A 57671-nucleotide genomic window follows, 5' to 3' on the forward strand; every position below is an offset into this window, starting at 1 on the left:
CAGAGGTTGCCCTTCAACGCCCTTGGCAGATCCGCCTTCTGGTCCTCGGTGAAGGTCGCCGACGTCATGATCATCCCCGCGGTGCAGAAGCCGCACTGGAATCCCGGGGCGTCCTCGAACTGCCGCTGCATGGGGTGCAGGGCGCCGGGCCTTCCCAGGCCCTCGATCGTGGTCACCTCGCGGCCGTCCGCACGGAACGCGGGCGTGATGCAGCTGTGCACCGGTGTGCCGTCCAGCCACACCGTGCAGGCGCCGCAGTCGCCCGCGTCGCACCCCTTCTTGACGCCGAAGTGGCCGAGTTCGCGCAGGAAGGTCCGCAGGCACTGGCCGGGGGCCGGTTCCCGGTCGAAGGCCTTGCCGTTCACGTGGTAGCTCATGCCAGGTCCCCAGCCATGAGTTCGCGGCAGATCTCTTCGGCGAAGTGCCGTGTCAGATGCCGGCGGTGGTCGGGGGTCCCGTTGGGATCGGCGAACCAGACGTCGGCCGGCACGGCGTCGATGCTCCGCCGCAGGGTTCGGACATCGGGCAGGGAGTCGAAGGCGATGCGGACCGGCCGCGTGGTGCCGGCGGTGACGGTGAGCGACAGGTCACTCGCTCCGAGCCGTTGTGTGCCGACGAGGAACACCGTCGAGCGGCCGAGCCGGGTCAGTGCGAAGCGACGGTGCGCGGTGCGTTTGCGCAGTGCGTGTTCCGGAATCATGACGCGCCGCAGGATCTCCCCGGGGGCGAGAACGTTGCGGTGGTCACCCGTGACGAAATCGAGGGCGTCGACGAAGCGCACGGAGCCGTCGGGCGCCCACAGTTCGTACCGCGCCTCCAGCGCGACCGTCAACGTGATCATGGGGCCGGCGGGCAAGGACATGCAGATGTTTCCGCCGACCGTCGCCGCGTTCCACACCTTGAACGAGGACAGGAATGCCTCGCAGCTCTTCCGGAAGAGAATCCCGGCGGTCCAGTCCATCGGCCAGGGGAAGGCGTACAGGTCGCGAATGGTGCAGGTGGCGCTGATCTCCAGGCCCTCGTCCGTCGGAACAAGAGACTCCCAGCGCAACGCCGTCAGGTCGATCAGCCGTCGCAGGTCCGGCTGCTCCGTGGAGTAGAGCCATGTGCCGCCCGCGAGCCAGGCGTCGCCCTCGTGCCAGTCCGCACCTGGCCGTTCGGACGGTCGCCGGACTACTTCGGTGATGGTGTTGAGGTCCATGAGAACCGAGCCACGGGAGAGCGGACCCACGGGAAGTCAACTGCCCCTGATGGTAGAGGAGTTGCTTTCCCGCCGAGCGGGCAGGTGTTGGCCGCCGTGCCGCGCCGTCCGAGTGGCTGAGCCGCGACAGACCGGCGGGCACAGACACTTTTGTCACAGCTTATCGCAGCATACGGATGTGGGCCCGAGGACGAGGTGGAGCTGAAAGTAGCCGGGGCACCCCGGACAGTGACCCCGGTGTTCCGTCACCACTCCGATGCGCACGGTGGGCCTTCTCCATGGCCTCACGCCCCGTGGAAGGCTCACGCGGTGGTGACGCTCCCGCTTCGATGGCCGCCTACGTGCGCGGCCTGTACGGATTCCTGCGCGAACTCGACCAGCAGGGGTGCGACCACATCGTCGCGTCCCTGCCTGCGGAGGAGGGCCTGGGACTCGCGATCGCCAACCGGCTCCGCCGTGCCGCAGGGCCCCGGACCACGGCGTGACCAGCACCGACGTCGTCCGGCATGCCCGCCGGGGCGCACACTCGATGTGCCGCCGCGGTGGACGACGTCGTGCCTGATCCGCAGGACCCTGCCTCTGCTGCTCCCAGGGCCGAGGCGACGGGCATGTCCAGGCCACGGGCCGCGACGAGGCGTGCGGTCCCGTCGCCAAGGCCGTGGCACAGGCCGACCACAGCGGCCGCCCGGCGGCCTCCCGCTCGGCCGGAGGCGGGAGCGTTCCAGCAGCAGGTCGACGGTGTGCCCTACGAACCAGGACGGTCCTGATCACGGCGTACGTCCGAGGAACGCAATCCGCTGCCACCCGCCGCCCACGTGCGAGCTCGGCGGGCGCGGGAGCTGGACTTTCCGTAGATTGAAGAGCGAGCGACTGGCAGGAAAAGCGTGTGACACCGAAGATCGACTACCCAGGGGTGTTCGCCGCCCTTCCGAGCCCGTGCCTGGTGCTCGGCACGGACCTGGTGATCGCCGACGCCAACCCCGCCTTCTGCGAGGTGACCGGACGCAGCCGGGCCGAGCTGCTCGGGCAGTACCTCTTCGACTCCTTCCCGGACAACCCCGCCGACCCGGAGGCCGACGGGGTGGACACGCTGAAGGCCTCGCTTCACCGGGTCCTGTCCACCGGCCAGACCGATCACATGGCGTTGCAGAAGTACGACATCCCGGTCGCCGGCAACCTGGACGCGTTCAAGGAGCGGTGGTGGACCGCGATCAACGTGCCCGTCCTCGGCGCGGACGGAAAGGTCGCCTGGATCATCCACAGGTCCGAGGACATGACCGACGTCGTGCACGCCCGCCAGACCGCGCGCCTGCCCTCGGTCAGACCCGGCCGGGAAGCGGCCATGGAAGCCGAGCTGTACGCCCGGGCACGGCAGCTGCAACAGCTCAACGAGGAACTGCGACAAGCCCACGCCCGTGAACGGCGCATCGCCGTCGCCCTGCAGGAAGCCATGCTCCACTCCCCCGACCTGGCCCGGCACCCGAACATCGCCGTGCGCTACCTGCCCGCGACCGGATCACTGAACGTGTGCGGCGACTGGTACGACGCGGTGGACCTGCCCGCGGACCGCTTCACCGTCACGGTCGGCGACGTGGTCGGCCACGGCCTGATGGCCGCCACCGTCATGGGCAGGCTCCGCAGCGCACTGAGCGCCGCCACCCGCACCGTCCACGGCCCAGCCCAAGCCCTGGAGGTCCTCGGTCTCTACGCCCGCTCGGTCGAGGGAGCACTGGCCGCCACCGCCGTCCAGGTCCTCGTCGACTGCCACAGCCACCTGCTCATCTACAGCAGCGCCGGCCACCCCCCACCCGTGCTGCTGCACCCGGACGGCTCCTGCGAGCTGCTCGACCAGGCCACCGACCCACCGCTGGGCGCCCGGCTCGAACACGTCCCCCGCCCCCAGGCCAACAAGACCTACACCCCCGGCGACACCCTCATCCTCTACACCGACGGCCTGATCGAACGCCGAGATGAGGACATCGACGTCGGCCTGACCCGCCTGACCTCCACGCTCGCCACCTGCACCGAGTTCGGCGCGGAACACCTCGCCGACGCCCTCCTCGCCCGCCTGGGCGTCGCCAGCGGTGCAGGCGACGACATCGCCATCGTCGTCGTCCGCCTGGACCGGACGACCCGACCGTACTGATCAGCCCGATGTGGTCCCGTCGGGGGCCCACGAGCCGGCCCGGGCTGTGGCACCGCCCGGCCTCACCGTCCGGGGGTGCCTGCTCGTCCAGGATCCGTGCCTTACGGACGCTGCTGTTCAGAGTCGCCTTCGCCGTCAACTACTCCGTCCGCGTCATCCCGGCGGTGCCGTACCGCCGGTCCACGCCGAAGCAGACGTGCCGGCGAGGGCCTGCCGGACCTCGGCTGCGGGGAATGGAGTGCGCTTGCTCTCCTTGACCAGTCGACGGTGAAAGGCATCCAGGACGACGGCGTGCGGGGCGTGGCGGTCGATGATCGCACCGATCTCAGGGGGAACACCATGGGGGCGGCGGCCTGCGATCCATTCACGGAGGAAGGTGCCGTGTTCCATCCCGCCTCGCACGGCTTCAGGCAGGTGGTGGCGCAACAGGTGATTGGGGGCATAGCAGCGGTCGTACACGAGGTGGTCGGCAAGGAAGGCGGCCTCCTGTGCCGAGAGGTCGAAGTCGCGGCTCAGTGCGAGCCCGAAGTCCGCGAAGTACACCTGCCGGCCATCGGTGAGCAGGTTGTCGAAGTGGGTGTCGAAGTGGACCAGCCCGCGTGAGCTCATGAACTCCGTGCCCCGCAGCAGCGCCTCCTCAACCCAGCCGTAGGCCGAGTCGCCTCCTGGCTCCGCCCGGCCCGCATCACGAATATCGCTGAGCCAGGCCGCGAGCGTCTGGGGCACATGCTCCAGGAAGAGGACCAGGCTGAAGGAGGAACTGCCGATGGCCTCCAGTCGACGGCGCACAGCAGGAGAGCCTTCCCAATGGGCGACGGCCCCCGCAACGCCTCCGAACGCGTCGGCGAAGTCGGCAGGTGGACGGTCCGGCAGGACTCGCCAGTGATACATCAGCGGGAATCCCGCGTACTCGTTCCTCAGGACCCAGGCGGTGGTCATGAAGTGCGCGGCCAGCTCACGCCAGGCCCCGAACCCCGCCGAGCCCACCCCATACTGGTAGAAGAGCGGGAGCTCGAACAGATTGGCGGTGGAGCGCACGTGCTCCGGCCGCAACTCGATGTCCGTCAGCGGGAGCCGCTTCACGAAGACGCGCGTCCCCTCGACCTCCATCTCCGCCCACCTGCCACCGATGCCCGAACCGCCTGCTGGAGCGGCAGCCACGGCATCGCCGAGCCTGTGGTCGCTCAACAGGGAGAGCCGTGCTCCCACGGCCGCGTAAGCCGCCACCCGAGCAGCGGACAGGGACTCGGTCTCATCCATGGCGACTCCAGCATGACATTTACGGCGGCCGCAGTTGATCATGTCAGAAGTCCCGGGAGAACTCGTCCAGGGTGAGGATGCTGTGGAGGACGGGAAACAGGCTTCCGGGCTCCGGGAACCCTCCCTACCCTCCCGGAATCATGACAACAGAACACGCGCAGCAGCCCCAGCCGCCCCTCGGACACTCCCGCAGACGTTTCCTCACGGCCGCCGGCGGCGCGGTCGGTGCGACCGCGTTACGGCCCGGGGCGCGGGCCGCGGCGGCCACGCCTTCCCGGCGGCGCGTCGCCGTTCTCGGGGGCGGCGTCTCCGGGCTCAGCGCCGCCCACGAACTCGCCGAGCGCGGCTACGCCGTCACCGTCTACGAGTACTACGACACCCTCGGCGGCAAGGCCCGCTCGATGGACGTTCCCGGCACGGCCGCCGGCGGCCGCAAGCCCCTGCCCGGCGAACACGGCTTCCGCTTCTTCCCCGGCTTCTACCGGAACCTTCCGGACACGATGCGCCGCATCCCGTTCCCCGGCAACGCCGGCAGCGTCCACGACAACCTCCGCAACGCCACCGAGGAGTTGTTCGCCCGCGGCTCGGGCCGCCCCGACCTGCACTTCCCGCTGCGCCGGATCACGACCCCGCCGGCGCCCGGCGACATCACCCCGTCCTGGATCCGCGACCAGATCCTGTCCGCCCTGGACGTGGTGACCCGCCTGCCCGCCCACGAGGCCGCCTACTTCGCCGACCGTCTCCTCGTCCACCTCACCAGTTGCGACGCACGCCGCGAGGGCCAGTGGGAGAAGGTCGCCTGGTGGGACTTCATCCGCGCGGGCGAGATGAGCAGGGAGTACCAGACGCTCCTCGGCATCGGACAGACCCGCAACCTCGTCGCCACCCGCGCCGAAGTGGCGTCGACCAGGACCGTCGGCCGCGTCATCATCGAGGCCCTGATCCTGTGGGGCCTGCTCGGCCGCGGGCTGGACGGCGACGCCGACATCGACCGCGTCCTGAACGCTCCCACCAGCGAGGCCTGGATCGACCCCTGGGAGGCGCATCTGCGCACGCTCGGCGTCGACTTCGTGACCGGCACGCAGGTACTGGAGGTCGGGTACGAGGGCGGCCGGGTGACCGGCGTCCGCGTCGAGGCCCGCGACGGCGGTCGCGAGCGCACGGTCACCGCCGACCACTACGTCTCCGCGATGCCCGTCGAGCACGCCCGCGCCACCTGGGGCAGGGCCCTTCGCGCCGCCGACCCGCAGCTCGGCCGCTGCGACGCGCTGAAGACGGACTGGATGACCGGTGTGATGTTCTACCTGCGCACGCCCACACCCGTCGTGCACGGCCACATCAACTGCCTCGACTCACCCTGGTCGGTGACGGCCGTCGGCCAGGCGCAGTTCTGGGACGTACGGGACTTCTCCCGCGACTACGGCGACGGGCGGGCCCACGACTGCCTCTCCGCGATCGTCTCGGAGTGGGACAAGCCCGGAATCCTGTACGGCAAGACGGCCAAGGAGTGCACCAGGGACGAGATCGTCGCCGAGCTGTGGGCGCAGCTCAAGGACGGGCTGAACGACGCGGGCAAGACCACGCTCAGGGACGAGGACCGCCTCGGCTGGTTCATGGACCCGGCGGTCACGGGCCTCGGCGGCCCCGACCCGCACAACCGCGAGCAGCTCCTCATCCACCCGACGGGCACGCTCTACCATCGTCCCTCGGCGCGGACGGCGATCCCGAACTTCTTCCTCGCGGGCGACTACGTCCGCACCGACGTCGATCTCGCGACCATGGAAGGCGCCAACGAATCCGCACGGCGAGCCGTCAACGCCCTGCTCGACGCGGACCGTTCGGACGCCGAGCGGTGCCGTGTGTGGGAGCTGTACCGGCCGCCGGAGATGGAGCCCCTGAAGCGGATCGACGAGGTGCGCTACAGGCTGGGGCTGCCCAACACCTTCGACCTGGGGTGAGGCGGAAGGGCCGCTGCTCCGGTGGCCGTCGTTCAGCCCTGCGGCGCGCTGAGGGGCGCGCCGCAGGAAGCGCGGACACCGAGGACGGTCGTCAGTGCGCCGGGAAGTTCGGCGGCGGTACGGCGAAGACGGCGGTCGGCCAGCCGGTCGGGCCGCGGAGCAACTCGGCCGCGGCCCCGCGCCCTTTCGGTGGCGCCGAAGCGGGAGCGACGGATACGGCGTTCGAACCAGGCGAAGCGCGCATAGCGGCAGCCATCGCTGCCGGCGACCGTCTGGTGACGACCGAATCGAACCGGCCCTGACTCGGAATCAGATCTGGAAGTGCATCGTCGACCCAGTCGACGGCGCTGCCCGGATGAACGCGCTGTCCGTGTTCCCGTAGCTTCAGTTCCAGTGGCCTGCGGCGGCGGTCTCGGTGACGAACTCCTCGAAGTTCCTGGGTGGTCGGCCGAGGGCTCGCTCCACGCCGTCGGAGAGCGTGGCGCCCGAGCCTTCACGGATGGCCACGAGGAGTTCCGCGAGCAGTCGGGCGACGTCGGGTGAGACGCCGGCGGCGACCTGGCGCTCGACGAATGCCTCTGGATCGACGTCGAGGTGACGGATCGTGCGGCCGGTGGCCCGGGCGATCAGGCCGGCCGCTTCCCCGAAGCTGATGGGCCGGGGTCCGGTCAGGTCGTAGACCTGCCCGCTGTGGCGGTCTTCGGTCAGCGCCGCGACGGCGACGGCGGCGATGTCATCGGCGTCGACGAACGGAGTGCGCCCGTCACCGGTGGGCAGGGCCAGGGTTCCGGCGAGGATCCCGTGCCGCCAGGGTCCCTCGCTGAAGTTCTGCGCGAACCACTGCGGACGCAGGATGGTCCAGTCGAGGCCACAGCCTCGCACGGCCTGCTCGGCGGCGTGCAGGGGATGCCCGTTCTCGCCGGCGCGTGGGGCCGACAGCAGCACCAGGCGGCGCACGCCCGCGGTGACCGCCTCGGCCACCAACCGGGGCAGGCGCGCCTGGTGGTTGGTGCTCGCCGACAGGCTGGGCTCCACGAGGTAGGCGGCCGTGACGCCGTCGAGCGCGGACGCCCAGCTCGCCGGGTCGTCAAGGTCGATGCGGAGGTCGCCGCCGGTGCGTGACGCCGTGCGGACCTGCAGGCCGGCGGCCTGCAGGCGCCGGGCGATGCGGCTGCCGGTCTTGCCGGTGCCGCCGAGGACAAGGATGGTCTTCATGCCGTCCAGCCAACCCCCGGAGCGGTGGACGATCCATGGGAGAGTGTCCTGACTTCCTTTGTGATCGTCTAGCGTTGATGCGTGGACGTCTTCAGCGATCTGCTGCGCCGGGCGCGGGCCAGGAACGCGTGGGTCAGGCAACTCATCCAGCGTCCCCCGTGGTCACTGAGCTTCACCGATCCGCCACCTCTCACGGTCGTGACCACGCTCGCCGGTCACGCGTCGGTACGGATCGACGACGCGGGCACCGCACCGGTACGCCTCGCGGCCGGCGACATCGCCCTCATCACCCGTCCCGGCTGGTACACCATCGCCGATGACCCTTCCACCCCGCCTCAGGTCGTGATCCACGGGCGGACGAAACGCGTCGTGGACGGTGCCGCGAAGGCGCCGGACGCGCAGCGGAGCCTGGCTCCACGCACCTACGGCGACGGCCTGCCCGGGGCCACGGTCATGCTTCGCGGCGCCTACGACCTCCGCGGCGACGTCGGAGACCGTCTGCTCGGCATGCTGCCGCCGCTGGCGGTGGTACCCACCGGACAGGCGACCCGGGCGGCACTGGACCTGCTCGCCACCGAGGCCACCCGCGAGGAACCGGGGCAGGACGCCGTGCTGGACCGGATGCTGGACCTGTTGCTCGTGCTGGCGTTGCGGGCCTGGTGCGCCGAAGCGGAAACGGCGCCGGCCTGGTACCGGGCGCTGACCGACCCGGTGATCGGCGAGGCACTGCACCTGCTGCACGAGGACCCCGCCCACCGGTGGACGGTCGCCGAACTCGCCACCCGGTCCGGCATCTCCCGTGCGGGGTTCGCCGCCCGTTTCACCACGCTGGTCGGCGAACCGCCGCTCACCTACCTCACCGGCTGGCGTATGACCGTGGCGGCCGACCTGCTGCGAGAGACCGACACGACCGTCGCCGCCGTGGCTCGCGAGGTCGGGTACGAGGACCCCTTCGCCTTCAGCGTGGCGTTCAAGCGCACGCGCGGCGTCAGCCCATCGATCTGGCGCCGCCAGACGCACTGATCCCGGCGGGAAGACGTCTTTGCCCCGGCGGCATGGTCCGGCACCGGTCTCAGGCCGCCCGTGTGCTCTCCAGGTACCGCAGAACCGCCAGGACGCGCCGGTGGCCCGTCTCCGACGGGGGCAGGCCGAGCTTGGCGAAGATGTTGGCGATGTGTTTTTCCACCGCTCGTTCGGAGACGGTGAACGCGAGGGCGATGGACTGGTTCGTGCGGCCCTCGGCCATCAGCGCGAGAACCTCGCGTTCGCGCGGGGTGAGCGTGTCGAGGGCCGTGGCCCGACGGCTCGCCCCGAACAACTGGGCCACCACCTCGGGATCCAGCACCGTACCGCCGGCCGCGACCCGCTCGAGTGCGGCCACGAACTCCCCTATGTCGACGACCCGTTCCTTCAGCAGGTACCCGAACCCTGAGGGGTCGCTCAGCATGCGAGCCGCGTACGTCGTCTCCACGTACTGCGAGAACAGCAGCACTCCGGTATCAGGGTGCTCCGCGCGAAGCCGCAGGGCAGCCCGTACCCCTTCGTCGGTCTGGGTCGGCGGCAGACGGATGTCGATGACGGCGACATCGGGTTCATGCTCGGCGACGGTGACGAGCAGCGATTCCGCGTCGCCGACGGCCGCCGCGACCTCGATCCCCCGCAGTCCCAGAAGCTGGACCAGGCCGTCGCGCAGCAGCGCGGAGTCCTCGGCGATGACGACGCGCATCCCGTTCCCTCACAGTGGCAGTTCGACGGTGACCACGGTAGGTCCTCCCGGTGGGCTGTCGCAGGTCAACGTGCCGTCCACGGTGCGGATCCGGGCCAGCAGGCCGGTGAGTCCGGAGCCGGCGCCGACCGTGGCACCGCCCCGGCCGTCGTCGGTGACGCTCAGGCGCAGCCGTCCGTCGGCGGCGGTGACGGTGAGCCGCACCTCGTCGGCGCCACTGTGTTTCGTGGCGTTGGCGAGGAGTTCGGCAGCGCAGAAGTAGATGATGGTCTCCAGGGCCGGGCTGGGGCGGATGGTGATGCCGGTGCAGAGGGTGACGGGGAGGGCGCTGTCCGCGGCGAGGGTGGCGAGGGCCGCTTCGAGTCCCTCGTCGAGAACGGGCGGGTGGATCCCTTTGACCAGGTGGCGCAGGTCGGCGATGGCCTGCGTGGCGCCCGAGCGGGCCGTGTCCACGGCGGCGAGGACCCGCTCGCGGTCGGCGCCCATGGTGACCAGCTCCCGGATGACGGTGAGGTGCATGCCCAGGCTCACCAGGCGGGCCTGCGTGCCGTCGTGCAGGTCCCGTTCGATACGACGGAGGGTTGCGGCGGCGTCGTCGACCGCCTGGGCGCGGGTCTCCTCGAGGGTGCGGATACGGCGTTCGGCGGCGTCGGGCCCGAGCAGGGCGGCGAGCAGTGCCCGATGGGGAGCGAGGGCGTGGCGCACCAGGTGCGGGGCCGCGACCAGGAGCAGCAGGCCCGCGGTGACGGGTATCAGCCAGCGCGGCCAGGAGTCGACCTGGAAACCGAGGACCTGCAAGGAGACATGGGTGATCGAACCGTCCGGGTGGTGCACCGTGTGGTAGTCCACGTGCTCGATCAGCGGGTGCAGGGTGAACAGGGCGCCATAGACATAGCCGATGGCTGCGGCGATGTAGGCGAGGACCGCGGTGAACGGCGCCAGCAGCGCGCACCCGACGGCCTTCCAGCCCGTGCGGTTCCCCAACACGGTGCGTCTCCAGGCGAGGGGGCCACGCGCAGCGCTGGGCAACGGGGGCTCGATCTCCAGCCCCAGTAGCCCGCGCGCCAAGGCCCGTTGCAGCGCGCCGAGTGCAAGCGCCGCCCGCACCGTGCCGGCCAGCAGCCACACACCCAGCGGGGTCACCGACAGCAGGCAGCCGAAGGCCAGTCCGGCCAGGGTGAGCCAACTGCCCGCGATCGCGAGCGGGAAGGCCAGCGCGCTGTAGAGGAGGGCGGCCAGCGCGGGCGGGCTGAACCCGGCGGCGGCGAGGGAGTGGAGACGCTGCATGGTGCCAACCTAGTTCTGCTGCTGGGTCGTTCACCGAGTGTTGATGCGCGGGCGAACGGCCGGAGGACCGGCGTGCGGAGCTAGGAGAGCAGGCGGCGGGCGATGCGCAACTGGAGCGCGGCCATGGCCCGGCCCAGCCAGGGCATGAGCAGCAGGAACCCGACCCCGCCGACGACCGCGTGGAAGGCGTAGGCACCGGCGAACGTGGGGCCACCCCAGGCATCGGAGTAGTCGGAGCCGGCACGAAGGGGCCATCCGAGGTTCATCGGGACGATCGACCAGCCATACAGGGTGACCGCCATGACCGCGAGGTTCACGGGGGTGGCCAGCAGGGCATGGACCAGGCCCCGTCGGCTGCCCGGCAGTTCGGCGCCGAGCAGGCGACGCACGAGTCCCCGTTGTATGCGCCCCGCCGGACCGCCGACCAGGGCGAGTGGGACGCACAGGACACCGACCGGGAAGGCGAGCAGGGCATAGGCGGCCCTTCGCCAGGCCGCTGCCGTGAACGGCTCCCGGAGCACCCGGCGGATGCGGAGGGCCGCGGCTGGGGCGGTGCGAACGGATGCGGTGGCCATGATGTTCTCCTTGAGGGGTGGAGCGAGCCCGACACCCCCAAGGCTTCCGCCGACGCCGCCCCGGCGCCATGGTGGTCGTACGGAGGTCCAGGGTTCGGTTCACCCCACCCCACCCCCAAGGCCCCGCGCCCTCTCGTGGATCGTCATGTCCGGCTGCCGCCCGCGCTCCCTCGAGCGGGCAGGGTCCGCACTCAGCGAGCGGTTGGGGCGTCGCCTGCTGACTCCTGGCTTGTGCGCTCCGGCCGCGCAGGCCGCCGTCGGACGGGTGTGCGAGGATCCTCGGATGAATGATCTGTGCGTCCGCCCGGCCTGCGAGGCCGACTTGACCACCCTCGTCCGCCTCCGCGACGACGCGGCACGCTGGATGCTGACCCGCGGCATCACCGGGCAGTGGCGACCGGGGGAGCTGGACGAGGACCACTTCCGTCGGGTCATGGCGCATGGCGAGGTCTGGCTCGCGGAGGTCGGCGGACGCATCGCCGGCGCCTGGGAGCTGTGGTGGGAGGACGAGGCTGCCTGGGGACCGCAGCCGCCTGTGGCCGGTTACGTACACCGGCTCATGGTGGACCGGGACGTCGCCGAGCCCGGAACAGGAAGGCTGCTGCTGAGCGCGGCGGAACACCGAGTGGCCGCGGTGGGACGGACATGTGTACGCCTGGACTGCGTGGCCGGCAACGCACAGCTCAAGGCCTACTACCAGAACGCCGGTTATCGGATGGTGGGCCACAAGGAGGGCAAGCCGCAGCCGGGCGGGACGCCCAAGTCCTTCACTCTGTTGGAGAAGCAGCTCCAGCAGGCAGCGGAGGCTCTGGGCGACTCTTCCTACCCGAGGGCCGCGGCAGCAGGTCAGCCCTCCCCCCGGACGGACGATCGTGCTGGGACTGGCGTGGCGTCTCGGTCGTGATCGCTTTTCTGCGCGGGTGGTGAGGGCAACTACCGGGACACGTACTGCCTGGCGTTGGCTCGCGTTCCTTCGGGAACATCGCGCATTACCACCCGCTGTGCGGCGCGCTCCTCGGCAGGGAGGGCAGCCCCTGGTTCGCCGACCGGATGCGCGGCACGCTCGCTGACTCTCCGAGGAGGAAGACGGACTCGTCCGTCGCGCAAAGGGTGCCGCCCCCCTGCCGGATCGAGCAAGCCCTACAGTGCCGCCGCGTCCCCGGCCGATGTCGGCTGCGCGTTCCCGGGGACCTGGTCAGGCTGCGTTGGCGACATGGCCCGAAGGTACTGGTCGGCCTCTGCGGCGGTGCAGGAGGAGGCGAAGGTGAAGGCGCGCGGGGACGGCCCGTGCGCCCGCAGGTGCGCCAGCCGCTCCAGGGCCTCGCCGGTGGTCGGAAGGTGACCGGCGGGGACCCACCAGAGCACCAGGTGCGCCTCGACGTGCCGCTCGAACCATTCGCGGCGCCGCCGCAGCACCTCCAGGTGCCCGCTGCGGTAGGTGAAGTCCCACAGGGCCTCCTGGGTCTCCCACACCGTCAGATTGACGATGACGTCCTCGCCCGCCGGGCGCAGGGCGGTGGCATCGGGCGCCCCCTCCTCCACGAGCCGCCACACGAAGCCGGGCGCGTCATCGGCGGCCGTGTTGACCGGGTCGAGCAGCTCGACGAACGGCGCCATGCGCGGGTCGTCCAGGGGGTGGCGGAGCGTGGCGACGTTGAGCTGGGCGAGGTGGGCGGCAGGCGCGGATGTGGTCATGACCAGATCCCAGCATGGCCCGCTTTCTATGTCAGTCAATCTTGTTTTTAGAGCGTTCGACCACCACACAGCACTCCCCCGGTCGGGCGTCCATGCGGGCGCGGACGGGACCGTCCGTGCCGAGCAGCCCCTCCAGCAGCGCGAGATTCATGCCGCAGACGAGCGGCGGGAAGCGTTCGGCAACGGCATGGAAGGGGCAGTTGCGCATTCGGACGACGCACGCAGCCTCCCCGGCCATCCCCTCGGCGCCTTCCAGGTGCGGTTCGTAGCCGCGGGCGGCCAGCATCTCCATCGCCTCGTCCAGGCCGCCGCAGGGCGCCGCCGACCCGCGCAGGGCCTCGCCCCGGCGGCGCGCCGCCGCGCAGAGCCCGGCATCCAGTCCGGCCTGCTCGGCAGCCTCGGCGAGCAGCTCGGCGGCCGTGCGGTAGTCGCGCGCGGGCAGCGACACCGCCCGCTCGGCCCGCGCCCGCGTGTACACCTTGGCGGGACGGCCCGCCCCCGGCCCCGAGCGGCCCGTCAACCGGCGGCTGCCACTCTCCAGCAGTCCGGCCTCGGTCAGCTTGTCCAGATGGTGCGCAGCGAGCGTCCGCGCCACCCCGGCCGCCTCGGCAGCCTCATTGCGGCCGACCTCGCGGCCCTGCGCCACCACGTACTCGTACAGGCGGCGTCGCACCGGATCCTGCAGGGCTGCGATTGCATCGATGTCCTTCACCTTGACATTCTAGGAACAACACAGATTGGACATAGAAGGCCACAGGGGGAAGTTCCGAGCGCGACCTGTCAGTGGCGCCGGCGGGAGTTGAGTCGCGCGGCCTGACGCGTCAGGTGGTCGCGTTCGGCGAGGTTGGGTGCCTTGTGGGCCGCCTCGGCATACAGGCGTGCAGCCGTCGCCAGGTCGCCGTCGCGTTCGTGGAGGTAGGCCGCCACCGCGGCGTGGCGGGGCAGCGAGGCGTCCAGCACTGCGAGCTCCGCCAGGCCGGCGCGCGGTCCGTCGGCCTCGCCGACGGCGACAGCGCGGTTGAGCCGGACGACCGGGCTGTCGGTCAGGCGCGTGAGCTCGTCGTACCACTCGACGATCTGCACCCAGTCGGTCTCCTCGGCGGTGGGTGCGTCAGCGTGGAGGGCGGCGATGGCGGCCTGGGCCTGGAACTCGCCGAGCCGGTCGCGGGCAAGGGCCGCCTGCAGGATCTCGACGCCATCGGTGATCAACTTCGTGTCCCAGCGGCTTCTGTCCTGCTCGGCGAGCGGCACCAGGCTGCCGTCGGGCGCGGTGCGGGCGGCGCGGCGTGCGTGGTGCAGCAGCATGAGGGCGAGCAGCCCTGCCACCTCGGGGTGGTCGATCCGGGCCGCGAGTTGCCGGGTGAGCCGGATGGCCTCGGCGGCGAGATCGATGTCGCCGGAGTAGCCCTCGTTGAAGACCAGGTAGAGGACGCGCAGCACGGTGGCGACGTCGCCGGGCTGGTCGAGCCGCACGCCGGAGACGGTGCGCTTGGCCCGGCTGATGCGCTGCGCCATGGTCGCCTCGGGCACCAGGTAGGCCTGGGCGATCTGGCGGGTGGTGAGCCCGCCGACGGCGCGCAGTGTGAGCGCGACGGCGGACGACGGCGTCAGCGACGGGTGGGCGCACAGGAAGTACAGCTGGAGGGTGTCGTCCACCGCGGGCGCGGGCCCGGGCGCCGGCTCCTCCTCGACGCGCTCCTCACGCCGGCGGCGGGCGGCGTCGGCGCGCGTGGCGTCGAGGAACTTGCGCCAGGCCACGGTGACCAGCCAGCCCTTCGGGTCCCGCGGCGGGTCGGTCGGCCAGACGCGGAGCGCCTCGACGAGCGCGTCCTGCACGGCGTCCTCGGCCGCCGCGAAGCCGGCTCCGCGACGGACGAGGACGGTGAGCACGCCCGGCGTGAGGCTCCGGAGCAGGGCCTCGTTCATCGATGAGGGCACTCCGTGGTGGTGGGGTGCGCGGCCAGGAACGGGCGCAGCTCCAGCCACTCGTGGATCGGCTTGCCGCCCGCCCCGGGCGCGGCCGACAGCTCCCCGGCCAGCTCGACGGCGCGCTCGTAGCTGTCGACGTCGATCACCATCCAGCCGGCGATGAGGTCCTTGGTCTCGGCGAACGGTCCGTCGGTGACCGGCGGGCGCCCCTCACCGTCGTACCGGACCCACGCTCCCCCAGGGGCCAGCGCCTGACCGTCGACGAGCTCGCCCGTCTTCTCGAGCCGGGCCGCGAAGTCGTTCATGTACCGCACATGCGCCGAGACCTCCTCCGGCGTCCACTGGTCCATCGGCACGTCGTTGACCGCAGCCGGGGCGCCGCGGTAATGCTTCAGCAGCAGGTACTTGGCCATCGTGGTTCTCCTCGGTGCTCGTGCGACCCATTGTGGCCGCGTGCACCCCTGGGACGGAGCCGGGCACGAGTTCTCGACATCGCCGTCCGAATGTTTTCCGGACTCACGTTGATGACCTTGCGTGAGCCCTCTCGCGGGTCCGGATCAGGCACGATTCGACGAGCGGGCCTGTCCGGGACCGAGGGTGGCGGCCGCCGAGGTCCGCGTCATCGTCCTCTCTCACCGGATTCCCCGGCAGCTCGCGGACGACTTTGATGCCAAGCAGTGGCGCGGACCCCGACGGCGCCATGTCGGGCAGGCCCCGATCAGGTCAGGACGAGTTCCAGCACGGTGACCGAGAGCGGCGGCACGGTGCTGGTGAAGGACGCTGCCGCGCCGGTGACGGTGCTGGTCCTGGGAACCAGCCTGTCGGGGTCCGCCAGCGTGTTCGTGGTGGTGCGCGAGGGGCCGGTCAGGACGGTCGCGGTGGCTTGCCTCTTGACCCCCTTGGCCAGCCCCTTCAGTTCGACCGGCACGTTCACCTTCTCCGTCCCGCAGTTGACGACTGCGAGGTACAGGCGGTTCCCGGACCGGGTCGCCACGGTGGCGAGGCCGGGCAGCGCCCGCGCGGTGGCCGGCAGCACCGTGTCGCCGAGCCTGTTCGTCAGCATGTGCTGTGCCCAGTAGCTGGGAGACACATAGCTGGTGAGGTTGTCGTAGGCGATGAGGTTGGTGGCCCAGACGTTGTTCTTGACGTGCGAGAAGAGCGGCGCGTAGCACTCCATGAGGACCTGGTCCGAGTTGCGGATCAGCCCGGCCAGCCAAGCGGCGTCGCCGAGTGCCGCGTTGAGGTCGGGTGTGGGGCGGCCCTCCTGCGCGGCCCACTCTCCCACGAACACCTTCGTCGAACCGCGGTCCCGGTTGTCGTACTTGTGGGTGGAGGCCTGAGCGGCGGACGGCGCGAGGTAGTAGTGCTCGTCGATCAGGTCCGGGGTGCGGCTCGTCACCGATGTCGTGGCGATCAGCTTCAGATGCGGGTACTTCGCCTTGATCGCGTCGTAGAAGGCCGCGAACCGCTCGTCGTACGACCCCGAGGAGTCGAACCAGTCCTCGTTGCCGATCTCCACGTACTCCAGCGGGAACGGCTCCGGGTGTCCGTCGGCGGCACGTCGGGCGCCCCAGGTGCTGGTGACGGGTCCGGTGACGTACTCGATCTCGTCCAGTGCGTCCTGGATGTACGGCTTGAGTGCGTCGCCGGTGACGTGTGCGCCCTTGAGGGAGTAGCCGGCGTAGACGGCGAGGACCGGCTGGGCGCGCAGGTCCTCGACCCATTGCAGGTATTCGAGGAGTCCGAGGCCGTCCGTGGACCAGTAGCCCCAGGCGTCGTCCATGTGGCCGGGGCGTTCCCAGACCGGACCGATGGTGTTCTTCCAGTTGTACCGCGTCGCGATGGTGTTGCCCTCGAGGAAGTTTCCGCCGGGGAAGCGCAGGAACTTCGGCTTCAGAGCGATCAGTTTCTCCATCAGGTCGACGCGCAGACCGTTGGGCCGGTTGTTGTGGGTGGGCGGGAAGAGGGACACGTGCTGGAGCCACAGTGTCTCGCCCGCGGCGGCGGGATCGGCCGTGGTGACGGTCAGCCTTGCGTCGCCGACCACTGGGGTGCGCGTACCGGTGCGCAGGGTCAGCTCGAACGGGCGGCCGGGGAAGTCGGTGCCGATGTGGGGCACGTGGGCGGACGCGTACACCGTGGAGCCGTCCGCCGACTCGATGGCCAACGTGAGCGGGCCGATGCGTCGCGACGCCTTGGCGAACAGCCGGGCGGTGTAGGTGGTTCTGGGCCGCACGGGTATGCCCCAGTAGCCGTCGTTGGCGACGCCGGCCCGGTTTCCGGCCCCGGTGCCGCTCGGCAGCACGACCTTGAGGGAACGGTTGAGTGCGGCGTTGAGCGGGGTGGCGGTGTCGAGTGCGAGGGTCGCTGCGCCTACGGCGGACCAGTGGAGGGGCGTGGTGTCGCCGGCCATCATCGAGCGGTTCTGCACCAGTTCGGCGTAGATGCCGCCCTCGCCGGAGTGGTTGATGTCCTCGAACATCAAGCCGGGGAGGATGGGGGACACGGCGTGCGCCGGGTTGGCGACGTCCACGCTCAGCAGCGGAGTCGTGGTCTCCACCGGGACGCCGGCCAGGGCCGCGACCTGGTCGGAGGTGAGGGCGGAGGGGAACATCCACACGTCGTCGATCAGTCCGTGCCACTGGTCGACGTGCCCGCCGCCGTAGAGCGCACGGCCGATGGCGGTGTCGCCGCTGCCGGCCCAGCCCGCGGTGTAGGCGGTCTCTCCTTCCAGCACGCCGTTGACGTAGAGGCGGATGACCCCGGCGGTCGGGTCGCTGACGCCGACCAGGTGCGTCCAGGTGTCGGTGGCGGGCGCCGAAGCGGCGGCCGCCACCGCGGCATTCTGGGTGGCGTCCGAGCCCAGCCGGGCGAAGGCGAAGGTTCCGGTGTCGTCGCGCAGCCCCAGGTAGAAGGAGCTGACGACCTTGCCGTCGACGCTGACGGCGGTCTGGTATCCGCCGAGTTGAGCGAGGTTGACCCAGGCGCCCACCGAGAACGCCTTGGAGGTGTCCAGGGCCGGCCCGGACGCCGTTGCGTTGCCGCCTGCCGTGAGGCTCAGGCTGTGGGTACCGACCTTGCCGGTGTCCCAGCCGGCGGCGCCCTGGAGCGTCACGGTGCGGCCGTTGCCGGAGGAGTCGGCTGCCGAGGTGCCGGAGCCTTCGTCGAAGGTCCAGTGGGCGGCTGCGGCGGGGAGGTCCGCGGCGGTGGCGCTTGTGGTGGTGCCGGCGAGTTCGGCGGCCCCCGCGGGAGCGGCGGCGGCGAAGGTCCCGGCGAGCGAGGCGGCGCCCAGGACGGTGAGGACGGTTCTGCGCGGCACTCCGGCTTCTGAAGGCATGCGGCTCATTCCCTTTGTGACAGACCGTTGCGTTGCGGTGCGTACCGGCCGGGGCGGAGCAGCCTGCGGAAGCTGACAGCCACCCTTGTTCGATATTCCGTACGGCGATCGGTACTTCGAGCAGCAGGGATCTTAGGGTGCCAACACGGCCCGTCAACACCCCCCGTACGCCAATGCCTCTCCGGAACACAGGAGTTGGCCCAGCGAGGGCCCCTGGAGTCCGTTCGGCGAACGCACGCCGAAGAAGAGTCCGACTTCGCGCGACTGACGAGGCGCTCCTCGCCGTAGAGCAGATGACACTGCCGCTCGGTGAAGGGGGTGCGGATGCCGACGTGTGTGAGGTCGGGGCCCGCCCCCGGCCGGGCGGATGGGTCGTCCCCCTCCATCGTCCGGCAAACCCCGAGGTGACCTGATGCCTTCTGCCCTGTCACGGTCGAGTCGCCGCCGTCGGCCACGGCGCGTGCTGATCGGCCTGACCGTTCTGAGTCTGGGCTGCCTGTCCGTGCTGCCCGCCGATGCCGCCACGCCCTCTTCGGGCACCGTCACCGATACCGCGTCGTCGGTGGCCTGGGGCGGCGGGCCGTTCGTCGTACCGAATGCCAGTGGCGCCGCGGGAACCGTCTCCTGCGATGCGCAGCGGCCCTGCGACGACTACGCACTCACGGTCGCTGTGCCCGACGGGTACGACGCCGGGCACAGTCTGCGCGTCGAGATCAAGTGGGGCGATCCCGTCGCCGACTTCGACCTGTACGCGCTCGACGCCGACGGCCGGCAGATCGCCGCCGCCGCGTCCACGAGCGACCCGGAAGTGCTGCTCCTACCGGCGGTGTCGGCGTCGTACACGCTCCGCGTCGTGCCGTACGACCCGCTGGGCGAGAGCTACACCGGCACCGCGAGCCTGGTCACCGACCCGGTCGACCCGCCGCCGAGCACCGCCACCCCGCCCACGTACACCTCATCCTCCGCGCCCGACGCGCTGTCCAACGCGCACAACGCCGGTGAACCCTCCATAGGCGTCGACCGGGCCACCGGGGCGGTGATGTACCAGGCGTACACCTCGACCCTCAAGGTCACGTACGACAGCTCAGGCGCGGCGACCTGGCGGGACCGCAGCGCCCACGCCGCCAACGGCTGCCCGCAGGGCAGCCTCACCAGCCTCGACCCGATCCTGTTCAGCGACCCGGCCACGCACCGCACCTTCGAGTCACAACTCGCGGGCAAGACCGCACTGACCTGCTACACCGACGACGACGGCACGACCTGGACGCCGACCGCGGGCTCCGGCATCGACTCGGGTGTCGACCACCAGACGCTGGGCGGTGGACCGTTCGCGGCGGGCGGTGTCGGGGCGGCGACCGGCTACCCGGACGCGGTCTACTACTGCTCCCAGGACATCGCCGATGCGTCGTGCGCGGTCAGCCGCGACGGCGGGCTGACATACGGACCGGCGGTTCCCCTGTACTCCCTGCTGGACTGCGGCGGCCTGCACGGACACGTGAAGGTGGCCCCCGACGGCACCGTCTACGTCCCCAACAAGGGCTGCAACGGCCATCAGGCCGTCGCGCTGTCCGAGGACAACGGCCTGACCTGGCACGTGCGCCCCAACCCGGCCAGCACTGCGGGCGACTCCGACCCCAGCGTCGGCATCGGCTCCGCCGGCAGCGTCTACATGGGCTACCAGAACAGCGACGGCACCGCCCGGATCGCCGTCAGCCACGACAAGGGCAGGACGTGGCTGTACGACCAGAACGTCGGCGCCTCCCTCGGCATCAAGAACATCGTCTTCCCCGCGGTGACCGCAGGGGACGACGACCGCGCCGCCTTCGCCTTCCTCGGCACCACCACCGGCGGCAACTACCAGGACGCCAGCGGCTTCACGGGCGTGTGGCACCTGTACGTGGCCACCACCTACGACGGCGGCCGCTCCTGGGTGACCGTGGACGCCACCCCGACCGACCCCGTCCAGAAGGGCTCCATCTGCACCGGCGGCACCACCTGCGGTCAGGACCGCAACCTGCTCGATTTCATGGACGTCACCCTCGATGCCCAGGGCCGGGTGCTGGTCGGCTACGCCGACGGCTGCACCGGGACGTGCGCGACCGGCGGGGCACAGAACTACGACGCCCTGGCCGGCATCGCCCGTCAGGCCACCGGCAGGACGTTGTACGGCGCCTTTGACACGATGTTCGCCAAGAAGCACCGGAAGGCCAAGTGAGCGGCCCGGTGACGACGTACCGGGCCGGGATGGCAGCCGGTGCCGGCGCCGTGCTCCTTACGGTGCTCGTCACCGGCTGCGGGACAGGTGACGGTGACTCGAAGGCCGGGCGGAGCGCTGCCGCCGGCACCGCGGTGCGGCCCGCTGCGACGGGTTGCCCCTCGGGGGCCTCACGACCGCTGCCGGGCGACTTCCCGCCGTCGCTCCCCGTGCCCGGGAAGGCGACGGTCACCTCGGTGGAACACCGCACCGGCCGCCGTCTGATCGTCACCACCGTGGTCCATCAGGGCTTCCGAAGCGTCCTTTCCTTCCTCCAACGGGAACTGCCCAAGGCGCACTACACCTTGAAGGACGGAGAAGTGGAGCAGGACGACGCCGAGTCCGACTTCACCTCCTCCACCGTGGAGGGCCGGTGGGCCCTGCGGACCATGCCCGACTGTCCCGGAACGGTGTCGCTCACGTACCTGACGGCGCCACGGCACTGACCGCCCGGCCACCGATGCGGGGCCGGTGCGGCCGCAGAATCGGCGGACCGGACGGCCTACTTCCGCATGCCTGTCACTCAGGAAGGCGACAAAGTGGGACACGACAGGCCCGCTGGAAGGGAGCATCCGCCCGTGGGGATCCCGAGCCCGTTTCACTTCCTGAGGACAGGCGTGGACACAGGGCAGCGCCGGCGGCGGCGCCCCCGGCTGCGTACCACAGCGGTCACGGTCGCGCTTGCCGCGGCGGTGGCCGGCTGTCCCGCCTCCCGCCCGTCGGACCGCACCGGGAGTCCCCCCGTGACGGGAGAGCGGCACCTGGCATCCGCCGTGACCAGGGTGAACCACGCCTACCGAATACCCGATCCGCTGCCGACCGCGGAACCGGGCACACTGATCGCGGCTACGGACCATGGCCCTGATGCGCGGCTGGAGAACGCGCGGCGCTGGACGGTCCTGTACCACTCCACCAACGCACGCGGCGCGAACGTGGCCGTCAGCGGCACCGTACTGCTGCCGTCGGGCAACCCTCCCCGCGGAGGCCGGCCGGTGGTGTCCTGGGCGCATGGAACGACCGGCGTGGCCGACGCCTGCGCACCCTCGCAGTCCGCGAACCTGGGCTCGGAGGCCTTCGCTCAGGAACTGCGCGCGCTCCTGCGCGCCGGGTACGCGGTCACGGCCTCGGACTACCCCGGACTGGGCACACCGGGCCCGCACACCTATCTGGTCGGGGCGGACGAGGGCAACGCCGTGGCCGACATCGTCACCGCGGCCCGGCAGCTGGTGCCCGGCCTGGCGCCGGTGTGGTTCGCGGTCGGACACTCACAAGGCGGCCAGGCCGCACTGTTCGCCACCCACACCGGGCGCCGGACGGGCGGCCTGCGCCTCGGCGCGGCGGTGGCCCTCGCCCCGGCCAGCCACCTGGAGGCCATGCTCGCGGGGGTGAAAGCCTCCCATGTGCCCAGCGAGCTCTCCTTCGCCTTCTACTCGCTGGTCGGCCTGTCCGCCGCAGAGCCGGCCGGCCCTGCGGCGGATCTGCGTTCGCTGCTGGGACCCTCGGCTGCCGCCACGGCCTCCCGGGTGATCGCCGACTGCGTGACGCACAGCCATCCCGCGCTCAAGGGGGTGAACACCGAGCGGATGCTGCCGCTGAGAGGGGAACAGCTGCGGCGCATGAGCGAGCGGATGGGCGCCTACGGCGATCCGGACCGCTCCGCCATCACCGTCCCCACCCTGGTCATCCAGGGGGGCGCCGACCAGGACGTACCGCCCGCCTGGACCGACGAGGTCGTGGCCCACCTGCGTCGCCTGGGCTCCCCCTCCTTGGTCTACCGCACCTACCCCGGTGCGGGCCACGATCAGGTCCTCGGCGAGTCCGTCTGCGATCTGCTGGACTTCCTCAGCGCCCACGGCGGAATCCGCCCCGGGGCCTGCACACCGCTCCCGAGCACCCACGGTTGAAGCCAGCGGGTCCCGTCGACTCTCAGTGTCTGGCAACGGCGGAGACATGTGTCAGAGTGGAGACATTCGGACGGCGCGGTCAGCGCGGACGAGACAGGAGAGGTCAGCCTGTCATGTCCATATATTCCCGTCCCCGCAGTGCGGCGACGGCCCCCACGAACTCCGTCGACCGGCGGAGCGAGGAGTACGCGGACCTGTTCGGGCAGGCCCCGGTGATCTTCGTCGCCCTCAGCGGCCCGAGGCACCTGCTGGAAGCGGCGAACTCGGCGTTCTTCGAGGCCCTCGGGTGCGACCGCGCCCGCCTCGGCGAGCCGGTCGAAGAGGTGATCCCAGAACTGGTCCCGCAGGGCGTCCTCGACCGGCTCGATGCGGTCTACCGCACCGGCGTGGCGTACCGGGCCCGGGACGGCCGACTGCTGCTGGGCAGGCCCGGCAGGCAGCGGGAAGGGTACTTCGACTTCACCTACGAGCCCCGCCGGGACGCCGCCGGCCGGATCGACGGGGTCGTGGTGATCGCGGTCGAGACCACCGCCCACCACCACGCGCATCTCCTGGCCGCCGAGCAGCGCGCGCTGCTGGAGCAGATCGCACGGGACGCCCCGCTGGACGAGATCCTCCGGGGCATGGCCACCGCGATCGAGGACCTCTCCCCGGACATGCTGGTCTCGGTACTGCTCGTCGACCCCGACGGACAGCGCCTGCGGCACGGCACCGGCCCGCGCCTGCCCGACTTCTACAACGAGGCGATCGACGGGGCACCCATAGCGGAAGGCGTCGGCTCGTGCGGCACGACCGCCTTCCGGCGCGAACCGGTGATCGTCACGGACATCGCCACCGATCCCCTGTGGAAGGACTACCGCGAACTGGCACTGAGAGCCGGGGTCGCGGCGTGCTGGTCCACACCCATCCAGGACGCGGACGGCCGGCTGCTGGGCACCTTCGCGATGTACCACCGCACGCCCAAGGCTCCCACGGACAAGGACCTGGCGCTCAGCGCCTCCTTCGCCCGCATAGCCGCGCTGGCCATCGAACGCCACGCCGCGGTGGCGGCAAGGCGCGCCGCCCAGGAACGCGAGAAGGCCGCCCGGGAGGATCTGGCCTTCCTGCTGGAGGCCAGCACCGCCATCACCGGCGAGACACACTATGCAAACAGCCTCCAGCGCATGGCCCGGCTGACCGTCCCGGCCCTTGCACCGCTGTGTGCCGTCCACGTGTCCGAGTGCGGCCAGACCCAGCGCATCGCCATCGCCGCGTCGACCCGGGAGGGCGAGAAGCTCCTCTCCTCCCCCGCGCTGTGCGACGAGGTGGACGCCGCTGTCGTCCGCTTGCTCGCCTCCGGCGCCACCGAGTCCGCCCGCGGGAGCGGCCTGTGCGCGCAGCTCGGCATCAGGGATTTCGTGTGCGTACCGCTGGCCACCAGGGGCCGCACCTTCGGAGCGCTGACCCTGCTGGCCACCGAGCTGCCCCTGGACGAGCGCAAGGTCGCCCTGGCCCAGGAACTCGCCCGCCGGGCCGCTGCGAGTGCCGACAACGCCCATCAGTTCACCGACCGCGTCCGGCTTTCCCACGATCTTCAGGCAGGCCTGCTGCCTCCCGAGTTGCCCAGGATTCCCGGCGCCACCCTGGCGGCCTCGTACCATCCGGCCGGTGAGGGTCTTGAAGTCGGCGGCGACTTCTACGATGTCTTCCCGCTGTCCGCCGACCGCTGGGCACTCATGATCGGCGACGTCTCCGGACGCGGCGCGCTGGCAGCCACCACCACCGGAATGGTCCGCCACACCGCACGGGCCGCCGCCCGCCTCCTCGACGAACCGGTGGCCGTGGTCACCGCCATCAACGACGCGTTGGCGGGGGACACCACCGAGGACGACCAGTTCGTCTCGCTCGTCTACGGCGAGCTGCGGCACGCCGCGTCCCACCTCTCGCTCAACCTGATCCGAGCGGGGCACGTACCACCGCTCGTGCGCCGCGCCGACGGCACGGTCGTAGAACACACGCAACCGGGCCTGCTCTTGGGTATCGGTCCTGATCCCGACTTCTGCCCGTGCCGCATCGACCTGCGCTCCGGCGACAGCCTCGTCCTGGTCACCGACGGCATCACCGAGGCCCGTTCCGCCACCGGTGAGTTCTTCGGCGAGGAGCGTCTGTCCGATGCTCTCCGCGCCGTCCGGACCAGCACGCCCACGGCCACGGCCATAATCGAGTCCATCACCACCGCGGTCACGGCGTTCGCAGGCAAGGCCACCCCCGACGACCAGGCCGCGCTGGTGATCACCGCCGTCTGACGGCTCCGACGGCGGCCTCCGATCCGCCGCCAACATGTGATCTTGGCTCCGCTGTTCACCACGCGGACCCGACGGGGTGAGTCACCCGGAGGGCCCAACAAGCGTCACAACACTCGTACGGCGGACCTGGCGTGCCGCCGGTTGACGCTTCCGGAAGCCTAGGATCCGGCACCGGACAAAGGGGTGTCCTCTGCCCTGCCTGGCAGGGGCGGGCTCACCGCACAACCGGAGGAGATGGGATCTTGCAGCACGCCGGCAGAACCTGCTGGAGGCGCTTCGCGGCCGTCCTGATCCCCGGCATCGCGGCCTCCGCCGCCCTGGCCATCGCCATGGCTCAGGGAGCCCTGGCCGCGTCCTTCTTCATCTCCGGCCAGCGATTCCAGGTGACCGCGGACACGCTGACCATGCGCGGCTTCAGCCTCTACGGCATGGTGGACGTCCCCAAAAAGGGCAACCCCGTGCCGGTCATGGTCATTGGAGCGCGACACGCCACGGTCAGCGGACTGTGCCTGTCCGTGGTGGTCGACCTCCCGGTACTGGGCCCACAGACGCTGAGACTCACCGGCGGCAAGGACCATCCGGCGGAGGCGACGAACCTGTTCCTCGACGCGACATCCGAGTTCGTCGGGCAGGCGAATTTCCGAGGGATCGACACGGGTGTCGCGCAGGGAGCGATCACCAAGGGCCCGATCAATCCGGGCGACAGGGACTCCCGGTTCTTCGACCCCAATGGTGTCGGGCAGCAGGCCGTGTCGGCCACGCTGACCGACGTGCGCGTGACGGCGGTCGCGGTCTCGGCCGGCACGTTCCACATTCCCGGCCTCTACGAGCAGGTCCAGCAGGGCCGCCACGAATGCTTCTGAAGTGCGGGGGACGTCGTGTGTGCCCCAGGCCCGTCGCCATCCGAGCCCGGAATGTTCTCGCCCCACCCTGATCAGGACAGGACACGTGTTCATCGACTTCCTCCGCAGCCACGCACAACTGCGCGTCACGGCCGCCGTTGCCCGGCGCAGATTCAGAACCTGGCGCGGTGAGCGCCCCTTCTGGGCCGGGGTGTTCACCTTCCAGGCAAGCCTCCCCATTCTGTATCTGCCCTACGCACACCTTGATCTCGGCGGAATTCCCCTGGCCCTGTCGACCACCTCGGGCGCCGGATCCCTGATCATCGGCATTCTGCTCATGGCCCTGTCCCTCAGCCTCTGGTATCAGCAGCGTTTTCGCGTATGCGCCGGCATCGCCACCCTGCTGCTCGCCCTCGTCTCCTTCCCCGTCGCGAACTTCGGGGGTTTCCTGTTCGGACTGGTCTCCGCCCTGATCGGCGGCTCCTTGGCCTGCGCCTGGATCCCGCCCGCCGCCGAGCCGCCGACTGCGGTGGGAGAGACACCGTGACATGTGACCATCGCCGAGTGCGACGCCCCGTCGTCTGCACACTGGCTGCGGCCGCAGTCCCCCTGGCCCTGTACCTCACCACACCCATGACGACGGATACGCCCCTCTCCCCCGCCGACACCAGGGGGTCCGGGGCCCCCTCGAGCCTCACACCGGAACCCACGGACGCCGGGCCGGCACAGGCGAGCGGCACGCCGACGCCCACGGACGCCGGGCCGGCACAAGCAGGCGGCACGCCGGAACCCACGGACGCGGGGTCGGCGCAAGCAGGCGGCAAGCCGACGGCGTCGAGCTCGGCGCGGGGGCCGGTGAGCACCGCACCACCAGCCATGACCGCGTCACCGGCTGTCTCCGAGGCACCGCTCGATCGGCCACCCGTCCGTCCCGCGAGCCCCTCCTGGGTCCTGCGAACCGACAGGCTCGTACTCCGCGGCGCCGCATTCGAGGGGGTGGTCACCGTGCGCACCGCGGCCGGGGCCGTGCGGATGCTGAAGTTCACGGCCAGATCGGTGAACGCCGTCGACCTCGACCTGACCGCGGGCCGGGGCCGCGCCGCGATGCGGCTGCGCACCGGGCCCGGGATCACGGCCACACTCAAACGCAAGGGCAGCGGCCGTGGGGTCACCCTCTATGTGCGCAGGCTGTCCGGCACGGTCACAGGCCTCGGCGGCGCACCGCTCCCGGCCGACCGAACCGTCACCATCACCCCCGATGCCGTACCGGACTGGCTGTCCCACCCTGCTGTCCCCGCCCGCACCCTCTCCTTCACCGACGCGACCGTGGCACAGATCGCCCAGTTCGGGGGTGACCTGTCCGTCCGTGGCACGGCCTACCGGGCCCCGGCCGGGTGACCACCGGCCAACAGCCCTCCTCGCTCAGCGGCTGGGGTGCCGCTGGGCGAGGAGGGCAGCGATGTCGTCGTCGAGTTCACCGCCGCTGTAGGCGATCAGGTCGTGGTGGAGGTGGTGGAGGAGCTGGTGGGGTGACTCGCTGCTCCATGAGCCGATGCGTTCGGCAAGGGGGTAGAAGGCGCCGGAGCGGTCGCGGGTCTCGGTGACCCCGTCGGTGTACAGCAGGAGCTTGTCCCCGGGGTGGAACGGGGCGAGGTCGACGTGGTAGCCGTCACTCATCAGCATGCCCAGGTTGAGCGGCGGCGAGGGAGCGGCCGGCTGCAGCTCACGGACCTCGCCGTGGTGCAGCAGCAGCGGGGGCGGGTGGCCGCAGGTGACGGTCCGGACCACCGGTTCGTGGTCCGGGATCTCGGCGAGGAGAGCGGTGATGAAACGTTCAGCGATCTCCGAGCCCGGGACTCCCGGGTAGTGGGAGGCGTGGCGGCTCATGCTCGTCTCCAGGCGTCGCGCGAGGTGGGGCAGGTCGGGCGCGTCGTAGGCGGCCTCTCGGAAGGCGCTGAGCAGTGTCGCGGCGGTCTGGATCGCGAGCAGGCCCTTGCCGCGTACGTCGCCGATGAGCAGCCGTACGCCGTGCGGGGTGTGCATCGCCTCGTACAGATCGCCACCGATGCGGGCTTCCGCCGCTGCGGCCAGGTACAGACTCTCGAGCGTGACGTGCCCGAGGTGTCGCGGTACCGGATGCAGCACCGCCAGTTGGGCGGTCTCGGCCACTGAGCGGACCTGAACCAGCTGGTCGGCGCGTCGGCCCAGCAGGCGGTTGAAGAAGACGGCGAAGGCCGCGATCGCCGTGAGGGTGGCCAGCTCGGAGTAGGCGGTCGCATCCCGCAGCGCATGGAAGTCCACCATCAGGCCGATGAAAATGGCGCACGCGCCCACTCCGGTGAGCACGGTCCCCCACAGGGGCAGCAGCGCGGCGGCAGAAACCATTGCCGTGGCGAGGAAGGCGTCCGGCCTGACATCGCGGGGTGTGGCGAGACCGACGGCCAGGCCGATGAACAGCAGCAGAGCGGGCAGCACGGGCAGCAGCCTGCCCCGCGCACCAGCAGCGTGCGTGACTCTGCGTCCCTCAGAAGACCTCGCCACCGTGCCGCTCCCCAAGGTCGCACAGGTCGAGCGGCGGCCCAGGTCCGGAAGCCAGGGCACCGATTTGGGTAATTTTATCGCCGTCTACCCGATACCTTGGCGCACGAGCAGGGAACCGTACGGGAGGCGACCCCGGCGCCTCCCGGAAGGCCCAAGCCCGTCAGGTCACGGCGCGCGCGGAGGCACCGGGACGCGTGTACGCCTGTCGTGGGACGAGCGGGCCGTGATCGCCGGAGCAGATGACGACGGCTTCCACCTGCTCGCCGCAGTCACGGTGACGCACCTCCAACGGCGCCCCCTCCGGGTCCGCGGTGTAGCGATCGCCCCACTGCTTCAGGGCGATCATCACGGGCCACAGATCCCAGCCCTTCCGGGTGAGCCGGTACTCGTGGCGAGTGCGGTGTCCCGGCTCGCGGTACGGGACGGTCTCCAGGATCCCCGCGGCCACCAGTTTGCGCAGCCGGTCCGCCAGCACCGCCTCCGAAAGTCCCACGTGCCGACGGAAGTCGTCGAAACGGCGTACACCGTTCATGGCGTCGCGCAACACCAGCATCGACCACTTCTCGCCGATCAGGTCGAGGGTGCGCTGCACGGTGCAGTTCTCCGTACTGGTCTCCAGCCAGGTCATGAGCCCATCGTAGGCTGGCTTCGACATTGACAGCCAGATATGCGGCCGGCTAACTTCGTTTTATGAAGCCAGCGGGGAGCAAGAGGCCAATGACGAGGTCACGTACGTTCGAGTGGCAGGATCCGAGTATTTCCGCGGCCGCCGTCGGCCAGGACAGCGGTCTCGACTTCCTGCGCGGGGTGCTGTGCGGACGCCTGCCCGCCGCGCCCGTCGCCGCGACCCTCGGATTCGCGCTGGAACAGGTGGAGTTCGGCAGCGCCGTCTTCGTCCTGGAACCGGGCGAGGAGCACTACAACCCCATCGGCAGTGTCCATGGTGGGGTCTACGCCACTCTCCTGGACTCGGCCGCAGGCTGCGCCGTGCAGTCCGTTCTTCCGGCAGGCATGGGATATACCTCGCTCGACCTGAGCGTGAAGTTCCTGCGTCCGATCACGGTCGACACCGGCAAGGTCCGCGCCATCGGCACCGTCCTCAGCCACGGCCGCCGCACCGCTCTGGCGCAAGCCGACCTGTTGGATTCCGAGGACCGCCTGCTCGCCCATGCCACCAGCAGCTGCATGCTCTTCCCCGTTTCACCGAGCTAGCCGCCGGGTCCGGCAGCACCGGATCCGGTTCCAGGCCGCGCTCGTCTCAAGGGCCGGCCTGGCGGCCGACGTCGGTCAGTCCATCGGCCGTGCCGCGGGAGCGAACCTCAACCGGACCCGTGGCAGGGCCGGTTGAGGTGCTCCGGGTCGGCCGGAGAAGCGCGGTCGCCCTGCTACGGAAGTGTCGCGCCCTCCGCGCTCAGCGCCGCCGGCACCGGCTGGAAGAAGGTCTCGCCGCCGGAGGTGCAGTCACCGCTGCCACCCGAGGTCAGCCCGATGGCCGCGTCGCCGTCGAAGAGAGCGCCGCCGCTGTCACCGGGCTCGGCGCACACATCGGTGTCGATGAGCCCGGAGACCGTGCCCTCCTCGTAGTTCACGGTCGCGTCCAGTCCGTTGACCGTGCCGCCGTGGACACCCGAGGTGCTGCCGCTGCGCTGGACCGATTCGCCCACGTAGGCATCGGCGGCGTGGGTGATCTGCTGGCTGCTGCCGTCGTAGAGGTCGACGGCGCTCGCGTGGTCGCTGTTCGCGTCGTCGTACTGGACCAGGGCATAGTCGGTGCCGGGGAACTGGGAGTCGACGGTCTGGCCGACCTCCTCGCCGCCCTGCGAGTCGGACCAGGTCGAGGAAGCGTTGCCGCAGTGCCCGGCGGTCAGGAAGTACGGCGCGCCGTTCACCGTCACATTGAAGCCGAGGGAGCAGCGGACACCGCTGCCCCATATCGCGTCGCCGCCCGCGACGAACGGCTTGAAGGCGGAGGCGGCCCGGCGTACGACCACCTTGTCGCCGAGCGAGTCGACCACCGTGATCAGCCGGTTACGCTTCGCCCCGGTGACCGTCGGGTCGACGGTCACGACCACCTTGTCCTGACGGGGGTCGATCGCCCAGGCGGTGCCCGCGATCCGGGCCCGCTGGTTCAAGGTACCGAGCACGCCACGGAGTTGGGCCGTGGAGTAGCGCACGGTTCTGGGCACGGCCCCGGCGTTGCGGACCTGGCCGGCCACGGCCGGATCGGTGATGTCGACGACGAACCGGCCGGCCGCGGCGTCGTAGTAGGAGCCGGCAGCACGGTCGCCCAGGCGGGCGACCAGGGTCGCGGCGGACGCGGCGCGGGCCGCGGCCGGGGGGATCGTGGACGGAGCGGTGGCGGCCGTGGCCGAGCCGGGGAGCAGCGCGGCGCCGGCGGTGAGGACCACGGCGCTCGCTCCGGTGAGCGCGCGCGTGGTGAGAGCTGTGCGACGTTGCGGCATGTGAGGCCTCCAGTGGGGGTTGCCCCGCTCACTCACCGAGCCGGGGCCGGAGGGATGGAAGGCACGGGGACGCCGCCCCGAGGGTTGGACGTGGCCATGCCAAACGCCGTCGAGTATGGCGACGCCCACGCGCCACAACAAGGAGTCATTCCAGCCGGGCGCGCACCGGGCGAGGCGATCCCCGGTCACCGCCGTCTTGGCACGCCGGACCCGGTTGCCCGCACGGGGCATTCACGCACAGTTGCGCCATCGGGCCCGCTGTCCACGCTCAGTTCATCCGCGGCTGGCCCGTACTCAGCGCTTCCGTCCGGAATCCGGAGTGGCCGCCCCTTATTTGGACGACTCTTGGGGCGCCGAGTACCTGCCACTACGGCACCGGCGCGCCACGTTTGACGTTCCGGCCACGGCCCCTGTCGGCGTAAGTGACTTCCGTCTGCTCCGCCGCCGCCCCCTGCGCCTGGGGCCCCTGTTTCCAGGCGACAGAAACGCTACGTTGCATTCGTCAAATCTGCAATGCACACGTTGCGCTGGATCGGAACCCCTAAAGGTAACGGTGCAGGAGTCGTTGCAACGGCCCTGAAGGTAATGCAACAAGAGACCTTGAACCGTTGCAACGTGCTGAGCACCAACGCTACGGTGAAGGCGTCAAGGAAACACCGAGCAGCACCACGGAGCACCCGTGGGGCACGAAGGGGATTGTGATGCCGGGAGGCAGGCTCACCCAGGCCGAACGTCAGCAGATCGCGACGGGTTTGGCCGACGGCCTTGCCTACGCCGAGATCGCCCGCCGCCTCAACCGTCCGACCTCCACCATCACCCGTGAGGTCACACGCAACGGCGGCCCCACCGGCTACCGCGCCGACCTGGCCCACCGCGCCACCCAGCAACGCACCCACCGGCGCAACAAGGCCACACCCCCGGCTCCGCAGGCGCTCCCGCAACCCTATGGACGCGACGCCCAGGCCGTGAGCGACTACCAGGAGACCCTCACCACCGTCTTCATGACCTCCGGCCTGCCCAAGATGATGGCCCGCGTCCTGGGCTGCCTCTACACCACCGACACCGGCAGCCTCACCGCCTCCGAACTCGCCCAGCGCCTCAATGTCAGCCCGGCCTCCATCTCCAAGGCGATCACGTTCCTCGAGGGCCTGGATCTCGTCCGCCGCCAACGGGACGAGCGCCGCCGCGAGCGCTATGTCGTCGACGACGACCTCTGGTACCAGTCGATGATCCGCAGCGCCCGCGCCAACGACCAGTTCATCGAAACCGCACGCCAGGGCATCAACATCCTCGGCCGCGGCACCCCGGCCGCCACCCGCCTCGAGAATGCCGCCCGCTTCCTCGACTTCGTCAGCGAAAACCTCATCCGCGCCGCCGAACAAGGCCGCGAGGTCCTCTACACCAGAACCGAAACGGGCCCGGACCACAGCGCCAAGCCGAGTCCGGGGGACGGACGGACCACCGCACCGACAGCCACGGCATGAGACGAAACCGGCCCTGTCACCTTTGACCTGCAGCGCTCTTACGGACCGCCCGCACCCCGGCACCGTCCATCCAGGGCAGACCGGAGCAGAGAGGAATGGCAGTGAAGCAACTCCGCCCTCATCAGCGGGAAGCCGTTGACGCGGTCCTGCGCCACCTGGAGTTGCCTGCGCGTTCGACCGTGCCCGAGCGTGGGCTGCGGACTCAGGTGGTCATGGCGACCGGCTCCGGGAAGACCCTCGTGGCCGTGCGCAGCGCCGAAGAGCTCCGGGCCGGCCGGGTGCTGGTGCTGGTGCCTTCACTGGACCTGCTCGCGCAGACGCAGGCCGCATGGCGGGAGGGCGGCCGCGGCGGGCCGATGATCGGGGTTTCGTCCCTGCGCGGCGACGAGGTGGGCTTCCCCAACACCACGGACTCGGGCGAGCTGGTCGCCCGGGTGCGGCCGTTCGACAAGGTGACCGTGTTCGCCACCTACGCCTCGCTCGGGCTGGGAACGCTGGAGCGCGCCCACGCCGCAGGCCTGCCGGGCTGGGACCTGATCGTGGTCGATGAGGCGCACCGCACCTCGGGCCGGATCGGCAAGCCCTGGGCGTCCGTCCACGACAACACCCGCATCCCCGCCCTGCGCCGCCTGTACATGACCGCCACACCCCGGCTGTGGCAGCCGGACGACGACTCCGAGCCGGGCGCGCCGGGCGAGCTGGTGGCCTCCATGGAGGACGACCCGGACGGCCCCTTCGGCGCACGCTGCCACACCCTCACCCTGTCCGAGGCGATCGACCGGGACATCTGCGCCCCCTATCAGGTGGTGTGCCTCGACATCACCGACACCCGGCTCCAGGCCGCCCAGCTCCTCGGCGTGGACGGCCGCACGGACCAGGTACGCGGAGCCCGGCTCGCCGCTCTGCAGACGGCCCTGGTCAAGGCGGCGGCCGAGGAGAACTTCCGGCGCACGCTCGTCTTCCACCACCTGGTCAAGGAGGCCGAGGCCTTCGCGGCAGGCCTTGCGGACGTCGCCGCGCGGCTGCACACGGACGACCCCGAGCGGTACCCGAAGACGATCTGGGCCGACTGGCTGTGCGGCGAACACAAGGCACTCCACCGCCGGCGCGTCCTCGGAGAGTTTTCCGACCAGATCGCCGGCGACGGCACGGTCGTGGAGAAGAGCTTCCTCGGCTCGGTGAGGGTCCTGGGCGAGGGCGTCGACACCCGGGAATGTGACTCCGTCTACTTCGCCGACGTACGCGGCTCCATGCCCGACCTCGTCCAGGCCGTCGGCCGCGCCCTGCGCATCCGCCCCGGCGAGGGCAAGACCGCCTCCCTCGTGGTGCCCGTGCTGCTGGGGCCCGGGGAGACACCGGACAACATGCTCACCAGCCGGGCGTACGACGGCCTGGCCAAGCTGCTGGAAGCGCTCCGAGCGCACGATGCCAGGGTCGTGGAACGACTGGCCGAACCACAGGCACCAAGTCGTGTCAGAGGCGTCCGGAGCCGCAGCGCGGCGGAAGACGAGGGAGCCGACAGCGGCCGAATCGACCAACTGTCGGCACCGGCACGGGCACTGCTGAAATTCTCCGTCCCCCGCAACCCCGCCCAGCTGGCCACGTTCATCAACCTCCGCGTCCTCAACCCGGAACACACCCACTGGCGACGCGGCATCGAAGCCGCCACCCTCTACGCGCGCCAGCACGGCGACCTGCGCGTGCCGTTCACCTACCGCATCCCTGCCGACGACGTCCCGGAGGAAGAGACCGAGGGGCGGCCGGCCACGCTCGCCGGCTTCCCGCTGGGGCAATGGATCGCCGACGCCCGCAGGTTCCACGCCCGCGGCCGTCTGAACGCCGAGCGCGTCGAACAGCTGGAGCAGCTCGGCATGGTCTGGTCGCACTACGACGTCGCCTGGGAAGAAGGACTCGCCGCCGCCCGAGGGTGGGCGGGCGAACACGGCCACCTCCTGGCGCCACTGGACGCCACCTACCAGGGCTACAAGATCGGGATCTGGCTGAAGAACGCCCGCGCCGCCGCCCGGAAGACTGCCGGGATCGAGCAGCGACGTACCGAGGGCCTACTGGTTCCACCGACCGCCGGAGCACTGTCGGAAGACCGGCGCGAACAACTGGACGACATCGACCCGTCCTGGTGCCCCACCTGGCCCGTGGCATGGCAGCGCTGCTTCCACCTCACCAGGCAACACCTGGAAGCCGGCGGCACCCTGCCCACGTCGCCGGGCACCGTCGTACGCCAGGGCGAAGACCTCGCACGCTGGATCCGCGCCCAGCGCCTCGGCTGGAACCAGCTCACGACCGTCCAGCAATGGATGTGCGAACACATCCTCGGCGTCCAGCCCGCCACCGAAGACGAAAAGCCGGAGCCACGCCGTCCACACGCCAACCGATGGGCCCTCAACTACACGGCCGCCAAGCAATACTACGAACGCGAAGGACACCTACGAGTACCCCGCAAACACGTCGAACGCATCGTCGTGAGCGGCGGGGACCGCGGCCGCGAGGACCAGGAGGAACGAGACGTCCGCCTCGGGGCATGGATCAGCAACCAACGCTCACGAGCCGCCACTCTGTCCCCCGAGCGAGTCGAGCAGCTCTCCGCGATCGGCATGAGATGGACGCAGCGGAGCAACGAGGGCGGGTGACCGCGCTTCCGTCATGGCGGCGCGGGAGGCGTCCGTCCCAGGCGGGCGAGTGGGGACAGGGCCATTCAGCGCCGGCGACACCAGCATGCCTGCCGCTGTCACCAGGAGGCTGGTGCGCGTCCCCCACACTTCCGCGAGAAGGCCACCGAGCAGCGAGCCGAGCGGGGTCGTCCCCATGCCGACAAAGTTGATCGTCGCGGCCGCGCGGCCCTGCATCCCCTCCGGTGTGACGGTCTGCCGGACGGCCATGACCGTGACGTTCACCAGCTGACTGAAGGTCCCGAACACGAAGTTGACCGCCAAGAGCACGGGAACGGTCACCGCGGAGGGGCCGTGCAGCGCGGGCACACACAGGAACCCGCCGTCGCCGAGTGCTGCCGCGGACACGAGCACGGCGCCATGTCCGAACCGGCGCGGCAGGCGGGCCGCCAGCATCGATCCCAGGACTGGAAGGCGGCCGATGCGAGGCACACCGTCCGCAACGAGGTGTCACCGGCGACGAAACGGAGGCCCTCATGGATCCGCCGCCAGAACCGAGGAGGAGGTTTTGAGCCTCGGACTCCTGGTAGGCCACGTCGAAGAACACGGACAACGCCCCGACGGCGAAGGCAACCACCAGCAGCGCCGACAGGCCGAGCCCGCCAAGGAGCCCCGCCACGGCTGCGGCGCCCAGTGCCAGGGCCCGGCCGGCGTCCGCCAGCACCATCACCGTACGGGTCCGCCACCTGTCCGCCCCCGCGCCGGCGAAGAGCGACAGCAGCAGGATCGGCACCTGTCCCACCGCGCGCAGGGCGCCCAACTGGCCCGGAAGTCACCGTCCCGCCACAGGCTTGACGCGCCAGGTCGACCGGAATCCGACACAGCGGAGGAAGCAGACGGCACAAGGACCCCTCGGATGACCGAAGACGAGCCCCGCCAACCGGCGCACGACAAGCGCGCCGACGCTGTCAGGCAGCGGGAAGGGAAAGCTCCGTGTGCCGCACATCGAGGGCAGCACGCGATGACAGGCCGCTCACGGCCACCAACGTCAACGCGTGCTCGGACGACCGACCATGTCTTCGCTCCTCGTGAGTCGCTCGCTGCACGAACACTAGCCCTCGGTCGACGGGGCACGAAGGAAACGACCGTGTAGTCACCGATCGCGTCGCTGTGCCGCTGCGCCCTGAGGACGACGTTCCGGTACCGCAGAGCATGCGCATCCACACCGGCACGCCATATTTCAGAGGCGCCTTTTCGGTGACTGTGCTTTCTTGGTCGTGCGCCGGTCCTTCCGGCAACCCAGCCACTTTACGATGGGATGGACAGCTCCATGAACTCCACCGACGCCCCCCGCATCGCGGTCGTCGGCGCCGGCCTCGGCGGCTTGGCCTTAGCCCGTGTCCTGCAGCTCCACGGCCGCTCCGTCACCGTCTTCGACCGTGAGGCTTCCGTCGGCGCCCGCCCCCAGGGCGGCAGCCTTGACATACATGCCGGCACCGGTCAGGCGGCCCTTCGCGCGGCGGGTCTGCTCGACCGGTTTCGCGCCCTGGCCCGCCCCGAGAGCCAGGAATGGCGCGTGCTCGACCCGGTAACCGCCACCGCCCTGCCGTTCCCGGGGCCCGTCCACGACGACGACAGTCCGGAGATCGACCGCGGCCAACTGCGTGGACTGCTCCTGGAATCCCTCGTCACGGGCACCGTCCGGTGGGGCTGCACCGTCACAGCGGCCACCCCGCTCGGGGACGGCACGTGGCGCCTGCTCCTCGACGACGGCACCACCGAGGACGCCGACCTCGTGGTCGGTGCCGACGGCGCCTGGTCGCGGATACGCCCAGCCCTGTCGGACGCCACACCCGGCTACACGGGTGTGACCTTCGTCGAGACCGGCATCGACGACTGCGACACACGCCACCCCGCCCTCGCACGCATGGTCGGCAACGGCACCCTGCTGGCGACGGCCGACAGCAAGGCCCTGTTCGCCCAACGCAACAGCAACGGCCACATACGCGTCTACATCGCCTTCCGCGCCCCGCAGAACTGGCAGCCGACCACCGACCTGGAACTCGAGGACACGGCCGCCGTGCGCGCACACCTGCTGAAGATGTTCGACGGCTGGGACGAGAGACTGCTCCATCTCCTGCGGCACCACGACGGCGGGTTCGTCAATCGGCCCGTGTTCGTACTGCCCGTCCCGCACACCTGGGAACACGTCCCCGGCATCACCCTGCTGGGCGATGCCGCGCACCTGATGCCCCCCGTCGGGCTCGGTGCCAATCTCGCCATGCTCGATGGCGCCGACCTCGCCCACGCCCTCATCACCGAATCCAGCATCGACGACGCCGTACGCGCCTATGAGCGCCTCATGCTGCCGCGATCGGCCCAGGCCGCCCGGGACTGCGCCGAGGCACTCGACAACCTCCTTCCCCCGGCGGGCTCCTGAGCAAGCGTCACCGCCCGCCACCGCTCCCGGATCACACCACCGCACCGGGTTCGACGCCCGAGCTCGACGCCCCGGACGGCCATGACATGGATACTCAGGGAGTCCGGGGCGGGACAAGTTGCCATTCCCCGGAATGGCCGGGTGGGAGTGCCAGGTCACGGCGGACTGCCGCGTAGTACCCGTCACGTGCGGCGCGTTGGCGCTTGAGCATGGCTGACCAGGTTTCCGGGCTATGAGTCCGGTCCCGCACGAATCCTTCCATTTCCATCACCACCACGACCCATTCGCGGGCCTTGTCCACCACGTCCGGGGTGCCAAGCATCAGCAGTGTCTCTCCGGCCGGGTCCCGGGTATCAGCGGCATCGGCAAGGTGAGGCGCCGCTTCCTCGGGTGACAGGGGGTGCGGGTGAGGGTCGTTGCCGAAGTGTGCCGCGATCCGGTACGTCAGGGTGACGCTCTTCTTCAGCGACCTCGCGTAGTCGGCGTACGCCTTCAACCGCCGCTCTTCCCAACGGGCCGCCTGCTCGCGTCGGAAGCGGGCCTGGTCGCCGCGCGTGCTCGCCAGGTACGACCCAAGGGCACCGATCACCACGCCGATCAGCGCTGGGAGCTGTTGTATGAACGCCGACATGCCCACACGGTATATCGCCCCGGCAGGCTCCTCGCTCGCGCCCAGCTGACCGGCGCAAGGCGCGGCGACGTGCACGCAGCCGACGTACAGGCCACACGATTGCCGGTGCCGGGACGCCACCCGTTCCGGCACCGGAGCACGACGCACCCTCGCTATCCGAGACCGAACCAGCCCAGGACCGTCTGGACGAGCAGGAGCGTGGACATGGCCGCGACGCCCACCACCACGACGGTGGCTGCGATGCGGTAGCGCGCGCTGTTGGCGGCACGGCCGAGGACCGAGCGGCGGTTGGTCAGGACCAGGAGGTAGACGAGGACGACGGGACTGATCAGGCCTTGCAGAACCTGGGTGCCGATCAGCAACTGGATGACGTCGACGGGAGTCATCGCCACCGTGGCACCCAGGATGATCTGGGCGGTGAACAGGCCCAGGAACAGCGGGGCGTCACGGAAACTGCGGGAGACGGAGCGTTCCACGCCGGCGGCCTCTCCTATGGCGTAGCTGGCGGAGAGCGGGACGACGGCTCCGGCCAGCGCCGAGGCGCCGATCAGGCCCACGGCGAAGAGGAGTTCCGCGTTCTGCCCGGCGACCGGCTTGAGGGCTTCGGCGGCCTGCGCGGCGGAGTCGAGCGGGCCGGTGCCGCCGATGGCGGAAGCCGTGGCGATGATGATGGTCAGGCTGATGACACAGGCGAAGACGGCGCCCAGGACGGCGTCGGCGCGGATGAGGGGGTAGTCGGCGGGCTTGGCGCCTCGGTCGACGACGCCGGCGGCGGCGTAGAACTGCATGTACGGGCTGACCGTCGTACCGATCAAGGCGACCGCGAGCAGGATGAAGTCCTTGTTCCCCTCGACGTGTGGAACGACCAGGTGGTGGCCGACAGCGCCCCAGTCGGGGTGGCCGAGGATCATCGCGACCGGGTAGGCGAAGAACGCCAGTGACATGATGAGGAAGACGCGTTCGGCCCAGTGGTAGGAGCCGAACAGCACCAGCGCCCACAGCAGGATCGCGGCCGGCGGGATGACCGCCCACTTCGGCACCCCGAGAAGTTCGAAGGCCGCACCGATGCCCGCGAACTCCGAGACGACCAGGCCGGTGTTGGCCAGCAGCAGGCAGAAGACCGCCAGCGCGGTCAGGCGCAGGCTGAACTGCTCGCGGATCAGGGCGCCCAGGCCCTTGCCGGTGTGGGCGCCGAGACGGACGGCCATCTCCTGCACCATCACCAGCGCGACCGTGACCAGCACCATGAAGAAGAGGGTGCCGTAGGTGAACTGGGAGCCCGCCGAGGCGTAGGTCGCGATTCCGGCGGCGTCGTTGCCGGCGTTAGCGGCGACCAGGCCGGGCCCGGCGATCACCGCGAGCATGGTGATGCGCCGCCATCCGGTACGGCGCACGGGCGCGGGGTGCTGCGGGACCGCGCGGGCGGTGTCGAGGTCGCGGGTCACTGCAGGAACCTCCGAAAGTGCATGCGCCCGCGCTCGGGCAGCAGGGTGTCGAGCAGGTCGTCGGCGAGGATCCGGCCGAGGGGGCGGTCGCTGTCGTCGACGACGAGGAGGGAGGAGGCGCGGGCGGCGACCAGGTGGTCGGCGGCCTCGGTGAGCGGAGTGTCCGCATGGACGGTGACAGGTGGGCCGAACTGGGCGCGCCAGGACACCAGATCGGCCACCGGAGTGGTGTCCTCTGCCACCGCCAGATCGAACAGGGGCATGTCGCAGACCAGGCGGCCCTGTTCGTCGACGACGGTGACGGCGTCGATCTCGGTGCGGTGTTCGGCCTGTTCCGCGAGAGCGGCTCGGACCTGGGCGACGGTCTCCTTCTGGCCGGCGGTCACCAGCAGAGTGGTCATGGCGCCGCCCGCGGTGCCCTCACGATGTGTCAGCAGTCGGCGCAGTTCCGCGGCCTCGTCGGCCGGCATACGGGTCAGCAGAGCCTCGCGTTCCTCAGGGGTGAGGTCGCGCAGGGCGTCGACGGCCTCGTCCGGCTCCATTTCGTCGACCAGCCGGGCGGCGTGCTCCGGTTGTGCCTCACGCAGCAGGTTCTCCAACTCGGCCGGTTCCATCTCCTCCAGAGCGTCGGCTGCCTGCTCCGGCTCCAGCCAGCCCAGCAGCTGCTGGCGTTCGGCGCGACCGAGGTCCTCCAGGATGTCGGCGAGATCGGCGGGGCGCAGCCTGCGCAGTGCCGTCCTGGGGGCACGCAGCCGCACCTCCGGCGGGCCCTCGGTGGCCTGCTCGGCAAAGGGGGCCACCGCCTGCCAGTCCAGCACCCGCTCGGGGGTCGGCCGGGCCTGCCAGCGGCGCGGGCCGAGCCGCCGCAGCAGGGTGGGCAGGGAGACGTCCACCCCGACCAGGACGACCTGGTCGACCAGGGGCGCGAGGTACAGGTCGGCGGCCCGGGTGACCTGGACACCGTCGACGTCGACCAGCTGGTGGTCGAGCACGTCCTTGGCCAGCAGCACCTCACCCGGGCGGCGGGCGAAGTCCCGCAGGTCGACCCGGGCGGTGCGCAGCCGTACGTGCCCGGCGTGCACCTTGCCGACGGCGTCGGCGGGCAGGAACGTACGGCGCCGGCCGATACGCAGGATCAGCCCGGTGACCGGCGGGTAGGAGTCCGCTCCGTACAGCCGGGCGACGACGTCGACGACGCGGCCGACCTCCTCGCCGGCCTGGTTGGTGACCGGGCCGCCGATCAGCCCGGCGAGGGAGACCAGCGACTCACGGACCGTCTTGGACGTGGTGGCACGGCGCTCCAGACTGACGCGGCGGTCACGGAAGCGGGCCGTGGTGGACATGAGCACAGTGTGGGCAGCCAAAACGAACACCCCCTTGCCCTCGCATGACGGGGCGGGTGGGCGGCCCACGGCAGCACGCCTCTTCCCCGGACCCGTGGCACAAGGCATGCAGAGCGCACGCCGGTACCCGGCCTGCCCAGCCGGTGAGCTGAGCGGGGATCAGGGAAGAAGAGGCTGCCCCGGGCCGCGGAAGGACGGCGCGGACAACACGAAGAGGGGCCGACTATGGCCCGGACTACTGTCCATGTCGCCTCCTCCCGGTCACGGCCACGCACGGGCGTCGCGGTCCTGCGGCAAGGGGCAGCCGGGCACGATCGGTCCCGGCACACCCCAACTCGTCAGAGCTTTGGCACTCCACGGCGTAATCCCCCTGGGGAGAAGCCACTTGGGGTCACCCCTTGGGCCGGGGAGACCTGTCCTGATCCGGAGCGTCTCTCGACGGGTGGGATCAGTGGCCTGTGTCCGTGAAGAAGCCTCACCGAACGAGGTGTCTGGTCAAACCGCACAAACAATACGCCCGCGTCAGAGCCCCGACCGCATCCATGACCACCCCTTGACCCCGGGCAGGCGCGAAATTGGCCATGCGGGGTCGGCGAACGACAGTGGGATGATGCACGGCACTCGACAGTGGCGCACGGACACCTCGGCGACCTGAGCGAGGCGCCGGTGCGGACCGGCGTGCCGTGGTCACAAGCCGCAGGCCGGGGAAACGGGCGCGCAGGGGGCGGGCGAGGCCACACCGTCGAGACCGGGCGGGCCGAGATCCTGGAGCACGGCATCGTAGGGAGCACGGACCGTCCCGGCCAGGGCCGAAGCATCGTGCGGCTCCAGGTGGGGGGACAGCCGCTGCTGCGCGGACCGGTTTCCGGATGGACTCCGAGTGCGTCGTCGTCCTCCACGAGGACACGAAGGCGCCTGCGATTCTCCCGCACCTCGGATCCCGACCGGTGTCCACGCCCTGCCGGGCGGCCTCGGCGTCCACGGCCTGCGCCTGCAGCCGCTCCACCTCCGCCCGCGCCTGCTCCGCCACGCCCGGTCCAGCCGGTCCCCGGCGCCGTACACTGGACAGCGCGCGCTCCCGGTGCGCCGCCGGTGCTCGATCGCCGCCTCCGGCAGCCGGGCCGGCCGACGGGCCTCCTCGGCGCGGGCCTCCTCGGTACGCGCGGCGGCCGGAGGTCTCCGGAGCGCCTCTGCCGCGCGGCCGTGCTGCGGCGCGGTCTGCCGTCAGGCTGAGTAAGGCACCGGTCACTGTCACCGTGCTCGTCCCGCCGTGGGTCTCCGCACAGTGCCTGTCGCCCGGGAACGCATTTCACGCGCCGTTCGTCTACAGTTCCGTAGACCGTCTACTTCACTGTAGTCGTTCGCCACCGGACGTTCATTCTCACCCGAGCCGCAGGAAAGGCGCCCATGACCGCTCCACCGCATCTGGCCGCGCAGCTGGCCGTCAACGTGCTCGACGCCCATTCACTGCTGGCCGCATTCGGCGTGCTGGGCGTCGGCGTGGTGATGTTCGCCGAGACGGGCCTGCTGATCGGGTTCTTCCTGCCGGGTGACTCCCTGCTGTTCACGGCGGGACTGCTGTGCACGGGTACGGCGGACCAGGCCGTGAGACTGTCCCTGGCGCCGCTGCTGATCGCGGCGGCCCTCGGCGCGCTGGCCGGGGCGCAGTGCGGATACCTCCTCGGCCGGAAGGCGGGCGGCGCGCTGATCGCCCGCAGCCGTTCCCGGCGGCTGCACGAGGGGGTGAAGCGCGCCGAGGAGCTGCTGGAGCGGTACGGACATGCCAAGGCCGTCGTGCTGGCCCGGTTCATCCCGGTGGTGCGGACGGTGCTCAACCCGATGGCGGGCGCCCTGGAGGTCCCGGTGCGGACGTTCACGCTGTGGCAGGTGATCGGTGGACTGGTCTGGAGCGTCGGGCTCACTCTCGCCGGCTATGCGCTGGGCTCCTCGATCCCGAACGTCGACCGTTACCTGCTGCCGCTGGTCGCGCTGATCGTCCTCGTGTCCCTGGTCCCGCTTCTCGCCGAGGTGCTGCGCGCCCGCCGGGGTGCCGACGCGAGGGGAGGAAACAAGTGATCCTGGCCTTCGACGGGTCCTCCATCGACGGCTCCGCCTATGCGGACGTGGTGCACCTGGCCCAGCACTCCCCCGGCTGGCTGGACGACACGGTCTCGGCCTGGTCGACGTACGGGCTGGCGGTGTTCGCCGTCCTGGCCGCCGTCGGCTGGTGGCGCGCTCGCCGCTCGGGGGTCGTCGCTGCTGCGGTGACGGCGCTGCTGGTGCCGCTGGTCGTGGTCGTGGCGTACGGCGTGAACTCCGCCCTGAAGCTGGTGGTGCGCGAGGACCGGCCGTGTCAGAGCCTGCACGTGCGGACGCTGGAGGCGTGTCCGGCACCCGGCGACTGGTCCTTCCCCAGCAACCACGCCGCCATCGCGGCCGCGGCCGCCGTGGCTCTCGTGTTCGTCTCGCGCCGGCTCGGCGCGACAGCGGTCGTGGCCGCGCTGGCGATGGGAGTCTCCCGGGTGTGGGTCGGCGCACACTATCCGCACGACGTCCTGGCCGGTCTCGCCGTCGGCGCCCTGGTGGCCGTCATGGCGATGGTCGCGGTACGACGGCGGTCGGAAGCCCTGGCGCACCGGCTCACCGCCCTGCGCATGGGGGCCCTGCTGCTGACCTCATGAGTGGCTGAGAGGTGCCGGCTGTCCACACCGTTCATCGCAGGTACGGCCCCGGCCGCAAGGCCCATGGAAGATCATGCGCCCCAACATCCTGATCGTTGAGGACGATCACGCCCTGCGGGACGTGCTGCGCCGGGGGCTGTACGACGAGGAGTTCGAGCCCGTCCTCGCGGCCGACGGCGCCGCCGCCCTGCGGCTGGCCACCGCCGACATCGCGGCGGCCGTCCTGGACGTCGGCCTGCCCGACCCCGACGGGCGGGACGTGTGTCAGGCGATGCGCGCCAACGGCTTCCTCGCCCCCGTGATCTTCCTGACCGCCCGGCACCAGCTCGCCGACCGCCTGTCCGGCTTCTCCGCCGGCGACGACGACCTGCCCAAGCCCTTCCACCTCGCCGACCTCGCCGCGAGGCTGAGAGCCGCCATCAGACAGACCTCCCCCCGGCGATGACCCCGGCCGGCGACCTGGTTCTGGACGCGGTGGACCACGCCCGCGCCGTCGGCGGGGAGGTGTCCTACGACCCCGGGCACGCACCCGGCGCCAGGTTCACGGTCAGCGTGCCTGCCGGGTGACCGGGCCACGACCTGGCTGCGACTCCGGCTCGGCCACGCAGTCGTCCTGGCCTACGCCGCCGCCCTGTTCCTGCCCGGGCCAGGGCCGTGGCCGCGCCGGAGCCACTCGCTGCCGCTCGGCGGGGCGAGCGCTCTGGCTCGCTCCACGGCACCGCTCCTGCTCTCCCGGTGCAGGTCGTACGCCGCGGCCATCAGTCCGGCTGGGGCCGGGCCAGGCCGTGGTCGTAGGCGAAGATCACCGCCTGGATGCGGTCGCGGGCGCCGATCTTGGACAGGACGCGGCCCACATGCGTCTTCACCGTGGACTCCGACACGACGAAACGCTCGGCGATCTCGCCGTTGGTCCAGCCCTTGCCGATGGCGACGAGGATCTCGCGTTCGCGGTCGGTGAGGGCGCTCAGGCGCGGATCCTCCGCGGAGCGGTCCCCGCCGGACGGCACGAGTCGGGCGAATTCGTGCAGCAGGCGGCGGGTGAGCGCGGGGGCGATGACCGCGTCTCCGACGGCCACGGCGCGGATGCCGGCGAGGAGTTCCTCGGGGCGGGCGTCCTTGAGGAGGAAGCCGCTGGCTCCGGCGCGCAGGGCCGCGTGGACGTACTCGTCGAGGTCGAAGGTGGTCAGGACGAGGACACGGGAGCGGTCACCGGCGGCGACGATACGGCGCGTGGCCTCGATGCCGTCCATGCCCGGCATGCGTACGTCCATGAGGACGACGTCCGGGCGGAGTTCGGCGGTCTTGCGCACGGCTTCGGCTCCGTGGGCCGCCTCTCCGACGACCTCCGTCTCGGGTACGGAGTCCAGCAGCATACGGAAGCCGTAGCGCTGCAGCGGCTGGTCGTCGACGACGAGCACGGTGGTCACCGGGCACCGCCCTGGGGAGCGAGGTCGAGGGTGGCGCGGACCGTCCACCCCGGGCCCGCGGGACCCGCGCTGACGTGTCCGCCGTACAGAGCTGCTCGTTCTCGCATGCCCACCAGGCCGTGTCCCTCCTCGTTCGCCGTGCCGGGCGGGCCGGCCGGTGTGGCCGGTCCGGAGTCCTGGACGGTGATGGTCAGCCGTGTGTCCTCCACGGCGATCGCCAGGTTCGCACGGGCGCCCGCGCCGGCGTGTTTGAGGGTGTTCGTCAGGGCCTCCTGCACGATGCGGTAGACCGTGAGCTGCACCCCGCTGTCGAGGGCGTCGACGTCACCGGCCGTACGGTAGACGACCTCCAGACCGGCGGCGCGGACCCCCTCGCACAGTGCGTCGACGTCCGTGAGACCGGGCTGCGGGCTCAGCTCCGGCTCGCTGCGCGGGCCGTCCGGCTCACGGAGCACGCCGAGCACCCGCCGCAGTTCGCTCAGGGCCAGGCGACCGGTGTCGCCGATGAGGTGCAGGGCCTCCTTGCCCCGCTCCGGCGCGGCGGCGGTGGCGTAGGCGCCCGCGTCGGCGAGGGTGATGATGACGGACAGGTTGTGGCCGACGATGTCGTGCATCTCGCGGGCCACCCGCGCCCGCTCGGCCGCTACGGCGAGCCTGCCCCGCTGGTCGCGCTCTGTCTCCAGCCGGGCCGCGCGGTCCCGCAACCCGGCCAGCTGGGCCCGCCGGATGCGGATCATCAGGCCGAGCGCGAGGGCCGCGGTCGCCGTGCTGAGCAGGAAGAACAGCGCGTCCCAGACCGACACCGCCGCCGAGACCCGCGCCGCGACCAGGCCCAGCGCACCCGCCATCGCCGCACAGGCCCACGGCAGCTGCCGCAGCCGCCCGTGCAGGGCGAGGCTGTACAGGGCGACGAGGAGGGCGACGTCCGCACGGAGCGCAACACCGAGGGACCACTGGACGACGAACACGGCCGTGACGGCGCCGAAGGCCATCGCGGGCGCCCGCCGCCGCCACAGCAGTGGCAGCACCAGCCCGGCCTGCAGCACGAGCATCCCGGCCGTGGGCGGCCGGGTGAACACCAGATGGAAGCGGCGCGGGCCGTCGCCGTCCCCGTCCATGCCGTGCAGCAGGTCCGGCAGGCAGAACATCAGGAAGACCAGCACCACCACCGCGGTGTCCAGCACCCACGGGCGGGCCTGGTCGGCGTGCCGGAGCCGCTGGCCGGCCCGGCCGAGCCGGGCGACCAGCGGCCCCATCCCGCTGAGGTCATCGGTGGTCACGGAGGTCACCAGACCATGATGCAGCCTGCTCAGACGTCGCTGCGCAGGAGCCGGTACGCCGCCCCTGCCAGCGCCAGCGCCGTCCAGCCGAGGAAGACCAGGAGCCCGGCCGAGGGCGACAGGGTGGTGGAGTCATGGGTCAGGGCGAAGATCGACTCGCCCGCGTGGCTCGGCAGGTAGGGGTCGATGTCGCCCTGCCACGAGGTGGGCAGCAGGGAGACCAGTCCCGGCACCAGCATGAGGGCGGCGACCAGGACCGAGATGCCGCCGGCGACGGACCGCAGCAGCGTCCCGAGGGCGGCTCCGATCACGCCGACCAGGCCGAGGTAGAGCCCGGCGCCCAGCAGGCTGCGTACGACGCCGGCGTGACCGAGACCCATGGCGGCGGGCGTGCCGGACACGATCTGGCTGCCGACGAGGAAGGCGACGAACGCGCCGACGGTCGCGACCACCAGGGCGACCAGCCCGTACACGGCAGCCTTCGACCACAGCACGGGCAGTCGGCGCGGTACGGCCGCGAGGGTCGAGCGGATCATGCCGGTGGAGTACTCGCCCGCCGTCACCAGCACGCCCAGCACGCCGAGGGCCAACTGCGCGAAGTTCGTGCCGAAGAGGGACAGGCTCACGGCCGTCGCGCTGGCGAAGTCGCGGTCCATGTGACGGCCGGAGTCGAGATTGGACTTGTAGTGGCTCGCGGCGATGACGCCGAAGGCGACCAGGAACAGCAGGCCCAGGCCGAGGGTGATCCAGGTGGACCGCAGGGACCAGAGCTTGGCCCACTCCGAGGCCAGCACGCGCCGGCCGGTGACCCGGTAGGCGGGCCGGGCCTGAGCGGCCGGAACGGTCTCGGGAGTCCCGGGAGTTGCCGTGAGGGTGCTCATGCCGCGCTCCCGGAGGTCTCGGTGCCGGTGGTGGAGCCGTGGTACTCCACGGCGTCCCTGGTCAGTTCCATGAATGCCTCCTCCAGCGACACCGCCTTCGTGGTCAGCTCGAACAGCGGGATACCGTGCTCGGCCGCCTTAAGCCCGATCTCCCGGGCGGACGCCCCGGTGACCTGCAGTTCCTCGGAGCCGATGCGGCCGGTGATCTCCACGCCGGGCCCGGCCAGCACGTCCCGCAGCCGCGCGGGGTCGTTCGTCGCGACCTTCACGGTGTCGCCACCGGCCTCGCGGACCAGGTCCCGTACGGTCGTGTCGGCCAGGAGCCGGCCGCGCCCGACGATGATCAGATGGTCCGCCACCAGCGACACCTCGCTCATCAGATGCGAGGAGACGAACACCGTGCGCCCCTCGGCCGCGAGCGACGTCAGCAGGTTCCGGATCCAGAGCACGCCCTCGGGGTCCAGCCCGTTGACGGGCTCGTCCAGCATCACGGTCTGCGGATCGCCCAGCAGGGCCGCCGCGATGCCGAGCCGCTGCCCCATGCCGAGCGAGAAGGCACCGGCCCGCTTCTTCGCGACGCTGCCGAGACCGGCGAGTTCGACGACCTCGTCCACGCGGCGGCGCGGAATGCCATGGGTCAGTGCGAGCGCGCGGAGGTGGTTGTAGGCCGAGCGGCCCGGGTGGATCGACTTGGCCTCCAGCAGGGCCCCGACCTCCTGCAGCGGTGCCTGGTGGCGGGCGTAGCGGTGGCCGTTCACCGTGACGGAGCCGCTCGTCGGCGCGTCGAGTCCGACGATCATGCGCATCGTCGTGGACTTGCCGGCACCGTTGGGGCCGAGGAATCCGGTCACCGAACCCGGCTTCACGGTGAAGTCCAGGCCGTCGACGGCCGTCTTCTCCCCGTACCTCTTGGTGAGCTGCTGTGCCTCGATCATTCGCGTTCTCTCTCTCGGACTCGGGCGCCCGACGCGCCCGACGCCTCCTCCGCCACGCTAAGGCCGCGAGCTCCCGGATCCGGTGGTACCGGGGGACCGAACACCGCCGGGCAGGTGGTACCGGGGTACTACGGCCCCCCGGGCAGCGTCGCCGTCAGCTTCTCCAGCTCGGCGTCCGACAGCGGGTGCAAAGTGTTCAGGAGACGGCGCAGGCCGGATTCGTCCACGGTCTGGCTGGTGACCTCGGCCTCCGCATCGCGGATGCGGCGGGTGACGGTGACGACGCGGGTCCCGCCGGAGACCGGGCGGACCGTCACCATCTCGCCGTGCCCGTCCACCGAGCAGGTCACGTCCTTCTCCACGGGTTCGGGGCATCGGGGAATCGGTGTGAGCGGCGAGCGCACCACGAGGCCCACGTACCCGTCCTGCCGGACGGAGTGGTACTCGATGCCGAAGGAGGCGGGCCCGTCCTCGGCACGGGCTGCCCGCATGCCGGGCGGCGTAGCGATCGCATACAGCAGTTCCGGATGCTCCCGGTACCGCGCGACCTCCGCCGCCTGCTGGTGCTGCTGTGCCTGCGCCGGACCGATGAAGCCTCCGTAAGCCACCCCGGCGGCAAGGGCAGCCACCCCTGCGAACCGCACCCACCGGTTCGGTACGAAGAACGCCGCGGCCACCGCGTACGGCGCCCCCGTCAGCGCGACCCGGGTACTGGCGCTCCCCAGGACGACGTCCTCGCCGTAGGCGGCCAGACCGGCCAGGACGCCGAGCGTGCCGAGCACGAAGACCAGGACCGCCCAGCCCAGCCGCCGCCGCGCGGAGGCGCACAGTGGGACCACGGTCCGCGCGGGTATGCCCGCTGTGGCCAGCAGGCCCACGGTCAACGGCACCCCCAGGACAAGGACTGGCACCGCCGCCCCGGCCCCGTCGCCCCAGGCCGTCACCAGCAATCCGGCGCCGAGTACCGGCACCGCGGCCGCCATGGTCGCCCAGACCAGGAGGAGATGCAGGGCTGTCAGCGCCCTTCTACCGCTCGTCATGCCGCGCAGCATGCCGCCCCGCGCCCTGGCGGCACATGAGTTGTCGTACTCAGTACGTCCTCTCCCCATCTGGCAGCAGCCGCACGAGCGACGACACTGTGGTGCTACCCCGCCAAAGCAGCCACGTGGTTGACGCCGTCTCAAGGGAACTGACCAATTGGTGTCTGCCCGAGGGGGCACCGCGGGCACATTCCCTGATTCGCTAGCTTTCCTTGAGCGGGGCTGCCGCAGGCAGTTCCACGCTGATGCGGATCCCGCCGGCAGGGCGCGGCGTGAGCGTGAGGGTTCCGTCGTGTGCGCGGGTGATGGTTTTGACACAACCCCGACCCGGCAGGCACCGCCCGCGACCCGGCCGCCTCCGGAGCGGACCTGCTGGCGCTGGAGGAGCTGACCCCGCAGGCACAGGGCACGTACGAGAAGGAGTTGGCCAAGGCGTACCCGTACCGCACGGTGCAGGGCACGGTCGGGCTGTGGAGCAGGCTGCCGCTGTCGGACACCAAGCCGGTCGCCGTCAAGCTGTCCTACAGTCGGGCGCTGCGCACCACGGTGGCCACGGACCGGGGTCCCTTGGCGGTGTATGTGGTCCTGGGGTCCGTACGGGTGTTTCCCAGGGCGGGCTTTTGGACGGCCGGCAGGGACAGAGGCGCGCAGGCGCTCGGCGAGGCCATCGCCGCCGAGCGGAACGAGCGGGTGGTGCTGCTCGGTGACCTGAACGGCACCACGGACGACCGCGCGTTCGCCGACATCACCTCCCGGATGCGCTCGGCCCAGGACCTGGCCGGGGACGGCTTCGGCTTCAGCTGGCCGGCGAGGTTCCCGATGGTGCGCATCGACCAGATCCTGGTCAGAGGCGTGGAGCCGAAGAGCTCGTGGGTACTGCCGGCCACCGGCAGCGACCACCTGCCGGTGGCGGCCCGAATCAGCTGGTGAACACCGCGCACAGGCCCCGGTCCCGCCCCGGGATCCGGGACCCCGCTGCAGGTACGGCCGCGCCTGCAGGGCTCGCGGGGCTTGTCGTGCGCCGCCGAGTCTGGTTGGGTACCAGCGCCGCAGGCACGTTGGGCGTGTCGGCCGGGTGGGAGTGGAGCAGGCACCGTGCACACGACGGTACGGCAGGACGGGTCCTGGGCCTTGCCCGAGGGGCTGGGACAGGCGATACGGGACACCGCCGAGGAGATCGCCACGCTGGTGCGGAGCGCGAGCGACACGACGCTGGCCGTGCCGGGGTCGGAGTGGACCGTCGGCGAGGCCGCCGCCCACCTGGCCATGGCCAACGAATTGATGGCCGACCTGGCAGCCGGGCGGGAGCGCCCCTACGGCGACGGAACGCCCCAAAGCCTCGCCGAGGCCAACGCGGAGTCTCTCGCCGTCTTCCGGGAGCGTCGGACGGAGCCTCTCGCGACGATGATCGTGGAGCAGGCCGAGGCGTTCCTGGACGCTGTGTCACGCCTCGCGGCCGACGGCCCGGCCCCCGCCACTCCCCTGGGCTCGATGAACCGGTCGGTTCTCGCGTCGTACCTGCTCACTCACATGCTCGGCCATGGCTACGACCTGGCTCGCGCCCTGCAGCGTGCGCACATGGTCGACCCGGCAAGGGTGTCCTTGTGCATGCCGTTCATGCTCTCGGTCATGCCGCGCGTCGCGAACCCCGAAGCCACGGCCGGGCTCACGGCCCGTTACCGGATCCGCCTGCGCGGGGGCGAGACGTTCGGCGTGTCCCTGGCCGAGGGAACCGTGCAGGTGACACCGGGGGCACCACAGCGCGCGGACTGCACCGTCCTGCTCGATCCCGTCGCCTTCCTGCTCATCGCGCTGGGCCGGCTCAATCCCTGGCGAGCCATCACCCGGGGCAAGGTCCTCGCCTGGGGCCCACGACCGTGGCTGGCCCCCCGCTTCCCGACCCTGTTCACCGCCCCCTGAGCCACCGGGCGACGTCCTGAAACAGCCCCGCGGCCCGCTCCGCCCCACCCCATAGGATCGGCGGCATGGCGCTGCGACCCGTTCAATTGAACATAAAGGCTCTTGATGGCTCGGCAGTCGGCCGGTTCTGGGCGGAGGCGCTCGGCTGGAGTGCCTACAGCCCCGGCGTGACCACCTATGTCGGCCCCGCCGGCGGACTCGTCTGGCCGGACCCGGTCGCCGTCTGCGTCGACGTCGTTCCCGTCCCGGAACCCAAGACAACGACAAAGAACCGTGTGCACCTCGATCTCGCCACCGCCTCTGCGGCCCATCAGGCGGAGTTGGTCGCGCGCCTGAAGGCTCTCGGTGCGACGCCCGCCGACGTGGGCCAGGGCCAGGTGCCGTGGACCGTCCTCGCCGACCCGGAGGGCAATGAGTTCTGCGTGCTGGAACCTCGGGAGATCCATGGGGACACCGGGCCGATCGCCCGGGTGGTGGTCGACTGCGCGGATCCGCGGGCCATGACGCGGTTCTGGGGTGAGGCCCTGGACTGGACCCTGTACGAGGTGACCGACGAACATGCGGTGTTTCGCTCCGCCAAGGGTGTCGGCCCGTATCTCGAGTTCCTCCGCACGCCCGACGTGAAGACCGTGCCGGACCGCGTCCATCTTGACCTGCTGCCGTACCCCGGTGACGACAAAGCAGCGGAGGTGGCCCGGCTGCGGGCCCTCGGCGCCACCGACCTCGACCTCGGCCAGGGCGACGTCCCGTGGACGTGCCTGACCGACCCGGAGGGCCACGAGTTCTGCGTCCTCGCCCCGTCCTGACACAGAGCATTGACGACACCGCGACACGCGAGCCTTGTGTGTTCGCGGGGTTGACGGCTACGAGCAGCCGTGCGGTTCGCTGGGGTGAGGTGCGCGCGGTCCGCGGGCACCGCCGTCGCAGGGGCCGGCGTACTTCAAGTGCAGGTCTGGGCGGCCATCCGGCCCTCGACGGTCTCGTAGGTCACGCTCTTGCCGTCCTTGTGGAACGTCACGTGGCGCCAATCGGTGGACTGGCCCGGCTCAAGCGCCCCGTATTGTATCCGCGCGCTCCCGCCGGTCAGCGTGGCCACACCCTTGCTGATGGTGACGTAGTCCATACCGCCCAGGTCGCACACCGCTCCCCGGGTGTGCAGAGGCCCTGCGGGCGCGGCGGACGCGGGTACGGCGACCACTCCTGCTGCCAGAGCCGCCGCGGTGGCGGCAAGAGCGCGGGGGATGACGTGACGCATGACCGACCCCTCTCCGAGTTCGGGCTCTGCGGCGCCCGACGGTCACATACATCCACGGGATCCACTCCCACCGTAGGACGGCCGTCCGGGTGACGCACGCCAAGGAGTACGCCAGGACCCGGGCGGCGCGGTTCCGGCAGGGCGGACACATGAGGAACTTTCGGCGTGCGCGCGTAGGGGTGGGCTCAGGACGACAGCGTGACCAGCCCCGTGTTGCCCTGTGCGGCGGCACATTGCCGGTACGGGTTGGGGTCGCCCTGGTGTTCCCGGCACGTCCATGTGGCCCCGGCCGCGCGCACCTGGACGGGTGCGCCTTCCGTGCCGTGCCAGATCTTTGTGTAGGCGGCCGCCACCCGGAGCGCGGTGGCACAGGGCACGCTCCCGGTGGCCGACACAGCGAGCCCGGTGGCCCGGTCCGTGCCGCAGTAGGAGGTGGTTTCCAGGTGCACGCCGGTGCCGGCGAACGCCTGGGCGGACCCGGCGAGGCAGAACGCGGCGGCCCCCAGCAGACCGGCGGCCGTTCTCATCCTGATCGAGTGCATTGCGTACCTCCTTCGCGAGAGCCTCGGCGCACCGAGTACCCAGACACCGGGTACCCGGTGCGCGGGTGGCGCCGCAGGTGAGCAATCGACTCAGCTCCCTCGGGGCCTGGTCGGCACGCAGAGCCATGCGAGGACCGCTGCCGTCAGATAGGCGAGAGCGCCGACGGCCATGCTGGTGCGCAGCCCGGCGGCGTAGTGGGTGGCAGTGGCGAGCAGACTGCCCCCGAGCGCCACGCCGGTTGCGCTGCCGATCTGACGGGCGGTGTTGAACAGGGCGGAGGCGGCACCTGAGTACGACGGCGGTGCGGCGCCCATCACCGTCGCGGTGGAGCCGGTGAGGGCGAAGGACGTACCGAATCCCGCGGCCATCATCGGGGGCACCAGCAACGGGTAGGCGGGATCGGCTCCCGCCGCGGCCCAACCCGCAAGCCCCAGGGCGGCAAGGAGCATGCCGGTGATGACCAGGGGACGGTCGCCGGTACGGCGGGACAACCGCCCGGAGACGACGGAGGCGAACATGGTCATCGCCACCGCCGGGAACAGCGCCAGCCCCGTGCCGAGGGCGCTGAAGCCCCGCTGGCGCTGGAACTCCAGGCTCGCGGTGAACACCATGCCGTAGAAGCCGAAGTTGAACAGCAGTCCGATGACGGCTCCCCCACCCATCGCCCGGGAGCGCAGCAAGGGAAGCGGCAGCACGGGGCTCCGGGACAGCCGCTCACGTGCCACGAAGGCTGCGGCGGCCGCCGCGGCCAGGCCCAACCCGGCGAGGACCGCCGGGTCCGTCCAGCCTCGCCGCCCGGCCTCGTTGAGCGCCGCGGTCAGCAGCGCCACCGCCGCCACGATCGCGACCTGCGCCGGCCAGTCGAGGGGCCGCGCGGCATGCCGGGGTGAGCGCGCCACGTGCCGCAGGCTCAGCACCAGGCAGGCCGCCCCGACGGGAAGGTTGATGAGAAAGACCCAGCGCCACCCCACCGTGGTCACGAGCAGGCCGCCCAGCAGGGGCCCGGCCGACGCCGCGATGCCGGCCATCGAACCCCACAGCCCGAAGGCCCGCGAGCGTTCGGCCGGACCCGGATAGGCCTGCTGGAGCAGGGCCAGGGAACCGGGCACGATCAGTGCCGCGCCGCACCCCTCCAGCAAGCGGGCACCGACCAGGAAGGGCGCGTCGGGTGCAAGGGCGCACGCGGCCGAGGCCACGGTGAACACGGCCACTCCCCAGCAGAAGATCCGTCGGTTGCCCAGCCGGTCGCCCAGCGCGCCGCCGGTCAGCAGGAAGCCCGCGAAGACCAGGGTGTAGCCGTCGGTGATCCACTGGATGCCGGTGAGCGAGGTCGCCAGGTCCCGGCCGATCACGGGCACGGCGACGTTGATGACCGTCACGTCCAGGATGACCATGAAGTACCCGGCGCACACCGCGAGGAGCGGTGCCAAGGAACGTCGCTCGGGCCGGGGAGCCGACTTGTGAGAGGACACGGACCCATCGCCGTCACCCGGCTCCGCGAACACCACGGTCTCAACCCCATCCCGCGCACGGACGTACACCAAGGACGCCACACTAAGGGACATATGCCTCGTATCCGGGGACCGGCGGCTCAGCTCGCTGTCGGACAGTGGAGAACGGGAGCCAGGCCGGCCGGACGACCCACTCACGCATCAACTGAGACGCCCGCCCATTGCTTTAAGGGCCGAGCTCTACGACGACGTGGTCAACTCCTCACGGGCCGAAGGCCGGCCGTGGCGGCCGCTCTCCAGCCCTATGTGCGCGGACCGGTTGTGGTTGTCGATGCCCCGCGCTGCTGCCGGACAACGCGGCGGCTTCGTCCGAGAGGGCGTGCTGCGCGCCTCGGGCGTCCGGACTCGACGGTCCAGGCCGCCGCCTGACGATCAAAGGGCGGGCCCTGGAGCAGACATGGACAGCCGTCCTCGGCGATGCTGCCGCAGATCAGCCGGCAGGGCGGAACCGCAGTGCCGACCAGGTGTCGTCGATGGCGACCTGCCGCACGGGGCGCACGCCCTGCTCGCCAAGTGCGGCGGCCAGGGTGTCGCGGTTCAGATCCGTTCCGAGCTTCCCGCCCTTCGGGTAGGCCACCCAGGCGAGGGCATCGCGCCGCGCGGCGGCAATCGCCGCCTGCGCATCCGCTCCCAGAAGATCACCGGAGGTGGTCACGAAGACCAGCACCGCGTCGGCCGAAGCCGCCTCCCCCTCGGTCTCCACCTCCAGTTGGACGTCGTCGGGCCTGCCCAGCACCACGACTCTCTGACCGGGCTTGATCTGCAGCTTGCTGATGACGGACACCCCTCAGATCCTGTCACCCCGCGCCGTGGCACGCCAGGTGGGCCGGTCCCGGGGCTCGCGCTCGCGGGAACCGGCCCACCGTCGTCAGGGTCCGTCGTGTCTCACTGGCCGAAGCCGTAGGCGAACAGATGGTCGGTGCCCGTCGAGCCCGTCACCGGCAGGGTGATCGATGCCACCTGCTTGGACGCGTCGAGGGGGACCTTCGTGGCGAAGACGTAGGTCTTCACGCCGTCCCGGCCCCCGCTGCCGGTGTTGCGGTAGCCCGTCGTGACGGCCGTGGTGTCACCCGGGCGCGGCTTGCTCGTCCCGGCGTTGAGCGTCCAGTCGGAGAAGCCGACCGTCGCCTTGGAGGTGGTGCCGTCGGTGTAGGTGACGGTCACCGTGCCCGAGACCCCGCTGCCGTCGGTCGGTGCGTTGGCCGCCGTGCCCAGCAGGCCCAACGACGCGCCCGAGGTGCCGGCCGGCATCGGGATGGTCTGGCCGGCCATCTCCAGGTTGTCCAGCTGACCGGACTTCACCGTCGGCCAGGTGTAGGAGATGCCGTCGACCGTGACGGTGGAGCCGCTCGTGACGCCGGCCGCCGACAGCGCGTTCTGCGAGAACGCCCAGCCGCCGCTGTCGAAGCCGCCCGAGAACGTCGTGCCGTCGGGGTAGATGCCTTCGTTGGTCGCGTACGGCCACAGCTCGCCGGCCTTGGCCACGGCCACGCGGAGGGCCGCGCCGCTCAGAGCCGAGCCGGTACTGTGGTCGGTCAGCGCGAACGTGACCGGGAACGTTCCTTCACTCGTCCCCGCCGTCACGTGGACCTTCGCCTCGGCGCTGCCCGAGGCGGGCACCTTCAGCGAGCCGGAGGAGGTGTCGAGCGTGACGCCGGAGGGCGCCGTCGCCTTCCAGTCGACGGTGGCATCCTTGCTGCCGAGGTTGGTGAGGTCGAGCGTGGCGTCACCGGACGCACCCGGCTGGAGCACCAGGCCGTCGCTGGAGGGGCCGGTCGCGGCCAGGACCCGGTCGCCGCCCGTGGTGTCCGACGGTGGCACCGCCGACGGGTCGGAGGCCCAGGACTTGTCCGGCTGGGTGCCGAGGGTGAAGTCGACCGTGTCCGCGCCCTTGAACTGCTGGTACGTCAGCCAGGAGGTGTTCCACTCCTTGCCCTTGACGTCGAGGGACTGCACGTACGGGGCGTCGGGTGCCGCCTGCGGCGCGTCGATCCGCACCGTCTTGCCACCCGCGTACGTCACCTCGGCCAGCGGGAACGCCGGGCTGCCGAGCGCCAGGGTGTCCGTGCCCGGGGTCTCGGGGTACATGCCCAGCTCGGACCAGACGTACCAGGAGCTCATCGCACCGAGGTCGTCGTTGCCGAACGAGCCGACCGGAGCGTTGAAGTACAGCTTCTGCTGGGCCGCACGGACGGCCTCCTGGGTCTTCCACGGTTCGCCCGTGTAGTCGTACTCCCAGGGGATCTCCACGCTGGGCTCGTTGCTGAGGTTGGCGTTGGTGTTGCCGGGATCGGTGATGTTGTCGAGCAGGCCGTCCAGGTAGGACGAGTACGCCTTGTCACCGCCGCGCGCCTGGATGAGCTGACGCAGGTTGAACGGGACCATCGGCGTGTACTGGGCCGAGGTGCCCTCCACGAACCCGTTGGAGGTGCCCGGCGTGAAGCCGCCCGCGAACTGGCCGTCCTTGTTCTTCGCCTGCATGTAGCCGGTCTGCGGGTTGAAGACGTTCATCCAGTCCTGGGCCCGGGTGGCGAACTTCGTGTAGACGTCCGTCTTGCCCAGCGACTTGGCGAACGCGGCGAGGGCGTAGTCGGCGGAGTCGTACTCCAGCTGGGTGGAGACCGGGCCGTAGAAGTTGCAGCAGCCGTAGTCGTTCTCGTCCAGCGGGAGATAGCCCTTGGCGTCGCGCACCGACTCGCCGGGGCGGTCGTTGTTCGGGACGGTGGCCTCGTGCTGCAGGGCGGCGAGCGCCTTGTCCGTGTCGAAGCTCCGGGCACCGAAGGCGTACGCGTCGGTGATGATGCCGGCGGCCGGGTCGCCGACCATGACGTAGCTCTCGCCGTTGTTCGATGCCCACTTGGGCAGCAGGCCCGTCTGGTCGTAGCCGTTGAGCATCGAGGTGACGACATCGCTGGTGACCTTGGGCTCGACCATCGCCATCAGCTGGGTCTGGGAGCGGTAGGTGTCCCAGCCCGAGTAGTTGGCGTACTGGGCCTGCTGGCCCTTGGCCAGCTTGTGGATCTGGTTGTCCATGCCCATGTACTGGCCGTTGGCGTCCGAGAAGACGTTCGGGTGCAGCAGGGCGTGGTAGAGCGCGGTGTAGAACTGCACCTGCTGGTCCGTTGAGCCGCCGCCGATGCGGATCTTGTTCAGCACGGTGTTCCAGGCGGTGTGGTTCGCCTGCTCGACGGCGTCGAAGTCCCAGTTCCTGATCTCGGTGGAGAGGTTGTCCGCCGCGCCTGCGTCACTGGTGTAGGAGATGCCGACCTTCGCCCGCACCGTCGGGTTGGCGGAGGTGTCGAACGTCAGGTACATGCCGTTCGCGCCCGTCGTGGGAGGCTCGGCGGATGTACTCGCAGCGGACCCGCCCGCCCTGGACGTCCGGGGCACCGCCCCGGCGCTCGAGGCCGGGGACGGCGTGCCGGAGGACTTGCCGCCGCTTCCGTGCACGGTGGGGGACGGGGCTGCGGGAACGGTGAAGTGCCGCTCCTTCAGCGGCTTTGACGGGCGTGCCTGCAGGTTCTGCCGGGCCCTGCCCGCCGTCAGCGACGTCTCGCCGGGGTTGATGGTGCTGCCGACCCAGGTGCCGCTGCTGCTGAACGGCTGGTCGA

At 70.9% G+C, this 57671-nt stretch carries 47 protein-coding genes, 5 pseudogenes and 1 riboswitch (2 of these 53 running past the window's edge); of the genes and pseudogenes, 22 read left to right on the forward strand and 30 right to left on the reverse strand.

What is annotated here, in order from left to right; genetic code table 11:
• Together FB563_RS32160 and FB563_RS32165 are read right to left on the reverse strand one after the other, a co-directional pair.
• Nucleotides 1–377, reverse strand: partial view of a molybdopterin-dependent oxidoreductase gene (locus FB563_RS32160; protein WP_055705938.1) — the beginning only. 2341 nt of this gene lie to the left of the window's left edge; only the first 377 of its 2718 coding nucleotides appear in the window; its start codon is at nt 375–377; its stop codon lies beyond the left edge, outside the window.
• Nucleotides 374–1201 (reverse strand): FAD binding domain-containing protein, encoded by an 828-nt coding sequence (locus FB563_RS32165; protein ID WP_055705939.1) that lies wholly within the window; start codon nt 1199–1201, stop codon nt 374–376. Before FB563_RS32165 ends, FB563_RS32160 begins: the two co-directional genes overlap by 4 nt.
• Before the next feature lie 288 nt (nt 1202–1489).
• Between FB563_RS32165 and FB563_RS32170 the strand changes: the two are divergent.
• Nucleotides 1490–1686, forward strand: a pseudogene (locus FB563_RS32170) (Sua5 family C-terminal domain-containing protein); the annotation flags it as partial.
• 401 nt (nt 1687–2087) lie between these two features.
• Nucleotides 2088–3347 (forward strand): SpoIIE family protein phosphatase, encoded by a 1260-nt coding sequence (locus FB563_RS32175; protein ID WP_055705940.1) that lies wholly within the window; start codon nt 2088–2090, stop codon nt 3345–3347.
• A gap of 153 nt (nt 3348–3500) precedes the next feature.
• Here FB563_RS32175 and FB563_RS32180 read toward each other — a convergent pair whose 3' ends face one another.
• On the reverse strand, nt 3501–4607 hold the full coding sequence (locus FB563_RS32180; protein ID WP_055705941.1) for a protein kinase family protein: 1107 nt from the start codon (nt 4605–4607) through the stop codon (nt 3501–3503).
• 140 nt (nt 4608–4747) lie between these two features.
• Between FB563_RS32180 and FB563_RS32185 the strand changes: the two genes are divergently transcribed.
• Complete coding sequence (locus tag FB563_RS32185; protein ID WP_055705942.1) at nt 4748–6565, forward strand: hydroxysqualene dehydroxylase; 1818 nt, start codon at nt 4748–4750, stop codon at nt 6563–6565.
• A 384-nt stretch (nt 6566–6949) separates the two neighbouring features.
• On the opposite strand, the gene FB563_RS32190 is transcribed toward FB563_RS32185, so the two are convergent.
• A complete protein-coding gene (locus tag FB563_RS32190) occupies nt 6950–7780 on the reverse strand; it encodes an NAD(P)H-binding protein (protein WP_055705943.1) in 831 nt (276 codons plus the stop codon).
• A gap of 81 nt (nt 7781–7861) precedes the next feature.
• Here FB563_RS32190 and FB563_RS32195 point away from each other — a divergent pair, with 81 nt between their 5' ends.
• Nucleotides 7862–8803, forward strand: coding sequence for an AraC family transcriptional regulator (locus tag FB563_RS32195; RefSeq protein WP_055705944.1), 942 nt, complete (start codon nt 7862–7864; stop codon nt 8801–8803).
• A gap of 49 nt (nt 8804–8852) precedes the next feature.
• Here FB563_RS32195 and FB563_RS32200 read toward each other — a convergent pair whose 3' ends face one another.
• From FB563_RS32200 to FB563_RS32210, 3 genes are all read right to left on the reverse strand, one after another.
• Complete coding sequence (locus FB563_RS32200) at nt 8853–9506, reverse strand: response regulator transcription factor (RefSeq protein ID WP_055705945.1); 654 nt, start codon at nt 9504–9506, stop codon at nt 8853–8855.
• Between the two features lie 9 nt (nt 9507–9515).
• Nucleotides 9516–10793 (reverse strand): sensor histidine kinase, encoded by a 1278-nt coding sequence (locus tag FB563_RS32205; protein WP_055705946.1) that lies wholly within the window; start codon nt 10791–10793, stop codon nt 9516–9518.
• Nucleotides 10794–10873: 80 nt separating this feature from the next.
• On the reverse strand, nt 10874–11368 hold the full coding sequence (locus FB563_RS32210; protein ID WP_055705947.1) for a hypothetical protein: 495 nt from the start codon (nt 11366–11368) through the stop codon (nt 10874–10876).
• Between the two features lie 283 nt (nt 11369–11651).
• On the opposite strand from FB563_RS32210, the gene FB563_RS32215 reads away from it, so the two are divergent.
• The gene (locus FB563_RS32215) at nt 11652–12272 is read left to right on the forward strand and encodes a GNAT family N-acetyltransferase (protein WP_079048489.1); all 621 of its coding nucleotides are present in this window, start codon (nt 11652–11654) and stop codon (nt 12270–12272) included.
• A 236-nt stretch (nt 12273–12508) separates the two neighbouring features.
• Here FB563_RS32215 and FB563_RS32220 read toward each other — a convergent pair whose 3' ends face one another.
• The 5 genes from FB563_RS32220 to FB563_RS32240 all read right to left on the reverse strand — a co-directional run bounded on the left by FB563_RS32220 (nt 12509) and on the right by FB563_RS32240 (nt 18329).
• Entirely contained in the window at nt 12509–13063 is a 555-nt protein-coding gene (locus FB563_RS32220; protein WP_055703708.1) for a DUF3291 domain-containing protein, read from the reverse strand.
• A gap of 31 nt (nt 13064–13094) precedes the next feature.
• On the reverse strand, nt 13095–13775 hold the full coding sequence (locus FB563_RS32225; protein ID WP_055703709.1) for a helix-turn-helix transcriptional regulator: 681 nt from the start codon (nt 13773–13775) through the stop codon (nt 13095–13097).
• Nucleotides 13776–13843: 68 nt separating this feature from the next.
• Complete coding sequence (locus tag FB563_RS32230; protein ID WP_055703710.1) at nt 13844–14989, reverse strand: RNA polymerase sigma factor; 1146 nt, start codon at nt 14987–14989, stop codon at nt 13844–13846.
• The gene (locus tag FB563_RS32235; protein WP_055703711.1) at nt 14986–15405 is read right to left on the reverse strand and encodes a YciI family protein; all 420 of its coding nucleotides are present in this window, start codon (nt 15403–15405) and stop codon (nt 14986–14988) included. The genes FB563_RS32230 and FB563_RS32235 overlap by 4 nt, the downstream gene beginning before the upstream one ends.
• Nucleotides 15406–15710: 305 nt before the next feature.
• Nucleotides 15711–18329: a LamG-like jellyroll fold domain-containing protein gene (locus FB563_RS32240; RefSeq protein ID WP_055703712.1), complete on the reverse strand. Its 2619-nt coding sequence runs from the start codon at nt 18327–18329 to the stop codon at nt 15711–15713.
• A 412-nt stretch (nt 18330–18741) separates the two neighbouring features.
• Between FB563_RS32240 and FB563_RS32245 the strand changes: the two genes are divergently transcribed.
• From FB563_RS32245 to FB563_RS32275, 7 genes are all read left to right on the forward strand, one after another.
• Entirely contained in the window at nt 18742–20544 is a 1803-nt protein-coding gene (locus FB563_RS32245; RefSeq protein WP_142219125.1) for a sialidase family protein, read from the forward strand.
• A complete protein-coding gene (locus tag FB563_RS32250; RefSeq protein WP_055703714.1) occupies nt 20541–21029 on the forward strand; it encodes a hypothetical protein in 489 nt (162 codons plus the stop codon). The genes FB563_RS32245 and FB563_RS32250 overlap by 4 nt, the downstream gene beginning before the upstream one ends.
• A gap of 297 nt (nt 21030–21326) precedes the next feature.
• Complete coding sequence (locus FB563_RS32255) at nt 21327–22487, forward strand: alpha/beta hydrolase family protein (RefSeq protein WP_055703715.1); 1161 nt, start codon at nt 21327–21329, stop codon at nt 22485–22487.
• A 113-nt stretch (nt 22488–22600) separates the two neighbouring features.
• Nucleotides 22601–24772 carry a SpoIIE family protein phosphatase gene (locus tag FB563_RS32260; RefSeq protein WP_055703716.1) on the forward strand — a complete coding sequence of 724 codons (2172 nt, stop codon included), beginning with the start codon at nt 22601–22603 and terminating at the stop codon, nt 24770–24772.
• A gap of 242 nt (nt 24773–25014) precedes the next feature.
• Nucleotides 25015–25635, forward strand: a complete 621-nt coding sequence (locus FB563_RS32265) for a DUF6230 family protein (protein ID WP_055703717.1) — start codon at nt 25015–25017, stop codon at nt 25633–25635.
• Nucleotides 25636–25720: 85 nt separating this feature from the next.
• On the forward strand, nt 25721–26161 hold the full coding sequence (locus FB563_RS32270; protein ID WP_055703718.1) for a DUF6114 domain-containing protein: 441 nt from the start codon (nt 25721–25723) through the stop codon (nt 26159–26161).
• Between the two features lie 458 nt (nt 26162–26619).
• The gene (locus FB563_RS32275) at nt 26620–27012 is read left to right on the forward strand and encodes a hypothetical protein (RefSeq protein WP_142219126.1); all 393 of its coding nucleotides are present in this window, start codon (nt 26620–26622) and stop codon (nt 27010–27012) included.
• Between the two features lie 24 nt (nt 27013–27036).
• Here FB563_RS32275 and FB563_RS32280 read toward each other — a convergent pair whose 3' ends face one another.
• Both FB563_RS32280 and FB563_RS32285 read right to left on the reverse strand, forming a co-directional pair.
• On the reverse strand, nt 27037–28089 hold the full coding sequence (locus tag FB563_RS32280) for a PP2C family protein-serine/threonine phosphatase (RefSeq protein WP_234357551.1): 1053 nt from the start codon (nt 28087–28089) through the stop codon (nt 27037–27039).
• Between the two features lie 226 nt (nt 28090–28315).
• A complete protein-coding gene (locus FB563_RS32285; RefSeq protein ID WP_055703720.1) occupies nt 28316–28783 on the reverse strand; it encodes a winged helix-turn-helix transcriptional regulator in 468 nt (155 codons plus the stop codon).
• Between the two features lie 89 nt (nt 28784–28872).
• On the opposite strand from FB563_RS32285, the gene FB563_RS32290 reads away from it, so the two are divergent.
• Entirely contained in the window at nt 28873–29367 is a 495-nt protein-coding gene (locus tag FB563_RS32290; RefSeq protein WP_055703721.1) for a PaaI family thioesterase, read from the forward strand.
• A 173-nt stretch (nt 29368–29540) separates the two neighbouring features.
• Here the strand turns inward: FB563_RS32290 and FB563_RS32295 are convergent, their stop codons facing one another.
• Nucleotides 29541–30617 (reverse strand): S1 family peptidase, encoded by a 1077-nt coding sequence (locus tag FB563_RS32295; protein ID WP_055703722.1) that lies wholly within the window; start codon nt 30615–30617, stop codon nt 29541–29543.
• Between the two features lie 701 nt (nt 30618–31318).
• Between FB563_RS32295 and FB563_RS32300 the strand changes: the two genes are divergently transcribed.
• Nucleotides 31319–32101: a GbsR/MarR family transcriptional regulator gene (locus FB563_RS32300; RefSeq protein WP_055703723.1), complete on the forward strand. Its 783-nt coding sequence runs from the start codon at nt 31319–31321 to the stop codon at nt 32099–32101.
• Between the two features lie 95 nt (nt 32102–32196).
• Nucleotides 32197–34749, forward strand: a complete 2553-nt coding sequence (locus FB563_RS32305; RefSeq protein WP_079048491.1) for a DEAD/DEAH box helicase — start codon at nt 32197–32199, stop codon at nt 34747–34749.
• Between the two features lie 11 nt (nt 34750–34760).
• On the opposite strand, the pseudogene FB563_RS44450 reads toward FB563_RS32305, so the two are convergent.
• Nucleotides 34761–35548, reverse strand: a pseudogene (locus tag FB563_RS44450) (MFS transporter).
• Nucleotides 35549–36058: 510 nt separating this feature from the next.
• Here FB563_RS44450 and FB563_RS32315 point away from each other — a divergent pair.
• Nucleotides 36059–37168: an FAD-dependent oxidoreductase gene (locus tag FB563_RS32315; protein WP_055703751.1), complete on the forward strand. Its 1110-nt coding sequence runs from the start codon at nt 36059–36061 to the stop codon at nt 37166–37168.
• Nucleotides 37169–37262: 94 nt separating this feature from the next.
• On the opposite strand, the gene FB563_RS32320 is transcribed toward FB563_RS32315, so the two are convergent.
• The 3 genes from FB563_RS32320 to FB563_RS32330 form a co-directional block, all read right to left on the reverse strand.
• Nucleotides 37263–37799: a hypothetical protein gene (locus FB563_RS32320; protein ID WP_055703752.1), complete on the reverse strand. Its 537-nt coding sequence runs from the start codon at nt 37797–37799 to the stop codon at nt 37263–37265.
• Nucleotides 37800–37951: 152 nt separating this feature from the next.
• Nucleotides 37952–39244, reverse strand: coding sequence for an NRAMP family divalent metal transporter (locus FB563_RS32325; RefSeq protein WP_234357552.1), 1293 nt, complete (start codon nt 39242–39244; stop codon nt 37952–37954).
• Nucleotides 39241–40587: a magnesium transporter MgtE N-terminal domain-containing protein gene (locus FB563_RS32330; RefSeq protein WP_055703725.1), complete on the reverse strand. Its 1347-nt coding sequence runs from the start codon at nt 40585–40587 to the stop codon at nt 39241–39243. Before FB563_RS32330 ends, FB563_RS32325 begins: the two co-directional genes overlap by 4 nt.
• A gap of 322 nt (nt 40588–40909) precedes the next feature.
• Nucleotides 40910–41081, reverse strand: a riboswitch (M-box (ykoK) riboswitch).
• A 913-nt stretch (nt 41082–41994) separates the two neighbouring features.
• Here FB563_RS32330 and FB563_RS32335 point away from each other — a divergent pair.
• From FB563_RS32335 to FB563_RS32345, 3 genes and pseudogenes are all read left to right on the forward strand, one after another.
• Complete coding sequence (locus FB563_RS32335; RefSeq protein WP_107100491.1) at nt 41995–42663, forward strand: DedA family protein; 669 nt, start codon at nt 41995–41997, stop codon at nt 42661–42663.
• Nucleotides 42660–43268 carry a phosphatase PAP2 family protein gene (locus tag FB563_RS32340; RefSeq protein ID WP_055703726.1) on the forward strand — a complete coding sequence of 203 codons (609 nt, stop codon included), beginning with the start codon at nt 42660–42662 and terminating at the stop codon, nt 43266–43268. The genes FB563_RS32335 and FB563_RS32340 overlap by 4 nt, the downstream gene beginning before the upstream one ends.
• Nucleotides 43269–43341: 73 nt before the next feature.
• Nucleotides 43342–43769 (forward strand): annotated as a pseudogene (locus tag FB563_RS32345) (response regulator transcription factor); the annotation flags it as partial.
• 257 nt (nt 43770–44026) lie between these two features.
• On the opposite strand, the gene FB563_RS32355 reads toward FB563_RS32345, so the two are convergent.
• The 6 genes and pseudogenes from FB563_RS32355 to FB563_RS45605 form a co-directional block, all read right to left on the reverse strand.
• The gene (locus FB563_RS32355; protein ID WP_055703727.1) at nt 44027–44695 is read right to left on the reverse strand and encodes a response regulator; all 669 of its coding nucleotides are present in this window, start codon (nt 44693–44695) and stop codon (nt 44027–44029) included.
• Nucleotides 44692–45975 (reverse strand): sensor histidine kinase, encoded by a 1284-nt coding sequence (locus FB563_RS32360; protein WP_055703755.1) that lies wholly within the window; start codon nt 45973–45975, stop codon nt 44692–44694. Before FB563_RS32360 ends, FB563_RS32355 begins: the two co-directional genes overlap by 4 nt.
• Nucleotides 45976–46004: 29 nt before the next feature.
• Nucleotides 46005–46856, reverse strand: a complete 852-nt coding sequence (locus tag FB563_RS32365) for an ABC-2 transporter permease (protein ID WP_055703728.1) — start codon at nt 46854–46856, stop codon at nt 46005–46007.
• A complete protein-coding gene (locus FB563_RS32370) occupies nt 46853–47791 on the reverse strand; it encodes an ABC transporter ATP-binding protein (protein WP_055703729.1) in 939 nt (312 codons plus the stop codon). Before FB563_RS32370 ends, FB563_RS32365 begins: the two co-directional genes overlap by 4 nt.
• Nucleotides 47792–47919: 128 nt before the next feature.
• The gene (locus tag FB563_RS32375) at nt 47920–48831 is read right to left on the reverse strand and encodes a hypothetical protein (protein ID WP_055703756.1); all 912 of its coding nucleotides are present in this window, start codon (nt 48829–48831) and stop codon (nt 47920–47922) included.
• 202 nt (nt 48832–49033) lie between these two features.
• Nucleotides 49034–49159, reverse strand: a pseudogene (locus FB563_RS45605) (two-component sensor histidine kinase); the annotation flags it as partial.
• Between FB563_RS45605 and FB563_RS32385 the strand changes: the two are divergent.
• The 3 genes and pseudogenes from FB563_RS32385 to FB563_RS32395 all read left to right on the forward strand — a co-directional run.
• Nucleotides 49150–49761, forward strand: a pseudogene (locus tag FB563_RS32385) (endonuclease/exonuclease/phosphatase family protein); the annotation flags it as partial. The pseudogenes FB563_RS45605 and FB563_RS32385 overlap by 10 nt on opposite strands.
• 165 nt (nt 49762–49926) lie before the next feature.
• Entirely contained in the window at nt 49927–50751 is an 825-nt protein-coding gene (locus FB563_RS32390) for a maleylpyruvate isomerase family mycothiol-dependent enzyme (RefSeq protein ID WP_055703730.1), read from the forward strand.
• Between the two features lie 65 nt (nt 50752–50816).
• Nucleotides 50817–51557: a VOC family protein gene (locus tag FB563_RS32395; RefSeq protein ID WP_055703731.1), complete on the forward strand. Its 741-nt coding sequence runs from the start codon at nt 50817–50819 to the stop codon at nt 51555–51557.
• 134 nt (nt 51558–51691) lie between these two features.
• Here FB563_RS32395 and FB563_RS32400 read toward each other — a convergent pair whose 3' ends face one another.
• The 5 genes from FB563_RS32400 to FB563_RS32420 form a co-directional block, all read right to left on the reverse strand.
• Nucleotides 51692–52006 carry a hypothetical protein gene (locus tag FB563_RS32400; protein ID WP_142219127.1) on the reverse strand — a complete coding sequence of 105 codons (315 nt, stop codon included), beginning with the start codon at nt 52004–52006 and terminating at the stop codon, nt 51692–51694.
• A 185-nt stretch (nt 52007–52191) separates the two neighbouring features.
• On the reverse strand, nt 52192–52548 hold the full coding sequence (locus tag FB563_RS32405) for a hypothetical protein (protein ID WP_055703733.1): 357 nt from the start codon (nt 52546–52548) through the stop codon (nt 52192–52194).
• 90 nt (nt 52549–52638) lie between these two features.
• A complete protein-coding gene (locus FB563_RS32410) occupies nt 52639–53979 on the reverse strand; it encodes an MFS transporter (RefSeq protein ID WP_055703734.1) in 1341 nt (446 codons plus the stop codon).
• A gap of 511 nt (nt 53980–54490) precedes the next feature.
• On the reverse strand, nt 54491–54844 hold the full coding sequence (locus FB563_RS32415; protein WP_055703735.1) for a hypothetical protein: 354 nt from the start codon (nt 54842–54844) through the stop codon (nt 54491–54493).
• Between the two features lie 101 nt (nt 54845–54945).
• Nucleotides 54946–57671: the 3' portion of a GH92 family glycosyl hydrolase gene (locus tag FB563_RS32420; RefSeq protein WP_234357554.1), read on the reverse strand. Its footprint extends 640 nt past the window's final position; 2726 of the gene's 3366 nt are visible here — the last part of the coding sequence; the start codon falls outside the window, past its right edge — the gene reads right to left on this strand; its stop codon occupies nt 54946–54948.

This window comes from Streptomyces puniciscabiei (genome assembly GCF_006715785.1).
GTDB lineage: Bacteria > Actinomycetota > Actinomycetes > Streptomycetales > Streptomycetaceae > Streptomyces > Streptomyces puniciscabiei.

Bases quoted from the DNA above. Each gene is read 5' to 3' on its own strand.
- FB563_RS32165 (WP_055705939.1), bottom strand. From the start codon at position 1,201: ATGGACCTCAACACCATCACCGAAGTAGTCCGGCGACCGTCCGAACGG.
- FB563_RS32180 (WP_055705941.1), bottom strand. From the start codon at position 4,607: ATGGATGAGACCGAGTCCCTGTCCGCTGCTCGGGTGGCGGCTTACGCG.
- FB563_RS32185 (WP_055705942.1), top strand. From the start codon at position 4,748: ATGACAACAGAACACGCGCAGCAGCCCCAGCCGCCCCTCGGACACTCC.
- FB563_RS32190 (WP_055705943.1), bottom strand. From the start codon at position 7,780: ATGAAGACCATCCTTGTCCTCGGCGGCACCGGCAAGACCGGCAGCCGC.
- FB563_RS32200 (WP_055705945.1), bottom strand. From the start codon at position 9,506: ATGCGCGTCGTCATCGCCGAGGACTCCGCGCTGCTGCGCGACGGCCTG.
- FB563_RS32205 (WP_055705946.1), bottom strand. From the start codon at position 10,793: ATGCAGCGTCTCCACTCCCTCGCCGCCGCCGGGTTCAGCCCGCCCGCG.
- FB563_RS32210 (WP_055705947.1), bottom strand. From the start codon at position 11,368: ATGGCCACCGCATCCGTTCGCACCGCCCCAGCCGCGGCCCTCCGCATC.
- FB563_RS32215 (WP_079048489.1), top strand. From the start codon at position 11,652: ATGAATGATCTGTGCGTCCGCCCGGCCTGCGAGGCCGACTTGACCACC.
- FB563_RS32220 (WP_055703708.1), bottom strand. From the start codon at position 13,063: ATGACCACATCCGCGCCTGCCGCCCACCTCGCCCAGCTCAACGTCGCC.
- FB563_RS32230 (WP_055703710.1), bottom strand. From the start codon at position 14,989: ATGAACGAGGCCCTGCTCCGGAGCCTCACGCCGGGCGTGCTCACCGTC.
- FB563_RS32235 (WP_055703711.1), bottom strand. From the start codon at position 15,405: ATGGCCAAGTACCTGCTGCTGAAGCATTACCGCGGCGCCCCGGCTGCG.
- FB563_RS32240 (WP_055703712.1), bottom strand. From the start codon at position 18,329: ATGCCTTCAGAAGCCGGAGTGCCGCGCAGAACCGTCCTCACCGTCCTG.
- FB563_RS32245 (WP_142219125.1), top strand. From the start codon at position 18,742: ATGCCTTCTGCCCTGTCACGGTCGAGTCGCCGCCGTCGGCCACGGCGC.
- FB563_RS32260 (WP_055703716.1), top strand. From the start codon at position 22,601: ATGTCCATATATTCCCGTCCCCGCAGTGCGGCGACGGCCCCCACGAAC.
- FB563_RS32285 (WP_055703720.1), bottom strand. From the start codon at position 28,783: ATGACCTGGCTGGAGACCAGTACGGAGAACTGCACCGTGCAGCGCACC.
- FB563_RS32290 (WP_055703721.1), top strand. From the start codon at position 28,873: ATGACGAGGTCACGTACGTTCGAGTGGCAGGATCCGAGTATTTCCGCG.
- FB563_RS32295 (WP_055703722.1), bottom strand. From the start codon at position 30,617: ATGCCGCAACGTCGCACAGCTCTCACCACGCGCGCGCTCACCGGAGCG.
- FB563_RS32300 (WP_055703723.1), top strand. From the start codon at position 31,319: ATGCCGGGAGGCAGGCTCACCCAGGCCGAACGTCAGCAGATCGCGACG.
- FB563_RS32305 (WP_079048491.1), top strand. From the start codon at position 32,197: ATGGCAGTGAAGCAACTCCGCCCTCATCAGCGGGAAGCCGTTGACGCG.
- FB563_RS32315 (WP_055703751.1), top strand. From the start codon at position 36,059: ATGAACTCCACCGACGCCCCCCGCATCGCGGTCGTCGGCGCCGGCCTC.
- FB563_RS32320 (WP_055703752.1), bottom strand. From the start codon at position 37,799: ATGTCGGCGTTCATACAACAGCTCCCAGCGCTGATCGGCGTGGTGATC.
- FB563_RS32330 (WP_055703725.1), bottom strand. From the start codon at position 40,587: ATGTCCACCACGGCCCGCTTCCGTGACCGCCGCGTCAGTCTGGAGCGC.
- FB563_RS32335 (WP_107100491.1), top strand. From the start codon at position 41,995: ATGACCGCTCCACCGCATCTGGCCGCGCAGCTGGCCGTCAACGTGCTC.
- FB563_RS32365 (WP_055703728.1), bottom strand. From the start codon at position 46,856: ATGAGCACCCTCACGGCAACTCCCGGGACTCCCGAGACCGTTCCGGCC.
- FB563_RS32370 (WP_055703729.1), bottom strand. From the start codon at position 47,791: ATGATCGAGGCACAGCAGCTCACCAAGAGGTACGGGGAGAAGACGGCC.
- FB563_RS32375 (WP_055703756.1), bottom strand. From the start codon at position 48,831: ATGACGAGCGGTAGAAGGGCGCTGACAGCCCTGCATCTCCTCCTGGTC.
- FB563_RS32395 (WP_055703731.1), top strand. From the start codon at position 50,817: ATGGCGCTGCGACCCGTTCAATTGAACATAAAGGCTCTTGATGGCTCG.
- FB563_RS32400 (WP_142219127.1), bottom strand. From the start codon at position 52,006: ATGCGTCACGTCATCCCCCGCGCTCTTGCCGCCACCGCGGCGGCTCTG.
- FB563_RS32405 (WP_055703733.1), bottom strand. From the start codon at position 52,548: ATGCACTCGATCAGGATGAGAACGGCCGCCGGTCTGCTGGGGGCCGCC.